Raw genomic sequence first — 56,558 nt, 5'->3', positions numbered from 1 at the left:
GTCGGCGGCGGCGGGTCGGTCAGCCGCAGGGTGGCCTCGACCACGACGCCCAGGGTGCCCTCCGAACCGATGACGAGCTGGCGCAGGTCGTAGCCGCTGGAGTTCTTGATCAGTCCGCGATTCAGCTCCAGCAACTCGCCGGCGCCGGTCACCAGCTTGAGGCCGGCGATCCATTCGCGGGTATTGCCGTAGCGGATCACCCGGATGCCGCCGGCGTTGGTGGCGATGTTGCCGCCGATCGAACAGGAGCCGCGCGCGGCGAAATCGACCGGATAGACCAGTCCGTGTTCGCGGGCGGCGTTATGCACCGCCTCCAGGGCGATGCCCGGCTGCACCGTCAGGGTCCGATCGACCGCGTCGAAGCCCAGCACCTTGTTCATCCGCTCCAGGCTGAGCACCAGTTCGCCGTTGGCCGCCACCGCGCCGCCGGACAGGCCGGTGCGGCCGCCGGACGGCACCACCGCCACGCCGTTTTCGTTGGCCCAGCGCACGATGGCCTGCACTTCCTCCACCGTGGCCGGCAGCGCGATCGCCAGCGGCGCCGGCGTCCAGCGGCGGGTCCAGTCGCGGCCGTAATGTTCCAGCTCGGCGGCTTCGGTGGTCAGGCGCAACTCGGGCACGGCCTGCTGCAGCGCCTGCAAACGCGGATCGGTCATTGATTCTTACGGACGGACGGCATCGGGGGAACGCCAGCGTGCCAGCGATGCTGCGGCGCGTCCAGACGGCGCGCCGGTTGCAGTCGAAACCATTTGGGAACCAGCTTTCCGGGGCATGTGGCGATGCAGCAAAGGCGCGCCGCTTCTGGCATAGTGGAAAGCCCTTCCCCGCCACCTCGCGCCCGCCGCAATGTCGACCAAGAAGACCTCCTATCCGAAGCAGGACATCCGCGTGCTGTTGCTGGAGGGAGTGAGCCAGACCGCCGTGGAAACCTTCCGCGCGGCCGGATACACGCAGATCGATTTCCACGACAAGTCGCTGCCGGAGGACGAGCTCAAGCGGCGCATCGCCGAGGCCCACATCATCGGCATCCGTTCGCGCACCCAACTGACCGGGGACGTGCTGTCGCATGCGCGCCGGCTGATCGCGGTGGGCTGTTTCTGCATCGGCACCAACCAGGTGGATCTGGAAGCGGCCGAGCTGGCCGGCATCCCGGTGTTCAACGCGCCCTATTCCAATACCCGCAGCGTGGCAGAACTGGTGATCGCGCAGGCGATCATGCTGATGCGCGGCATCCCGCAGAAGAACGCCGAATGCCACCGCGGCGGCTGGTCCAAGTCGGCCGCCGGCAGCCACGAGGCGCGCGGCAAGACCCTGGGCATCATCGGCTACGGCCATATCGGTACCCAGGTCGGCGTGCTGGCCGAGGCGATCGGCATGAACGTGATCTTCCACGACATCGAAACCAAGCTGTCGCTGGGCAACGCGCGTTCGGCCACCAGCCTGGATGACCTGCTGGCGCGCAGCGACGTGGTGACATTGCACGTGCCGGAAACCGCTGCGACCCAGGGCATGTTCGGCCTCTCGCAGATCGCGAAGATGAAACCCGGCGCACACCTGATCAATGCCTCGCGCGGTACCGTGGTCGACATCGACGCGTTGACCGCGGCCCTGAAGTCCGGCGCGGTCGGCGGCGCGGCGGTGGACGTGTTCCCGGTCGAGCCCAAGGGCAATGCGGAAGCCTTTGAATCGCCGCTGCGCGGTCTCGACAACGTGATCCTCACCCCGCATGTCGGCGGCAGCACCCTGGAAGCGCAGGACAACATCGGCGTGGAAGTGGCGGCCAAGCTGGTGCGCTACAGCGACAACGGTTCCACCCTGTCGGCGGTCAACTTCCCCGAGGTCACCCTGCCCGGCCACGACGGCAGCCGCCGGATCCTGCACATCCACCGCAACGTGCCGGGCGTGCTGTCGCAGATCAACGAGATTTTCAGCAAGCACAACGTCAACATCGACGGCCAGTTCCTGCGCACCGACCCCAAAGTCGGCTACGTGGTGATCGACGTCACCGCGACCGAGGAGCAGAGCGCCGAACTGAAGGATGCGCTATCGGCGATTCCCGGTACCTTGCGGACGCGCATCCTGTACTGAGTTCATTCCTGCGGGCGGCCACTGGCCGCCCGCGACGTTTTGAAGCGGCCACTGGCCGCCCACATCGTTTTTGAAGGAGAAAAACCATGGCCCGCGCGGACACCGCATTCCTGTTCGATCTCGACGGCACGCTGGTGGACAGCGTCTACCAGCACGTGCTGGCCTGGAAGGAAGCCCTGGATCGCGAAGGCGTGGATCTCTCGGTGTGGCGGATTCATCGCAAGATTGGCATGAGCGGCGGGCTGTTCACCCATATCCTGCTGCGCGAGACCGGCCTGGACATCACCGAGGATCGGCTGGATCGCCTGCGCCGCTGGCATGCCGAGGCGTATTCGCGGCAATCGGAACAGCGCGCGGTGCAGCCGCTGCCGGGCGCGCGCGAATTGCTGGCATTCCTGACCGAACAGGGCATCCCCTGGGGCATCGCCACCAGCGGCCGGATGGAGACCGCCGCCCACAACCTGCACGCACTGGGGGTGGATCCGGCGCAGGTGCCGGTGATCACCCGCGATCTGGTGCGCCACGCCAAACCGGATCCGGATCTGTTCATCGCCGCCGCCGACCGGCTGGGCGTGGATATCACCCGCTCGCTGGTGCTCGGCGACAGCATCTGGGACATGCTGGCGGCGCAGCGTGCGCGGGCGCTCGGCGTGGGCCTGTTGTCCGGCGGCTATGGCCAGGAGGAACTGGAGCGCTCGGGCGCGTTCCGGGTCTACGAGGATCCAGCCGACCTGCTGCGGCATATCGACGAGGTCGTCGCGCGCAGCTGAGCCGCGAGGCCTCCCGCCAGCGGCGTTCTCCCGGCAAAGCCACCGGCTTCCGCGCGTCCAGGCCACGACGCGCGGCCCAACCGCCAGTGGTGGGACAAAGCCGGGTCTACGCCTGGGCGGCCAACCACTTGCGGGCCATGCGGCTGAGCGATTCGTCGGACTCCTCGGCGATCGGCGCGATCTCGCGCCAGGCCAGATCCAGCGATTCCTCGCTGACCACGTAGCGTTCGTCCGCACCGGCGCGGATCACGTAGCGGACGTCGTAGTGCCAGTGCCCCGGCACGTCCTTGCGCTCCGGAATCCAGTGCCGGTCCAGATCGAAAATGGCGGTGTCGTCCAGCCGCAGGTCCGGCAGTCCGGATTCCTCCTCGGCTTCCTTCAGCGCGACCTGCCCCATGTCGGTGTCGCCGTCGGCGTGGCCGCCCAGTTGCAACCAGCGCGCCAGCTTGCGGTGGTGGGTCAGCAGGGTGCGCCGGCCGTCGGCGCTGACCAGCCAGGCGCCGCCGGTGAAATGCCCTTCCAGGCGTTCGCGCAGGAACGGATTGCGCGCATCCGCCAGCAGTTCCAGGAAGTCCTCCACGACCGCAGCCTCCTCGGGCCAGCGCGCCCGATAGGCCTGCAATTGTTCCATCAACGGTGATCCAGACACGCGCCTGCCCTGTTCAGTTATGCGGGGAATGATGCTCGCCGCCATTATCCCTCCGCGTGCTGCACCCGCGCTTGTGATCCCCCGCCCGGTTTGGCAAGGTACGGCGCTTCCGTACGGGTGACCCACACACCCGTGACCGCCAAATGACAGGCACCGGCCAAGACCGGTCGCCAACTCCGGGGAAGTCGCGAATGCTCAAATCTTTGTTCAGGGTCAAGCCGGTCGAACCGGCCGGCCATGTGGATGCCGGTGAACCCTTCGAAGGCAGCCTCGATGGCGAGGCCACCCTCAAACGGACCCTGACAGCGAAGCACCTGACCATGCTGGGCGTCGGTGCGGTCATCGGCGCGGGCATCTTCGTGCTCACCGGCCAGGCCGCGGCCAACCATGCCGGTCCGGCCATCATGCTGAGCTTCGTGCTGGCCGGTTTCGCCTGCGCCCTGGCCGGCCTGTGCTACGCCGAATTCGCCGCGCTGATGCCGGTGTCGGGCAGCGCCTACTCCTACTCCTACGCCACCCTGGGCGAATTCGTCGCCTGGTTCATCGGCTGGTGCCTGGTGCTGGAGTACCTGTTCGCCTCCTCCACCGTCGCGGTGGGCTGGTCGGGCTACCTGGTCAGCTTCATCACCACCACGCTGCACCTGCCCTTCCCGATGCAGCTCACCCAGGCGCCGATCGACTGGAACGGCACCGACTTCGTTGCCACCGGCAGCCTGTTCAACCTGCCGGCCATCCTGATCGTCGCCGCCATCAGCGGCCTGTGCTACGTCGGCATCACCCAGTCCGCGTTCGTCAACGCGATCGTGGTGGCGATCAAGGTCACCGTCATCTGCCTGTTCGTCGGTTTCGGCCTGCAGCACATCGATCCGGCCAACTGGACCCCGTTCATTCCGCCGAACGAAGGCCCGGGCAAGTTCGGTTTCGAGGGCGTGACGCGCGCCGCGGCGATCGTGTTCTTCGCCTACATCGGTTTCGACGCGGTCTCCACCGCCGCCGGCGAGGCCAAGAATCCGCAGCGCGACATGCCGATCGGCATCCTCGGCTCGCTGGCGATCTGCACGGTCATCTACATCGTGGTGTGCGCCGTGCTGACCGGCATGACCCATTACAGCCTGCTGGGCACGCCCAAACCGGTGGCCACCGCGCTGGAAGCGTTCCCGGATCTGTCGTGGCTGAAGACCGCGGTGGAAATCGGCGCCATCGCCGGCCTGTCCTCGGTGATCCTGGTCATGCTGATGGCGCAGCCGCGCATCTTCTACAGCATGTCCAAGGACGGCCTGATGCCGAAGTTGTTCGGCAAGGTCCATCCGAAATTCCGCACGCCCTACGTCGGCACGATCATCGTCGGCGTGCTCGCCGCCATCCTGGCCGGCCTGATGCCGCTCAACGTGCTGGGCGAGCTGGTGTCGATGGGCACCCTGCTGGCCTTCGCCACCGTCTGCATCGGCGTGCTGGTGCTGCGCTACACCCGCCCGGAACTGCCGCGGCCGTTCCGCGTGCCGGCGGCGATCATCATCTGCCCGGTGGGCGCGCTCGCCTGCCTCTACCTGTTCTGGCAGCCCTTCGTGGAGCACTGGCCGATCTTCGTCGGCTGGACCGTATTCGGCCTGCTGATCTATTTCAGCTACGGCTACCACCACAGCAAACTGCGGCAGAAGGCCTGAGGGCCCGAACGGGCCGGCGCACGGCGCCGGCCTTTTTTATTGCACGCATCATGACAGTGGCCGGGATATCGCCCGTCCATACGTCTTGATGAAGAACGACGATTGGAAGTGGATTGATGTTCGGACAACTCTGGGCCACCAAGCACCCCCATGCCAGCCATAGCGACGCCGAAGGCCTGAGCCTGCGCCGCACCCTTGGACCGTGGGGCCTGACCGCGCTCGGCATCGGCGCGGTGATCGGTGGCGGCATCTTCGTCATCACCGGCCAGGCCGCCGCCAACCACGCAGGCCCGGCCATCATGCTGAGCTTCGTGCTGGCGGCGATCTGCTGCACGTTCTGCGCGCTGGCCTACGCCGAATTCGCGGCGATGGTGCCGGTGTCCGGCAGCGCCTACACCTACACCTACGCCACCCTGGGCGAACTGGCGGCCTGGTTCATCGGCTGGATGCTGGTACTGGAATACGGCGTCTCGGCCTCGGCGGTCGCGGTCAGCTGGACCGGCTATTTCCTCAGCCTGCTGGAACACTTCAACATCCACCTGCCCGCGGCGCTGGTCAGCGCACCTCTGGACGCCAAGCTGCAACCGACCGGCGCCATCGCCAACCTGCCCGCCGCCGCCATCGTGCTGCTGCTGACCTGGCTGTGCTACGTCGGCATCCGCAAGTCCTCGGCGATGAACATGGCGATGGTGCTGCTCAAGACCGGCCTGATCGTGCTGGTGATCGCGGTCGGCTGGAAGTACGTGGATCCGGCCAACTGGGAACCCTTCATCCCGGCCAACGAAGGCCCTGGCAAGTTCGGCTGGGAAGGCGTGCTGCGCGGCGCTTCGATGGTGTTCTTCGCCTACATCGGTTTCGAGGCTGTTTCGGTGGCGGCGCAGGAGTCGCATCGTCCGCAACGCGACATGCCGGTCGGCATGCTGCTGTCGCTGGCCATCTGCACCGTCCTGTACATCGCGATGGCCGCGGTCATGACCGGACTGGTGCCCTACACCCTGCTGGGCACCGACGAGCCGGTGGTCACCGCGGTGGCGGCGCATCCGCAACTGGGCTGGCTGCGCGTGGTGGTGGAAATCGGCGCGCTGGTCGGCCTGTCCTCGGTGGTGCTGGTGATGATCATCGGCCAGCCGCGCATCTTCATGATCATGGCCCGCGACGGCCTGCTGCCGCCGGTGTTCACCAAGATCCATCCCGAGTACCGCACCCCGCACATCAACACGGTCATCACCGGCATCGGCATCGCGCTGCTGGCGGCGCTGTTCCCGCTGGACGTGCTGGGCGAGCTGACCTCGATGGGTACGCTGATCGCCTTCGCCGCAGTCTGCGCCGGCGTGCTGATCCTGCGCCGGACCCAGCCTGACCTGCCACGCCCGTTCCGGATCCCGGCTGCCTGGCTGATCTGCACCCTGGGCATTCTGTGCTGCCTGGCGCTGTTGTCCGCGATGACCGCGCACAACTGGTTCCTGATGGCGGTCTGGACGGCGGTCGGTTTCGCGATCTACTTCCTGTACGGCCACCGCCACAGCAAACTGCGGCGCTGAACCCTGCCAGCGGGCCGCATCCGCGGCCCGCTTCCGCGCCGTCCCGCCCAGCCGGGGCGGCAGGCGCTAAAATGGCGCCATGAACGCCCCCCTGCCCTATGACGCCGGACGCCTGAGCGAACTGGCGAAACTGTTGATCAGCAACATCCGCGAGCTGTCGCAGGCCGGCTGGACGCCCGCCACCAGCAGCAACTTCTCGCACCGGCTGGACGATCGCCATGCGGCGATCACCGTGTCCGGACGCGACAAGGGCCGGCTGGAAGAAGCCGACATCATGGTGGTGGACTTCGACGGCAAGGCGGTCGGCAGCGACCACCGCCCCTCCGCCGAGACCCTGCTGCACACCCAGCTGTATCGCCGCTTCCCCGAGATCGGCTGCGTGCTGCACACCCATTCGCCGGTGCAGACCATCGCTTCGCGCCTGTACGCGGGCGCCGGCCACATCCGGCTGGAAGGCTACGAGCTGCTCAAGGCCTTCCACGGCAACACCACCCACGAGACCGAAATCCAGGTGCCGGTGTTCAGCAACACCCAGGACATGCCGACCCTCGCCGCCCAGGTGGACGCGTTGCTGGATCGGCAGCCGCTGTGGGGCTACCTGATCGACGGCCACGGCCTGTATGCCTGGGGCCGCGACATGGCTGAGGCGCGCCGCCATCTGGAAGCCTTCGAATTCCTGTTCCACTGCGAACTGGAACTGCGCAAGCTGGGTTGCCGGCGCTGAGCTGCTGATAACCCGGCGCAGCCTTGCCCGCCCCTCCGGTAACTGGACCGGAACGGGACGCCTGCTACCCTTGCCTTCCCCACGCGTCGAGCCATACCGCCATGAGCCGCCTCCGCATCTTCCATGAAAGCGACCCGGTCACCCCCGAGTTCGCCAGCTACGATCCCGATTTCATCGCCACCGAGTTGCAGAAGGTCGGCGTGACCTTCGAGCGCTGGAAGGCCAACAAGGCGATCCAGCCCGGCGCCGCGCCGGAGGACGTGATGGACGCCTACCGCGCCGACATCGACCGGCTGGTCAGCGAGCGCGGGTTCAAGACGGTGGACGTGGTCAGCATCGCGCCGGACAACCCCAAGCGCGAGGAGATGCGCGCCAAGTTCCTCGACGAGCATTACCACAAGGAAGACGAAGTGCGCTTCTTCGTCGCCGGCTCCGGCCTGTTCACCCTGCATGTGGACGACAAGGTCTACGAGGTGGAGTGTGTGCAGGACGATCTGATCGCGGTGCCGGACAGCACCCTGCACTGGTTCGACATGGGCCCGGAGCCGCACTTCATCGCCATCCGCTTCTTCACCGAGCCGGATGGCTGGGTCGGCCATTTCACCGGCACCACCATCGCCCAGCAGTTCCCGCGCTACAACGGCCCGACCCGGCCCGAGTAGGCCCGTTCCGCCTCCCGCGACGCGGTGGCGTGCCCAGCATGCTGCCGTTGCGAATTCTTTTCCCGCTCCCTCAATCCTCCCGCCCCATGCTCCGCGCCATCCTAACCGATATCGAAGGCACCACCAGCAGCATATCCTTCGTCAAGGACGTGCTGTTCCCCTACGCCCGCCGCGCCCTGCCCGGCTTCGTCCGCGAACACGGCCAGGAACCGGAGGTGCGCCGCTGGCTGGATGCGGTCGCCACCGAACACGGCGCGATCTGCAACGATGACGTCATCGTCGAGACCCTGCAGGGCTGGATCGACCAGGATCGCAAACACACCGCGCTGAAGGCGCTGCAGGGCATGATCTGGGACGCCGGCTACCGTGACGCGGATTTCACCGCGCACATCTACCCGGATGCGGCGCCGGCGCTCGCCCGATGGTACGAACAGGGCTATCCGCTGTACGTGTATTCCTCCGGCTCGGTGCCGGCGCAGAAGCTGTTCTTCGGCCACAGCGACGCGGGCGATTTGACCCCGATGATTTCGGGCTGGTTCGACACCGAAATCGGCGGCAAGCGCGAGGCGGACAGCTATCGCCGCATCGCCGAGCGGATTGGCGCGCCGGCCGGCGAGATCCTGTTCCTGTCCGACGTGGTCGAGGAACTGGACGCGGCCCGCGAAGCCGGCATGCGCACCCAGTTGATCGATCGTCCGCAGGACTATCCGCAACCCCGCCTGGATGGCGCCGCCAACGGCCATCCACGCGTCACCGCGTTCGACACCATCGAACTGCCACACTGACGCTTGTTGCGAGCGATTCGCATTTCATCATCCGGCAGCGACAACGGCTAGACTGCGCGCCGTTGCCAGCCAGCCCGCGCTCGCCAGCACGTCCCGCTCGCCAGCATTCGCCAGCCAGCCGGGAACGAAAAAAAACGCCCCCACCGGGGCGTTTTTCATTTGCGCCGCTATTTCGGGTGGATCTTCTCGCCGCGCGCCAGCATCGCGACCAGTTTTTCGATGCGGGCCGCCCGGGTTTCCGCCTTCTTCGCCGTGTGCACGCGCCAGCAGACCGCGTAGCGATTGGTGCGATCCAGCGCTTCGAAGAAGCCTGCGGCCTTCGGCGCCTTCGCCAGCGCCGCCGCCAGGTCGGCCGGAATCTCCATCACCGCCGCGCTTGCATAGGCGGCCGCCCAGCGCCCGTCGGCGCGCGCCAGTTCGATTTCGCGCAGGCCGCCCTCGCGCATCCGGCCCGAGGCGATCAATGCCTCGGCCTTGCCGACGTTGATCTTCGACCACAGACTACGCGGACGCCGCGGGGTGAAGCGTTGCAGGAAGCTCTGTTCGTCGAACGCGCGCCGCTGGCCGTCGATCCAGCCGTGGCACAGTGCCACTTCCAGGGCTTCGGCATAGCTCACTGAAACCACGCCCGCGTCCTTCTTCGCGATCCGCAGCCACAGGCCCGGCGTACCCGCATTCGTGGCCAGCCATTTTTCCCACGCCAGGGGATTGCGGAACAGCTTGATCGGAAGGTCGAGCGCATCGTTGGCCATCGGCATGTTCCTGTCGGTCTTGTCGCCTGTCCCCGTGTTTCACCTCTATTCCAGCGCCTGCTGAAGCCGATACGTGGTGGACGTGGCCTGCTCGCCCCGCCACTCATCGAACGCCCGCACGTCGATGCGGTGCTCGCCCGCCGCCAGATCCGTGGGCAGCACGCCGCGCCAGAGATGAGTGGAGACATCGGCTTCCGGCGAGCGATCATAGCCACGCAACGCGGGCGCTGTATCGTCCGCGATGTTCTCCACCAGCAGAGCCGGGTCGGTCTGCAGCACACGCCGCATCGGTTTCCATTCGCCGCCATCGATGCGGTACTCGACCCGGGTATCGGCTTCACCCATGTAGACGTTGGCGTATACGCCGTAGGCCGGATAGGCGCCCTGTCGCAATACCTTCGGCGCGTGCAGGCCGATCGCCGGATCGCCCGCCGCGCGCGCCACCTGGTAGCGCAGCGCATAACGGCCGTCCGACTGGATGGTCAGCCACGCATAGCCATTCGGCGTGCCGTCGCTCATCGTCGTATCGGGGATGCCCTGCGCATCCTTCACTCCCGACCAGAACGCACCGCAGGTCGCGCCGACGTTGTACTCATGCAGGGGCCGCACGCCATGCCAGCCGGTGTCCGCGCCGTGCCGGTAGTGGCGCTGGTTGTGGGTGTGCGCGCTGATCAGCAGTACCTGCGCATGTTCCCGCAACAGGGTGAACAGGCGCTCGCGGTCCGCGCGGCGGAAGGTCTCCACGCCTGGCACCGGATCGAACAACGGGATGTGCACGGCGATCACCACCCGGCGATTCTTCGGCAAGGTCGCCAGATACAGCCGGAGGAAATCGAACTGCTCCTCGCGCAGGCCACCGATGTAGGCCGGTTTCTGGCCGGGGCGATAGACCACGTCGTCCAGCACGATGAAGCTGGCCTGCGGCTCCTCCCACGCATAGGTGTCGGGGCCGTAGACGTTGCGGAAGCTCAGCAGCGAGTCCTCGTCAGCCTGCGCGTCGAAATCCAGATCATGGTTTCCGGCCACATGCAGCCAGGGCACGCCCAGTTTCGCCGTCACCTGGTTCATGGCCGGATAAAGACTCAAATCGTCGTTGGCGATATCGCCCACGCTCAGGCCCAGGCGCGCACCGTGCCGACCGACCAGCGGTGCCACGATATCGCGGGCGTAGTAATCCACGTCGGTCAGCGTCTTGGGTTGCGGGTCGCCGAACACCAGCATCTCCAGGCTGGCGCCGGCCTTGAGGCGCGCGGCGGGCAACAGGCCGAAATCCACCTGCGCGGGGACGGCCGCCGCTGGAATGCCGCCGTACTTCAGCGCGGGCGATCCCTGCGGGAACAGGTGCTGCCAGAACCGGGGCAGGCCGTCGGCACCGGTCGGCACGGCGTATTCGGGCGGCTTCACCACGAAGACCGTGGCGCGCTCGCGTCCGGGCAACCGGTAGCCTCCCCGCGCGTCGCTGATGGCGAGATCGTGGCCGTTGGATACCTTCACCCCGGCCAGGCCCCGTTCGCGCGGATCCCGGCGGCCATTGCCGTTGGCATCCAGGTAGACCACTCCAGTCACCTCGGCCGAGGCCCGTCCGGCGGGTGCAGCGACGTCCCGCGCGGCCGCGGTGGTGTCCAGGGCCCGCGCCGACGCGGATGCATTCGCAACGGCCAGCAACGACAAGGCGACGAGCGGCAGCCATACCACGCGCTGGGTCATGTCAACGGATTCCGGCAACGCCCTTGGGCAACCTGCCGATTATCCTGCGACGGCGGCGTACCCCGCCACCGCGACGCAGGTTCAGGCGGAATGGCGGGCCGCGAGCAACGCCTCGACGTCGGCCAGTCCCAGGCCACGACTGCGCAGCAGCACCAGCAGGTGATACAGCAGGTCCGCGCTTTCGCCGAGTAGCGCCGCCTCGTCCTGCGCCACCGCGGCCAGCGCCGTCTCCACGCCTTCCTCGCCGACCTTCTGCGCGATCCGGCGCACGCCCTCCTCGAACAGGCGGGTGGTATAGCTGCCCTCGGGGCGCTCGCGTTCACGACGCGTCACCAGCGCGTCCAGTTCGGCCAGGAACGAACCCGGTGCTTCGGCAAAGCAACTGGTCCGCTGGAGGTGGCAGGTTGGTCCGTGCGGCACCGCCTGGACCAGCAGGGTGTCGTTGTCGCAATCAGCCTCGATGGCCCGCACTTCCAGCACGTGGCCGGAACTCTCCCCCTTGGTCCACAGGCGCTGCTTGCTGCGGCTGTAGAAGGTCACCCGGCCGCTGGCCAGGGTCGCCTCCAGCGCCTCCCGGTTCATGTAGCCGAGCATCAGTACGCGGCGGGTCGACGCATCCTGCACGATCGCCGGCAGCAGGCCGTCGCCCTTGCTCCAGTCCAGTTGATCCGGTTCAAGCGACATCACGCACCTCGATGCCCTGCCCTCGCAGGTAGGTCTTCAGATCCGGAATGGCGATCCGGCCGCTGTGGAACACGCTGGCGGCAAGCGCGCCATCGACGTCGGCGCGCTGGAATACCTCGGCGAAATGCTCGGGTTCCCCCGCTCCGCCGGAAGCCACCAGTGGCACCGCGCACAGCGCGCGCACAGCAGCCAGTTGTTCGATGTCGTAGCCGCGCCGCACGCCATCGCTGTCCATGCAGTTGAGCACGATTTCGCCCGCGCCCAACCGCTGCGCCTCGGCCACCCAGTCCAGCGTGCGCACCGGCAGCGCGCGGGTGCGCGCCGGATCGCCGGTGTACTGGCGCACCCGCCATTCGCCATCGGCCTCGCGCACGGAATCGATACCGACCACCACGCACTGCACGCCGAACGCTTTCGCCAGCTCGCCAATCAGCGCCGGCCGTTCCAGCGCCGGCGTGTTGATCGAAATCTTGTCCGCGCCGGCGTGCAGCACACGCCGCGCGGTGTCCACGTCGCGGATGCCGCCGGCCACGCAGAACGGAATGTCGAGCAGGCGCGAGACCCGTTCCACCCACGCGTAATCCACCGAGCGTCCTTCCGGGCTGGCGCCGATGTCGTAGAACACCAGTTCGTCGGCGCCGGCATCGCGGTAGCGCAGCGCGAGCTCGGTGATGTCGCCCATGTCGACGTGATCGCGGAAGCGCACGCCCTTGACCACGCGGCCGTCGCGCACGTCCAGGCACGGGATGATGCGCCGGCTCAGCATGACAGCGCCTCAGCCACGCTGAAGCAGCCTTCCAGCAATGCGCGCCCCAGCACGATGCCGGCGCATCCCTGCGCGCGCGCGGCGGCGATATCGCCCAGCGCGCGCACGCCGCCGGATGCCTGCACGCGCAGGCGCGGTGCCACCACGCCCAGGTGCCGATAAAGATCCAGATTGGGTCCGGACAGCATGCCGTCGCGGGCGATGTCGGTGCTGAGTGCGTGGACCAGTCCGTCGGCCTCGAACCGGACCGCCAGTTCGTCCAGGGTGACACCGGCGTCCTCGGTCCAGCCATGCACCGGCAACCGCCAGACCCCGGCGTCGTCCTGCCGCGTGTCCAGCGCCACGGTGATGCGTTCGGCGCCGAACTCGGCCAGCCAGGTCAGCACCGCGTCCGGCTCGCGTATCGCCAGCGATCCGACCACCACCCGCGCCGCGCCGGCGTCGAGCAGGCGCGCGACGTCCTCGCGCGAGCGCACGCCGCCTCCGGTCTGGACCTGCAACCCGGTGGTGATGGCGATGTCGCGCAACAGCGGCGCCAGGGTATAGCCACCGGCGCGGGCGGCATCCAGATCCACCAGATGCAGCCAGCGCGCGCCCTGTTCCGCATAGCCGCGGATGATTGCCAGTGGGTCATCGCCGTAGCGGGTCTCGCGCGCGTAGTCACCCTGCGCCAGCCGCACCACCCGGCCATCGCGGATGTCGATGGCCGGATAGGCCTGGAAGTCCTGTGGCGCGAATGCGCCTGCCGATACCGCGGCCATCATTGCAATCCCGTTTCGATGAAGTTCCGGATCAGCCGCGCACCGACCTCGGCCGAGCGCTCCGGATGGAACTGCGCGCCGGCCACCCGGCCACGCTGCACCACCGCCGCGAACGGCTGGCCATGCTCGCTGCTCATCAGGCAATCCGCATCGACAGGTGCGGCGTAGCTGTGCACGAAATAGGCGTGGCCGCCGTCCAGGCCGGCGGTCAGGCCGGACTCGCGTTGCGCCCGCAGCGTATTCCAGCCCATGTGCGGGACCCGGATGCCGGGACCCGGCGTCAGTCGCGCCACCCGACCCGGTAGCAGCCCGAGGCACGGCGTGTCGTCTTCGTCCGAATGTTCGAACAACAACTGCATCCCGACGCAGACGCCCAGCAGCGGTCGTTCCAGTTCTCGCAGCACCTCGACCAGTCCCTGCTCGCGCAGCCGCGCCATCACCGTGGCCGCAGTGCTCACGCCGGGCAGGATGACCCGGTCCGCGGCACGGATGGTCGCCGCATCCGCGGTGAGCGTGGCGGCCACGCCCAGGCGATCCAGCGCGTAGCGGACCGAACCGATGTTGGCGCCACCGGCATCGACCAATGCCACCTGCATCACAACGCTCCCTTGGTCGAGGGCAGTTCCGCCCCTTCGCGCCGGATCGCCTGGCGCAACGCGCGCGCCAGCGCCTTGAAGCAGGCTTCGATTTTGTGATGATCGTTGTCGCCGCGCACGCTCAGGTTGAGATTGAGGCCGGAGGCGTCGCACAGCGAACGGAAGAAATGCGGCACCAGTTCGGTGGGAAGGTCGCCCACCTTCTCGCGCCGGAAGTCGCCGTCAAAGACGAAATACGGCCGGCCGCTGAAATCCAGCGCCGCGCTGGCGAGGGTCTCGTCCATCGGCAGAGTGAACCCGTAGCGGCCGATGCCGCGCTTGTCGCCAAGCGCCTGTTTCAGCGCCTGCCCCAGTGCCAGCCCGGTGTCCTCCACCGTATGGTGCTCGTCGATGTGCAGATCGCCCTCGGTGTCGATGCGCAGGGCGAAACCGCCGTGCTTGCCGATCTGTTCCAGCATGTGGTCGAAGAACGGCAGTCCCGTGCGGATGACCGGCTCCGCCACCCGGTCCAGATCCACTTCCACGCGGATGCGGGTTTCCTTGGTGTTGCGCTGGACGTTCGCCCGACGCGGCGCATCGGCCAGTTCATGCGCGATCGACGGCCAGTCCCAGTCGCCGCCGAATTGTGGCGTCTGCAACTGGAAACCGCGGATGCGCAGGTTGTCGGCGAACTGGATATCGGTAGGCCGGTCGCCGACCATCGCCGAGCGCGCCCAGTCGATGTCGCGATCCTGGAGATAGTGCAGGACCAGCCCGATGCCGGGCTTGCGGGTCGGACGGTTCTCTTCCGGCCAGCTCGGGTCGACCAGCACTTCGCGGAAACGGATGCCCTGGCTTTCGAAGATCTGCAGCATCAGATCGTTCGGACCATCGAACGATGCCTGCGGGTAGCCCTCGCTGCCCAGTCCATCCTGGTTGCTGACGATGACGAACTGGTAACCGGCGTCGCGCAGCTTCAGCAACGCCGGAATGCAATCGCGCACGAACCGGATTTTCTCGTAGGCGTCGATCTGGAAGTCGGCCGGTTCCTCGATGAGGGTGCCGTCGCGGTCGATGAACAGGATGGGAGTCATGCCGCCGCCTCCCGTACCGCAAGTGCCGCCAGCACCCGATCGTTCTGATCCGGGCTGCCGATGCTGATCCGCAGCGCGTCGCCCAGCTGCGGCGCGGCACGCTGGTCGCGCACCACCACGCCAGTGGACAGCAGCGCGGCGAATGCATGGTCGGCGTCGTCGAACCGTACCAGCACATAGTTTCCCTGCGAGGGATAAACGCGGCGTACGCCGGGAAGCGACACCAGCGCACCCCGCATCCGTTCGCGCTCGCGCCGCACCCATTCCACCCGCTGCCGGGTCTGCGCCAGTGCTGCGGGCGCCAGCCCGGCGAGCGCCAGTTCCGCGCAGGGCGCAGGCACCGGATACGGCGCCTGGCAGGCGCGCAGCACGGCGACCAATTCCTCGGCGGCGATTGCCACGCCGATCCGCGCGGCCGCCAACGCGTGCGCCTTGGACAGCGTGCGCAGCACGACCAGATTGGGAAAATCTGCAGTCAACGCGGTCGCCGAGGGGACATCGGAAAACTCCACGTAGGCCTCGTCGACCACCAGCAGCGCGCGACCGGCCAGGCGCCCGGCCAGGTCCGCGATTTCCGCCAGCGTGCAGGCGCGACCGGTCGGATTGGTCGGCGAGCACAGGAACACCAGCTTGGCGCTGTTCGCCAGCGCGGCGGCGGCCAGTCCATCCAGATCCGGCTCGAAGCCCTGCTCGGTATCGCGCAGCGGCACGTCGATGAGCGGCGCGTTCTGCAATCGCGCGGACACCGCGTACATGCCGAAGACCGGCGAGCTGATCACCACCCCGTCGCGTTCCGGCACGCACAGCGCGCGCACCAGCAGATCGATGGCCTCGTCGCTGCCGCGGCCGATAAGCAACTGCTCCGGGGCACAGCCATACAGGTCAGCCAGCGCCGCGCGCAAAGCCGCTGGCTGCGGTTCCGGATAGCGCTGGCAGGTCGCGCCCGGGTCAGCCGGGCTGGACCAGGCCGACTCGTTGGCGTTGAGCCAGACATCCCCGCGCAAAGCTTCGGTGCGGGCCGATTTGTAGCCACCGAAACCGCGCAGGTCGGGCCTGACCAGATTCAGCACGCCGGCATTTGCCGCCTTGTTGTCGGGCGTATTCATGCCGCCTCCAGCCGCAGCGCGACCGCGTTGGCATGCGCGTCAAGTCCCTCGGCGCGCGCCAGGGTCAATGCGCACGCGCCGATGCGGCCGATGCCCGCGCGGCTGGCCGCCTGCACGCTGACGAAATTCTGGAAGCTGGCCACGCTCACGCCACTGTAGGCGCGCGCGGCGCCGCTGGTCGGCAGCACGTGGTTGGTGCCGCTGCAATAGTCGCCCAGCGCCTCGGGCGTGTAATCGCCCAGGAACACCGATCCGGCCGCTTCCACCCGCTCCAGCCAGGCGCGCGGGTCGCGCAGGGCCAGGATCAGGTGCTCGGGCGCGTATTCGTTGCTGACCGAGAACGCATCGTCCAGCCGTTCCACTTCGATCAGGCGCGAAGCGGACAGCGCCTGGCGCGCGATCGCCGCGCGCGGCAACGCCGCGAGCTGGCGTTCCAGTTCCACCGCGACGCGGTCGATGAGCGAAGGCGCATCCGACAGCAGCAGCACCTGCGAATCCGGGCCATGCTCGGCCTGCGACAGCAGATCCGCCGCGACGAACGCGGGATCCGCGCCGGCGTCGGCGATCACCAGCACTTCCGACGGCCCGGCCGGCATGTCGATGGCGGCCACGCCGGCCTGCGCGACCTGCTGCTTGGCCTCGGTCACGTAGCTGTTGCCCGGCCCGAACAACTTGTCGCAGCGGGGCACGCTGGCGGTGCCGAACGCCATCGCCGCAATCGCCTGCGCGCCGCCGAGCTTGAACACGCGGGTCACGCCGGTCATCCGCGCGGCCACCAGCACGGCGGGATCGGCGCTGCCGTCGGCACGCGGCGGTGTGCACAGCACCACTTCACGACAACCGGCCAGCCGCGCCGGCACGCCCAGCATCAACGCGGTGGAAGGCAATGGAGCACTGCCGGCGGGCACGTACAGGCCCACCCGCGCAATCGGCCGGATCATCCGTTCGCAAAGCACGCCGGGAGCGGTTTCGACCGCGTACGGCTGGGCCATGCCCGCGCGGTGGAAGGCTTCGATGCGGGCGACCGCCTCCTCCATCGCCTGCCTCAGCGCCGGCGCCACCGCCGCTTCGGCGGCGGTGAATTCCGCTGCGCCCACTTCGAAATCGTCCAGCGCCACACCGTCGAAACGGCTGGTGAATTCGCGCAGCGCCGGATCGCCGAGCTGGCGCACTTCCGCCAGCACCGCGGCGACCGCGTCGCGGGTGCGCTGGGCCACCACCTGCACCGGCCGGCGCAGCGCGGCGCGGCGTTGTTCGTCATCAAGCCGGGACCAGATCAAGCGGTTCATGCCAGCGACCTCTCGACCGAGAGCACCATCAATCCCTGCGCACCGGCACGTTCCAGTTCCTCCAGCCGCTGCCAGGTGATGGCGCCGTGGCACATGGTCTGCAGCGACAGCGGACCTTCGCCGGAACCGGGCAACTGGACCAGCGGTTCCGCATCCGGCAGCAGGCGCGAGAGTTCGGCCACGGTGTCACGGTTGGCGCGGAACATCAGCAGCTTGCTGTCCTTGAGCTTGAGCACGCCGTCGACTCGGCGCAGCAGCATCGCGGCCAGGCCGGCACGCTCGTCGTCGAACTCGCGGACAGGTCCGGCCAGCACGGCCTCGCTGTCGAGCAGGGTTTCCACCGGCTTGAGCTGGTTGGCCGCCAGGGTGGCGCCGCTGGAAACCAGATCGCAGATCAGGTCAGCGGTGCCCAGGCGCGGAGCGATTTCCACCGAACCCGACAACTCCACCACCCCCGCTTCCACGCCCTGGCGCCGCAGCCAGTCCGACAGGATCGCCGGATAGCTGGTGGCGATGCGCAGGCCCTGCAGTTGCGCCGCGCCCTGCCATTCCCAGTTGTCCGGCACCGCCAGCATCAGCCGGCATTGGCCGAAGCCGAGCGGACGCAGTTCCCGGTAGGCCGCGGGCAGGCCGATGCGCGCACGCTCGCCGGCCTGCTCGTCCAGTTCATTGCGGCCGACCACGCCGAAGTCGCACACGCCGTCGGCAATCAGGCCGGGAATGTCATCGTCGCGCACCAGCAGCAGGTCGATCGGCAGTGATTCGCCGTAACAGAACAGCTTGTCACGGCTCTCGCGCCAGCTCAGCCCGCAGGCGGCGAGCAGCGCGCGCGCGGGTTCGGCCAGGCGGCCACTTTTCTGGATGGCGATGCGCAGGCGATCGCGCGTCGCGGGAACAACCCTGGGACTCATGGGAGGAAACTCAGTGGGAGGCGCCGTTGGCGCGCGGTTGTTGCTGCTGGAACGCGGTGGCGTAGCCGCCGGTGCCGCGTTCGAGGGTGCGGGCGACCCGCCCGATGGTGGTCACGCTGACCTGGGTCAAATCGTGGATTTCCCGGTACGGCACGCCCTTGAGCAGCAGCGGCACGACCCGCCAGCGGTCGGCCATGGCCTCCAGCTCGGCCGGCGTGCACAGGTCTTCCAGGAATGCCCGCACCTGACCGGCTTCGCCCAGGCTGGCCAGCGCCTGGGCGAGCGCCTGCAGGGAGGCGCTTTCTGCGCGGTCGTCGTCGGGAGTAGCGGGGCGGCGCTTCATGGGGAAATCGGCGGGATCCGGAGAGTCGGGGACCGGGTGTAGCCGGTCTTTTAATGTACTAATGCGTTAATACATTAATTGAGCCTCCGGCCCCCGTCAAGCCCGCCCCTCTCCCGGCCTACCCCGGTCCCACGGTTAAACTGGCAGCCACGCCGCCGGCCCGGCGGGTGCACTGGAACGGGGACGGGAATGAGGGAAACCATCCGCGGACTTCGCTGGCTGCTGGCCGCGCTGCTGCTGTTCTGCGCGCTCGCGCAGGCGCAGGCGCCGCTGGTGATGTCGGGCGACGCGGCCACCCATGCCCTGGCTTCCCATACGACCTATTTCCACGACAGCGATGGCCAAGCCGATATCCGGACGGTCGAGGCCAGTCTGCGGGCGGGACGCTTCCGGCCTTTGCCGGGCGATGATGCGTCCTTCGGTTTCCAGCCGGGCGCCTACTGGTTCCACGTCAGCCTGCTCAACCGCAACCTGCAGGAACCCCGCTGGCTGCTGGTCCAGCAATACGCGCTGAGCGATCGGCTGGACGTGTACGTGCGCTATCCCGACGGCCAGTTGTTCCACCAGGCCGGCGGCGATCACCTGCATTTCGAGCAGCGCAGCGTGCGCTACCGGCATCCGAACTTCCAGCTTGACCTGCCGCCCGGGCAGCCGGCGGATCTGTTCGTCCGGGTGGAAAGCCAGAGCTCCATGCAGGTGCCGCTGTTCCTGTATACGCCCACCGCCTTCGCCGAACTCTCGCGCGACGCGCAGTTCGCGATGGGCATGTACTACGGCATCCTGCTGGCGCTGTTCACCTACAACCTGGTGCTGTGGCTGACCCTGCGCGATGCCAGCTACTTCTGGTACATGTTCCATATCAGCGCGTTCGGGCTGGTCTTGTTCACCCTGTACGGATTGGGTTTCGAGTACCTGTGGCCGCATTCACCGTGGCTGGCGGACAAGGCCGTACCGCTTTCGATCTGCCTGGCGCAGATCGGCATGCAGCAGTTCGCACGCAATTTCCTCGGCCTGGCCCGGCGCTGGCCGCTGGGCGATCGCATCGGCCTGGGAATGATCGCGCTGTTCGTGGTGCTGGGTGTCGCCACCACCTGGATTCCCATCCGGCTATCCACCCAGTTGGCGGTGGTCGCGGTGATCCTGAGCGTGGCCTGGATCGCGGTCGAAGCGGTAGTCGCCATGCGCAGCGGCTACAAGCCGGCGAAGCTGTTCCTGCTGGCCTGGTCGATGTTCCTGGCGGGCATCGCGATGGTCGCGATGGTCGCCTTCGGCGCGCTGCCCAAGAACTTCGTCACCGAGTACAGCGTGCAGATCGGTTCGGCCCTGGAAATGCTGCTGCTGTCGGTTGCGCTGGGCTACCGCTACGCCTCGCTGCGTAACGAGAACGAGCGGATCGTGCGCGAATCGCGCGACCAGCTGGAAATCAAGGTCGAACAACGCACCGGCGAATTGCGCAGCGCACTGGAGCAATTGGAAGCCGCGCACCTGCGCCTGCGCGAGTTCAGCCAATTGGACGGGCTCACGGAGCTCTACAATCGCACCCACTTCCGCGAAGCCTTCGAACACCTGCTCTCGCAGGCGCGCAACAGCCAGCAGCCCATCTCGCTGTTGATGATCGATCTGGACCACTTCAAGCGCATCAACGATACCTACGGTCATCTCGTCGGCGATGATTGCCTGCGCTGGACTTCCAACACGATGGCCGAAACGCTGCGGCCATATGGGGCGCTGGTCGCACGCTTCGGCGGCGAGGAATTCATCGCCGCCCTGCCCGACATGGATCTGGACGAGGCCAGCCATGTGGCCGAGGAACTGCGCCAGCGCCTGCGCGATCGGCCCTGCCGCAGTGGGGATCTGGATATCCCGATTTCGGCCAGCATCGGCGTCCATTGCGTCGACGCCCACAAGAACAGCATCGATTCCGCCCTTCAGGTCGCCGACCAGGCGCTCTATACCGCCAAGGCCGAAGGCCGCGATTGCGTGCGCACGCTGTAGAGCCGGGCTTGCCCGGCTCCGCGGACTCAAACCACGCGCGAAAGGCAGCGGAGCAAGCTCCGCTCTACGTCGCGCCTTTCAGCGCCCCGCGAGCGCGCGGGCCTGTTCCAGCTCGACCTTCAGGCTGCTGGCCAGTTCCTCGCGCTTGACTTCGAACTGTTGTTCGCGGACCAGATCCTTCACCGTGACCATGCCGCGGGCGCGTTCGTCCTCGCCGGCCAGCACCACGAAGCGGATGCCCGCGCGCGAGGCGTACTGGAACTGCTTGGCCAGCTTGCGCGCTTCCATCTGCACTTCGGTATTGATGCCGGCGGCACGCAGGCGGCGGGCGATGTCCAGCGAATCGGCCAGCGCGCCATCGTCCATCAGCGCCACCATCGCCTGCACGCTGCTCTCGTCGCTGCCGGCGATCAGCCCGGCCTCGCGCAACTGCCAGAACAGGCGGGTCAGGCCGATGGAGATGCCCACGCCGGGCAACTTCGACTTGGTGTAGTGGCTGGCCAGATCCTCGTAGCGGCCACCCGAGCAGATCGATCCGATCTGGGCGTAGTCGTCCAATTGGGTTTCGTAGACGGTGCCGGTGTAGTAATCCAGGCCGCGCGCAATCGAGAAGTTGAGGCAGTAGTCGCTCTCGGGAACACCCAGCGCATGCACCAGTTCCAGCACTTCGCGCAGCTCGGCCACGCCCTGGGCCAGCGTCTCGTTGCCCTGCCCCAGCGCTTCCAGGCGGGCCAGCGCGTCGGCATGGCTGGTCGAGCGCACGGCGACGAAGTCGAGAATCCGCGCGACCGCTTCGGCCGGCACATTGAAGTCCGGTCCTTGCAGGGTCTCGCGCACGTAGTCGGCGCCACGCTTGTCGAGCTTGTCGACCTCGCGCAGCACCAGCGCCTGCCGCTCGCCGTCGGCGATGCCCTGGGCCTCGAAGAAGCCGCGCATCAGCTTGCGGTTGTTGAGCTGGATGGTGAACTTGCCAATGCCCAGGTCACTGAAGACCGCGTGGATGACCGCCAGGATCTCGGCGTCGAAGCGGATGCTGAGCGCATCCTTGCCGATGACGTCGATATCGCACTGGTAAAACTCGCGGAACCGGCCACGCTGGGCGCGCTCGCCCCGGTACACCCGCTGGATCTGGTAGCGCCGGAACGGGAAGGTCAGCTCGTGCTCGTGCTCGGCCACGTAGCGGGCCAGCGGCACGGTCAGGTCGAAGCGCAACGCCAGTTCGGGCAACCCCTCGGCGGAGCCCGCCTCGGTCTTGGCCAGCGCGCCGGTGGACTGCACGAAATAGACCTGGCGCTCGGTCTCGCCGCCGGACTTGGTCAGCAGGGTTTCCGAGAGCTCGAACACCGGGGTTTCCACCGGCAGGAACCCGAAGCGCTCGTAGTTGCGGCGGATGGTGTCCAGCATGCGCTGGAACGCGATCTGCTCGCGCGGCAGCAGTTCCATCACTCCGGGCGGCGTGCGTGGCTTGATCAAGCGAAAACTCCGGGGGAACGAGCGTTATCGAGGGCCGTCATTCTAAGACTGAACGGCGCGCCGGGGCAGGCATGCAAAAAACTGTTGCCGTCCGTCGGCGTCCTGAATAGAATAACCGGCTCACACGGGGTGTAGCTCAGTCTGGTAGAGCGCTACGTTCGGGACGTAGAGGTCGCAGGTTCGAATCCTGTCTCCCCGACCAATCGATAGGTCGCAATCAAGCCTGGAAAACGAATGTTTTTCGGGTTTTTTTGTGCCCGAAGACCGGAAGTCCCCGTTTCACGGGGCCGAAGGCCGGCAGGCACCTCGCCGGCCGGCATCCTCCCTGATCTCAGAACACCACGAACGCCTGCAGGCGCACGTAGCGATAGGCGTAGCTGCCGGTGCCAGTGTCGGTCAGTACCGGGGTGTCGGTGTAGCCGGCGTCCAGGCGCAGCCAGGCGTCCTTCCAGCGTGGGGTCTCCACGCCGAACTCGGCCAGGCGCGCGCGCTTCCAGCCCTCCTCGGAACTGCGCTGGCGGCCCCAGCCGGCCCGCGCGCTCCACTGGTAGCCGCCGATGTGGCGGCGCCAGGCCAGCACGCCGAGCGCTTCGCCGTACCAGGGTGGCGAATAGTAGTCAGCCTCGAAGGCTTCGCTGTTGCGGTAGTAACGGGTGCGCAGCTGCGCGCTCAGGCCGTACTCCGGCGCGAACGCATAGACCAGGTTGCCGCGCAGATGGGTGCGCAGGTTGTCGCCGGTGCCGAAATCCTGCACGCCGGCGACCAGGCTGGCGGACCAGCGGTCGCTGAAGGGCATGTCGATGGCCGCGCCGGCGAAGGTCTGCACCCAGCCCTCGCGCACGCCACGACGGGTTTCCAGGACTTCCCGTTCGACGAAGACTTCCTTCCGCCAGGGATCGGTGCTGTGGATCGAGGCGCGTCCGAGCAGGTCGTCGCCGTTGCTGCCGATGTCGCCGTCCCAGCGCCAGTTCTTGCCCAGGCTGCCGGCGCCACTCAGGTAGGCGCGGTTCTCGGATTCGGACCAGTCGCGCCCGGAGAAGCGCGCGCGTTCGACTTTCACGCCCCACCAATGCTCGATGTCGCGATGCTGGATGTCCCAGCCCAGTGCGATCTTGCGGGTTTCGTTGTCATCCGCATCCGAACCGATCCACATATCCGTGCGCAGCGCCGGGTGCGCGGCGGGCGTGTCCTCGGCGGCATGGGCGGACAACGCGGGAATCGCCAGCACCCATCCCAGGGCGGCGGCGACGGCACACTTTCTCATTTGGTCCCCCAGGTCTTGCGCAGGCGCAGGATTTCGGCGGCATACCCCAGGACGCAGACCGGCTGCAGGATCATGGTGTAGGCTAGGGTGTAGAACAGGAATCCGCTGACGTTGCGGCGCACGCGCAGATCCTGGCTTTTGAACATCTTCGACTGCACGCGGAAGATGATCAGGTTCCACAGCGCCGCCAGCGGCAGGACCAGCAACGTCATGATACCGGCGATCCAGTAATAGCCGAACAGCGCCAGGATCAGGCCGGGAATGAACGCCAGCGTGTAGACCAGGTCCAGCGGCAGGAACAGCAGGTTCCACCAGATGAACAAGGTGGTCATGCGCGGCTTGAACAGCAGGCTGCCGTGACGCGCGAAAGCTTCCATCAGGCCGCGCGACCAACGCTGGCGCTGCCTGGAGAACTGGCCGAGCTTTTCCGGCACGCGGGTGAACAGGCAGGCTTCCTCGCAATAACCGATGCGCGCGCCGGTCTTCAGCAGCGCCCACGACAGCACGATGTCCTCGCCCACGCACTCCGGCCAGCCGCCAGCCTGTTCGAGCGCCTCGCGGGTGTACAGCGAGAACGCCCCCTGCGCGACCAGCGTGCCGTGATACATGCTCTGCATGCGCTTGACTGCGGCGATGCCGTGGAAGTAATCCCATTCCTGGCTGCGGGTGAGCCAGTTCTCGCGCGAGTTGCGCACCAGCACCGCGCCGGCCACCGCCACGGTGCCGGTCGGATCCGACAGGAATCGTTCCACCAGCTTGCGCAGCGCATCCGGGCGCAGATAGGAATCGCCATCGACGGTGACCACCAGCGCCTGCCGGGTTTCCGCCAGGCCGCGGTTGAGCGCCTTGGACTTGCCGCCATTCTTTGGCTGGTTCAGCACGCGGATGCGCAGGCCGGGGCGGGCCTGGTCGGCCGCGGTCGCGCGGGCGATCGCGGCGCTGTCGTCGATGGATCCATCATCGATCACCACCACTTCGATCTCGCCCGGGTAATCCTGGCGCGACAGGCTGGTGAGGGTGTCGGCGATGTTCTCCGCCTCGTTGTAGCAGGCGACCAGCACGCAGACATCGGGCAGGCGTTCGAACCTGCGCAGGCGCGGACGGCGGTCGGCCAGGATGGAGCCGATCAGGAACGCGTTTTAGCGACAGGGGCGGAACGTTTTGAAAAGAACCACATTGTCTTGGGCGCTCGCATGCGCCATGGGTGCGACCGGCCTGCCGGCATTGGCAGCGGCCCCCGCCACCACTCCCACTCTTCCACCGGCTGGCGCCGGCAACGACCCTGGCCATGAGGCCTCGCTCGCCCAGGCCGGCCGCCTGCGCGACGAGTCGCGTTGGCTGGATGCCCTGGCGATATTCGAACGCCTGCAGGCGCAGCGCCCGGACGATCCCCAGTTGTATCGCCTGCGCACCCTGACCCTGGGTGACGTCGGCAACAGTTACCAGGCCTGGACGATGTACCGCGCCCGCCCGGAGCTGTTCGACGCCACGCAACGCGAGCAGTTCGAAGCCAACTACCTGGCCCGGCTGATCCTGTGGTCGCAGGCGTACCCGGAGAACGAGCGCAACCGCCTGGCCGAGGCACGCGTGGCCGATGGCGCCATCGAGGACTACCTGCGGCGGAGCCCGGCGAACGATCCGGCGCTGCCGGCGCGTATCCGTTACGACCGGTTGATCCTGCTGTCGAAACTGGGACGCCACCAGCAGGTGGTCGATGAATATCAGGCCTTGAACGACACCGCCGGACTCGCGGTGCCCGCCTACGCGCTGCCCGCGGTCGGCGATTCGTTCATGGCGCTCAAGCGCCCGTTCGAGGCCGCCCCGGTGTTGGAAGCCGCGCTCAAGGCCGACCCGGAAAACAGCGACGTGCGCATGCAACTGGCCTACGCCTATCTGGAAAGCGAGCGGCCGACCACCGCCATCCGCGGCCTGGAAGCCTATCGCGAGACCCAGCCTGCCTGGCTGTACGCGCCCGGCGCCCGCCAGGGCAGCCAGAACTGGCGTCGCGCCGACGCCGACAGCACGCTGGCGATGCTGCGCGCCTTCTCCGAGGACCTGCCCAGCGCCGAACGCGATGTCACCGCCATGCTGGGCATCGCGCCCAACAACGCCGGCATGCAGACCTCGCTTGGCCAGATATACATGATGCGCGGCTGGCCGGAGCGCGCGCTGGAGCGCTTCCGCATGGCCTCCACCCTGGACGAACGCGACGTCAACGCGCGCGTCGGCCAGGTCGAGGCGCTGGTCACCCTGCGTCGCGACGACCAGGCCCGCGATCTGCATGACCTGCTGGTAAAGGAGTACGGCGATCAGCCGAACGTGCAGCGCATGGACCAGCTCTGGCGCAATCACCGCGGCTGGCAATGGCGCGCCTACGTGGCCGGCGCGCGCAGCAACGGCGGTACCGGCAACACGCCGTTCGGCAACCGCGACGGCGAGTACGGCGTGGAAGTGCAGTCGCCGCTGATCGATGACCGCTGGCGCCTGACCGCCGTCGCGGACGACCGCTGGGCGGACTTCGATCGGGATCGCATCCATCATCGCCGCCAGGGCGTCGGCGTGCGCTACGCCTACGACCGCCTGGACACCCACCTGGGCGTCTACCACGCCAGTGACCGCGTCGGCGGCACCGGCGTGTCGCTGGACGTGGGCTGGCGCTTCAGCGATACCCTCGACGGCCAGTTGTCGCTGCGCCGGAATGACGCCGATGCATCGCTGCAGGCGCGCGACGCCGGCATCACCGCCGACAGCGCCGCGATCAACCTGGTGTACGAGCGCAACGAGCGCACCGAATTCCGTGGCGGACTCACCCATTGGCGCTACGAAGACGGCAACCGCCGTACCGCGCTCAACCTCAATGCCGAACAGCGCCTGTGGACCCGTCCCTACTTCCTGCTCGATGGCCTGGCCGGGCTCTACGGCAGCCGCGGCAGCCGCCGGGACACGCCGTACTTCAATCCCTCGCGCGACGGCTCGCTGGAACTGGGCCTGCGCGCGGATCACCTGGTGTGGCGCGAATACGAGCGCCATTTCCGCCATCGCCTCACCGCCACCGCCGGCCGTTACTGGCAGGAAGGCTTCGGCACCAGTTGGGTGCCGGCGCTGCGCTACGAGCACGAATGGAAATTCGCGCTCGGCCGGGTGCTGACCTACGGGGTCAGCTGGTCGCGCCCGGTCTACGACGGGGTCCGTGAAGAACGCTTCGGCTTCGATGCCGAACTGCGGTGGGGAGAATGATGATGAAGTCCGTACGTCCAACCTGGTTGCTGCTGGCCCTGTGCGCACTGGCGCTGTTCGCGCCGATGCTCGCCGCGCGCGCCGCCGAGCCGCTGCTGGTGCTCAGCTATCACGACATCCGCGACGATGTTGCCAAGAAAGGCGACGCCGACGCCTACGCGGTCAGTACCCAGAACTTCGCCGCGCACCTGGACTGGCTGGCCGGGCACGGCTACCACCCGGTGTCGATGTCGCAGGTGGTGGAAGCCTCCCGTGGCGGCAAGCCGCTGCCGGCCAAGCCGGTCCTGCTGACCTTCGATGACGGCCTGCGCAGCCTGTACACGCATGCCTTCCCGCTGCTGCGGGCCTACAACTATCCGGCGCTGGCGGCGGTGATCACCGGCTGGGTCGACATGCCCGCCGGCCAGGAGATCGACTACGGCCCGCGCATGTTCACCCGCGACGATTTCGTCACCTGGGATCAACTGCGGGAGATGCAGGCCAGCGGGCTGGTCGAAGTCGCCAGCCACACCAACGCCCTGCACAAGGGTGTGCAATCCAATCCACAGGGCAACCAGACCCCGGCCGCGATCACCCGCATCTACGATCCGGCAGCCGGACGCTATGAAACCGAAGCCGCGTACCGCGAGCGGGTACGCTCGGATCTGGCGACCAGCAGCGATCTGATTCGGCGGCAGCTGGGCCAGGCGCCGCGCGCCATCGTGTGGCCCTACGCCGCCTACAGCAGCGTGAGCAACGACATCGCCGAATCGCTGGGCATGCCGGTGTCGTTCGATCTGGAAGGTCCCAGCACGCCGGTGACCGCGGACCTGCATGGCCTCGCTCGCTTGCTGGTGATGGACAATCCGACCGTGACCGAACTGGCCTACGAGCTGCGCCACGATCCGGAAGCCGAAGGCATCCGCGCCCTGCAGATCGACCTGGACGCGGTCTATGACCCGGACCCGCAGCAGCAGGCGCGCAACCTGGACCTGCTGATCGAACGCGTCAACCGCATCGGCCCCTCGCATGTGTTCCTGCAGGCCTTCGCCGACCCGGACGGCGACGGTGCCGCCGACGCGCTGTACTTCCCCAACCGCTTCATGCCGGTACGCGCGGATCTGTACAACCGGGTCGCCTGGCAGCTGTACACCCGCGCCCACGTCAAGGTGTTCGCCTGGCTGCCGGTGATGGCCTACAAGCTGCCGCAGCAGGCGCCCGGCATGGCCATCGCCAGCCGCGAGGCCGACGGCATCCCGCGCCTGGACTTCACCCGGCCGGACGTGCGCCGGATCATCGCCGGCATCTACGAGGATCTGGCGGTGGCCTCCTACATGGAAGGGCTGCTGTTCCATGACGATGCCTACCTGCGCGACACCGAACTGGCCTCGCTCGCTCCCGGCAACACCGAGGCGCGCACGCAGGCGCTGATCGACTTCACCCTGGAACTGAAGAACGCCGCCGAACGCTGGCGTCCCAAGCTCAAGACCGTGCGCAACCTGTATGCGCGCCCGGTGCTGGAGCCGCAGAGCCAGGCGTGGTTCGCGCAGCGGCTGGATCTGTTCAACCGGGCCTACGATCACACCGCGCTGATGGCGATGCCGTGGATGGAAGGCAGCCGGCATCCGGAAAAGTGGCTGGACCAACTGGTGACCGCCGTGCGCAAGCAGGACCCGCAGCTGTCGCAGACCCTGTTCGAACTGCAGACCGTCGACTGGAATACCCGCAAGCCGATTCCCGGCCCGCGCATCAATGCCCTCATCCGTCGCCTGCAGGCCCAGGGTGTTCGCCATCTGGGCTGGTACCCGGATGACTTCATCGCCGACCTGCCGCGCATGCCCGATGCCCGTGCCGGCATCTCCGCCCGTGGCTTCCCGTACGAGGAGCGCTGATCATGGACAAGATCCTCGCCGTCCTTTTCGAATTCGCCTTCCTGTATCCGATCATCATGTCGTTCTTCTGGATGTCGGGCGGGTTGTATTACTACTTCCGCCGCGAACGCCATGCGCGCCAGCGTACCGATCCGCCGCCGCTGGACGCGTTCCCGAAGGTCTCGATCCTCGTCCCCTGCCACAACGAGGGCGCCAACGCCGAGGAAACCATCGGCAGCGCGCTGCTGCAGAAGTATCCCGACTTCGAAGTCATCGCCATCAACGATGGCAGCCGCGACAACACCGCCGAGGTGCTCAACGCGATGGCCCAGCGCCATGAACGGCTGCGGGTGATCCACCTGGATCGCAACCTGGGCAAGGCCAACGCGCTGCGTATGGGCGCGCTCGCCGCGCAGTCCGAATACCTGGTCTGCATCGACGGCGACGCGCTGCTGGACGAGTACGCCGCGCACTGGATGGTCTGGCATCTGACCTCCGGGCCGCGCGTGGGCGCGGTCACCGGCAACCCGCGCATCCGCAACCGCTCCACCCTGCTGGGTCGCCTGCAGGTCGGCGAGTTCTCCTCGATCATCGGCATGATCAAGCGTGCCCAGCGCGTGTACGGGCGCATCTTCACCGTGTCGGGCGTGATCAGCGCGTTCCGGCGCACCGCCTTGCACCGCATCGGCTATTGGGCCGATGACATGGTCACCGAGGACATCGACATCAGCTGGCGCCTGCAACTGGATCACTGGGACATCCGCTACGAGCCCAACGCGCTGTGCTTCATCCTGATGCCGGAGACCCTGAAGGGCCTGTGGCGGCAGCGCCTGCGCTGGGCGCAGGGTGGCGTGGAGGTGCTGCTGCGCCACGGCCGCGACTTCCTCAGCTGGCGCAAGCGACGGATGTGGGGCGTGCTGCTGGAGTACCTGCTCAGCGTGCTGTGGGCCTACACCATGCTGCTGATCATCGTGCTGTGGGCACTGGGCAAGTTCATCGCCCTGCCGCCGGCGCTGTACGTCCACACCATCCTGCCCTCGTGGCACGGCGTGATCCTTGCGATGGTCTGCATGGCGCAGTTCGCCAGCAGCATCATCATCGACCGCCGTTACGAAACCCAGGTCGGCCGGAATTACTTCTGGATGATCTGGTACCCGATGGCGTACTGGCTGCTGAGCCTGTTCACCACCGTGGTCGCACTTCCCAAGACCTTGTTGAAACGGCGTGGCAAGCGTGCCACGTGGGTCAGTCCTGATCGAGGTATCCGATGAAATACGATTCCCGCCTCATCCGCAAACCGTATGCCCAGCCGCGCCTGAAGCGCGCGGCGTGGGGCTTCGTCACCGCCGCCTTCTGGGGGTTGTACATCTACCTGTGGCTGCCACTGGTCACCCTGATCCTGTGGCTGCTGGGCGTGCGCACGGCGTTCTTCGAGCTGTACACGCGCCAGCACCAGGTGGAGCCGTTCCTGATCGTCGCCATTCCCGTGATGGCCGCGATCTGCGCGCTCGCGCTGATCGGCTGGGCCGAGTACAACCGCTGGCGCTTCACTTCCCAGGACCGGCGCAGCCCGCAGGAGGACGTGGCGGTGGACGAGGTGGCCGAACGCCTGGGCGCTAGCTTGGCGCTGGCGAACCAGCTTGGCCAGTCCAAGATCACCCTGCTGCACATGAACGATCATGCGGTTCCCGAATCGATGAGCCGTCCAGCGCTGAGCGCCAACACCGGCGGCTGATCGCGGACTCGCACGGGATTTGCCGGGACGGTGTGTCGCCTTGGCGGCACACCGTCGCCGGCGCCATCGGCGATAATGCGGACGATGAAATCCCCGCAATACGCCTCCACCTCCCCTCCAGGTTCCTCCATCCCACTGTGGTCCGGACGTGGCCTGATCCTGGCCGGCATCGTGCTGTCCGCGTTCAACCTGCGTACGGCGGTGACCTCGCTGACGCCGCTGCTGGACCAGTTGGGCCACCTGTTCGGCTTCGGCGCCACCATGACCGGCGTGTTCGGCATGCTGCCGACCGCCGCGTTCGCGCTGTTCGGCGTGCTCACACCCGGCATCGCCCACCGCATCGGCCTGGAACGCACCGCGCTGCTGGCGATGGCGCTGGCCGCCGTCGGCCTGCTGCTGCGCAGCCTGGCCGGTGGCAGCGGCGCGCTGCTTGCCGCCTCGGCGGTGGCGCTGGCCGGCATGGGCATCGGCAACATCGTGCTGCCGCCGCTGGTGAAGCGCTACTTTGCCGACCGCGTGGGTACGGTCAGCACCCTCTACATCACCGTCCTGCAGGCCGGCACCATCCTGCCGGCCCTGCTGGCCGTGCCGGTGATGGCGGCCAGCAACTGGCAGATTTCGCTGGGCCTGTGGTCACTGTTCGCGGTGGCCGCGGCGCTGCCGTGGATCGGCGTGCTGTGGATCGAACGACGCCACGACACGCCGATGGCGCAAGTGCATGACCAGGCCGTCACCGGTGGCGACGAAGCGCCGGAACTGTCCGCGCCCGCCGCACGCGGGCGGGTCTGGCGATCGCCGGTCGCCTGGGGCATGGCACTGATGTTCGGCATGACCTCGCTGGTGACGTATTCGATGTTCACCTGGTTGCCGAAGCTGCTGATTGAGGCCGGTGGCAGCGAAGCCTTGGGCGGCACGATGGTCGGCCTGTTCTCCGCGCTCGGCCTGGTCGCATCGCTGACGATGCCGGCGCTGGCGGTGCGGATGCGCAATCCCTACACGGTCGTGCTGGCGTGCGCGGTGTTCTACGCGGTCGCCTTTTCCGGCCTGCTGTGGGCGCCGATGGCCGCGCCTGCGCTGTGGGTGGCGCTGCTGGGCATGGGTCCCAGCACGTTCCCGCTGGCGCTGACGATGATCAACCTGCGCACCCGCACACCGGCCGGCTCCGCGTCGCTGTCGGGTTTCATGCAGGGCGTGGGCTACTCGCTGTCCTGCCTGGGTCCGTTGATGTTCGGCCTGCTGCATGAGCACACCCACGGCTGGCTGTGGCCGTTCGGCTTCCTGATGCTGTGCGTCGGCGTGCTGCTGGGCGGCGGCTATCTGGCCTGCAAGCCGCGTTTCCTGGAGGATACGTGGTGAGGTGAGCGGCCGGGATCGGGGATTCGTGATTCGGGATTGGCAAGAGCATGGAGCCAAGCTTGCTCGGCTGCTTTTTCCATCCGAAGTCCGCAGCTCCGCCTTACAGCAAGTCGGGGTGGCGGACCTGGCCTTCGCCGTGGACGACGAAGCGTTCGACGGTCAATGACTCGGCGCCCATCGGGCCATAGGCATGCAGGCGGGTGGTCGAGATGCCGATTTCCGCGCCCAGGCCCAGCTCGCCGCCGTCGCTGAAGCGCGAGGAGGCGTTGACCATCACCACCGCTGAACGCAATGCCTGCACGAACCGATCCGCGTTGCCCTTGTCGTTCGTGGCAATCACCTCGGTATGGTCGGAACCGAAATGGCGGATGTGCGCGATCGCCTGTTCCAGATCGTCGACCACCTTCACCGCGAGAATCAGATCCAGGAATTCGGCCGCGTAGTCGTCCTCGGTGGCCGGATCGGCATCCGGTACCGACACACGCCCCGCTTCATCGATCCGCAGTTGCACGCCGCGTGCACGCAATGCCTGCGCCGCCAGCGGCAGGAAGACCGGCGCGATGTCACGATGCACCAGCAGGGTTTCCAGCGCGTTGCACACGCCGGGCCGGGAAGCCTTGCCGTCGAGCAGCAGGCGCAGCGCCAGCGGCGGGTCCGCGCTGGCATCCACGAACAGGTGGCAGACGCCCTTGTAGTGCTTGATCACCGGCACCCGTGCGTGTTCGGTGACGAACCGGATCAGCCCTTCGCCGCCGCGAGGGATCGCCAGATCGATGATGTCGTTGAGCTGCAGCAGTTCGACCATCGTCTCCCGGCGCAGGTCTTCCACCAGCGTCAACGCCGCTTCCGGCAGTCCGCTCGCGCGCAATGCACCGCGCAACGCCGCCGCGATGGCGGTGTTGGAATGGATCGCCTCCGAGCCGCCTCGCAGGATTACGCCATTGCCGGCTTTCAGGCACAGCGCGGCGGCATCGGCAGTGACGTTGGGCCGCGCCTCGTAGATCATCGCCACCACCCCGAGCGGCACCCGCACCCGCCGGATGTGGATGCCGTTGGGGCGCGTTTCCTCGCGGGTGATCTGGCCGACCGGATCCGGCAGCTCCGCCACTTCGCGCACGGCGGATGCGATCCCGGCCAGGCGCTTGTCGTCGAGCTTCAGCCGATCCAGCATCGCGCCGGTGACGCCCTTGGCGGCGGCGGCTTCCATGTCGCGCGCGTTGGCGGCCAGGATCGCTTCGCGGTCGGCCTCCAGCGCGTCGGCCATCGCCCGCAGCAGCGTGTTCTTGGCGTCGCTGGACAGCTGCGCGATGGAATGCGCGGCGTCGCGGCATTGCAGGGCCTGTTGCTGGAGGGTGCTCATCGTGTTCGGTCCCTTTACTGGTGTTCGGATGGCCGGTTCAGAGCACGACCAGATCGTCGCGGTGCACGACGTTCTCACCGTAGCTGTAGCCGAGTATCGCCTCGATCTCGCGCGAATGCCGGCGGGCGATGCGGCGGATGTCGATGGCCGAGTACTGGCTCACGCCGCGTGCGATGCACTGGTCACCGCCGTCGCGCAGGCGCACCTCGACCATGTCGCCGCGACGGAAATCGCCTTCCGCGCCGACCACGCCCCCCGGCAGCAGCGAAGCACCGCGCTCGCGCACCGCGCCGGCCGCGCCGGCGTCGACCAGGATCGCACCGGTTTCCACCGGCACGTTGCGCAGCCAGTACTTGCGCGCGGCCAGGCGGTTCTGGGCCGGCCGGAAGCGGGTGCCATGCAGGCGCCCGGCCGCGAGCGCGGACAAGGTCTCGACGCGGGTGCCATTGAACAGGAAGGTTTCGATGCCGGCCGCCGCCGCCTTGGCCGCGGCTTCGAGCTTGGTATGCATGCCGCCGGTGCCGACCCCGCTGCCGGTGCCACCGGCCATGGCGAAGAATTCGGGCGTCAGCGCTTCCACGTCGAGTATGGGCCGGGCTTCCGCATGCGTGCGCGGATTGGCCGAATAGAAACCGTCGATGTCGGTGGCGATGAACAGCGCGTCCGCATCGACGAGCGCGGCCACCACCGCGGCCAGGTTGTCGTTGTCACCCAGCTTCAGTTCGTCCACCGACACGGTGTCGTTTTCGTTGATGATGGGCAACGCGCCCAGCGCCAGCAGTTCCTGCAGGGTGGCGCGGGCGTTGAGATAACGCCGGCGATTGCGCAGATCGTCATGGGTCAGCAACACCTGCGCGACCGGGCGCTCGAAGAAGCGCTGCCACAGGCCAATCAGCTGCGCCTGCCCGAGCGCGGCCAGTGCCTGCCGTTCCGCCATCGCGACGCCCGCGGCCGGCTTGCGATGCAGCAGCCCGCGTCCGGCGGCGACCGCGCCGGAGGACACGATCACCATTTCGCGTCCGCCCAGCAGGCTGGAAGACACGAACTGCGCCAGGTTGAGCGCGTGCCGCGGGCTCAGTCCCTCGCCCTCGTTGGCCAGCAGGCTGCTGCCGACCTTCAGCACCGCGCGCTTCCAGGTCGGCAGGGTCTGTTCGACGAAGGGAGATGGGGCCTGGCTCATGACGGACTCAGCGAGTGTTCCATTCGTGCACGGTGAGACGGGAGCTGCCGGTGACGGCCAGCGGGTCGCGCGCGGCGATCGCATGCGCCTCCTCCAGCGAAGCCACGCCCGACAGCAGATAGGCACCTCCACTGCGATCGCTGAAACCGCCGGTCATTTCCAGCAGGCCCGCCTCGCGCAGGCCATCCAGGAACGCATGGTGCGGCGCGATGACGTCATCGCGGAAGTCCGGCGTGCGCATCGCCATCACCAGGTAGCGGGTCTTCATGCATGATTCTCCTGCGCAGGTTGGCGATCACCGTGCGCGCGCGGGGACGAAATCACCAGGAAGCGCGCATCGCTGTCGCCGCGGTTGCGCATCCGGTGCGCCTGTCCCGGCGCGACATGCAGCCCCTGCCCGGCATCGAGCAAGGAAACGGCGCCCTCCACTTCCAGTTCGGCCTGCCCATCCAGCACATAGAAGAACTGGCGCGCCTGGACGTGGAAGTGCCTGACTTCCGCCGTACCCGGCGGCATCCGCTCCTCGATCACGCTCAGGCCCGCATCCTTGAGCAGATGCCAGCCATCGCAACCCTGGCCCCACGCGTAGTGTTCGGCATTGGCGCGACTGACCGGCGACATGAGTCAGCCCTCCAGCGCGACCAGGCGCTGGCGCAGGGTATCCAGCCGCAGGTCGGCGGCGGCGCCCGGCGACACCCGCGCATCCAGGCTGCCTTCCGGGGTACGTCCCTGCCCGGCCGTGTCCGCCGCGGCGGCGGCGGCCTTGTAGGCCTCGCGGAAGGGTATGCCCGCCACAGCGGCTTCCACCGCCACGTCGGTCGCGTACATGCCCGAATCGATCGCCGCGCGCAGCCGGTCCTCGCGCCATTCCAGGTTGGCCAGCAGCGCGGGCAATAGTTCCAGCGCCGGCAGGCCACGGCTGAAGCCATGGAAGATCGCGCCCTTGCTGGCCTGCAGATCACGGTGGTAACCAGACGGCAGCGACAGCAACTGTTCGATCTCGGTGCGCGCCGCCGCCACGCTGGCGTGGGTGGCGCGCATCAGTTCGATCACGTCGGGGTTGCGCTTGTTCGGCATGATCGAACTGCCGGTGGTGTACTGGGCCGGCAGTGCGACAAAACCGAATTCGGCGCTGGTGAACAGCGACAGATCCCAGGCGATCCGGCGCAGGTCCAACGTCGCGGCGCCAAGCGCTTCCAGCGCGGCCATCTCGAACTTGCCGCGCGAGAGCTGCGCGTAGATCGGACTGACCTGCATGCGTGCGAAGCCCAGCGCCGCGGTGGTGTGTTCGCGATCCAATTTCAGGTTGACCCCGTAGCCGGCCGCGGTCCCCAGTGGATTGGCATCGACCAGCTTGAGGGTATCGCCGGCGCGGATGGCGTTGTCGATGAAGGCTTCGGTCCAGCCGGCCCACCACATGCCCGCCGACGAGACCACCGCACGCTGGATGTGGGTATAGCCGGGCAGTGGCAGCGATTGCTCGGCGACCGCGCGGTCCAGGGCGACCTTCGCGACTTCGCGGCACAGCGTCGCCGTGCGCGCCAGCTTTTCCTTCAGCCACAGGCGGGTGGCGACCAGGATCTGGTCATTGCGGCTGCGGCCGGTATGAATCTTGCGGCCGGCGTCGCCCAGGCGTTCGGTCAGGCGTGCCTCGATCGCGGAATGGCCATCCTCGTAGCGCTCGTCCAGTACGAAGCGGCCGGCGCGGAAGTCTTCGGCCAGCGCGGCCAGTTCGCGCTTCAGCCCGGCCAGCTCATCCACCGACAGGATGCCGATGTGCTGCAGCCCCTCCGCATGCGCGGTGCTGGCCTGGATGTCGTGCAGGAAGAATTCGCGATCCAGCAACACATCGTCGCCGGCCAGGAATCGCTGGATTTCCGCGTCGACGGCGACGCCGGGCTTCTGCCACAACAGGTCGCTCATGCCCTGCCCTCCTCGTGATGGAATGCGTCCACCGGAATGCTCTCCAGTTCATCGAAGCCGAACGCCGTGTTGAGATTCTGCATCGCCTGGGTAGCCGCGCCCTTGAGCAGGTTGTCCAGGGTCGCCACCACCACCATGCGCTTGCCGCCCGGCGCCACGGTGAAGCCGCCGATTTCCACACCGTGCCGCCCCGCGATGCGGCTGACCCACGGCGCGTCATCGCGCACCCGGATCAGCGGTTCGCCTGCGTAGCGTTGCCGGTACAGGGCGCGCATGTCGTCTGGCTTGATCGCCTGTTGCAGGTACAGGTTGACGGTCATGGTGATGCCGCGGAAATGCGGGGCCACGTGCGGCATGAACTCCACCGGCACGCCAAGGTGCCGGCTGACCTCACGCTCGTGCATGTGATCAGCCAGCGCGTACGGCATCAGGTTGTCGCGCAGCAGCTCGACGTTGTTCTTGTCCGAGGGCGTGGTACCCGCGCCGGAGTAGCCCGAGACGCCGAAGCACTGCGGCGGCCCGGCCAGCTGGTCCAGCACGGGCGCGATCACCAGTTGCATCGCGGTGGCATAGCAACCGGGATTGCTGATGCGCGTCTGCCCGGCATAGGTGTCGCGGGTCAGCTCCGGCAGGCCGTAATACCAGTCGGAGTTGAAGCGGTAATCGGCGGACAGATCCACCACCACCGTCGCCGGTGCCTGCGCGTCGATCGCCGCGACCAGTTCGGCTGCCTTGCCGTTTGGCAAGGCCAGGATGACCGCATCGGCCCCCTTCCCGCCCACCTGCTCGTGGCTCAGGGTCTCGTAGCGCAGGGCGCCGGAAAAGCCGGCGATGTGGTCACTGACCTTCTGCCCGTCCAGTTCGCGCGAGGACACGAACGCCAGTTCCAGATGGGGATGGCGATCAATCAGTTTGATCAGTTCGGCGCCGGTGTGTCCGCGCGCGCCGACGATGCCGACGGTTTTCATGGGGAGGACTCATGCTGGACCAGGCGCGAAAGCAGGTTGCGCTTCACTGCCGGCCATTCGTTGTCGAGGATGGAGAAGATGACGGTGTCACGCGGGCTGCCGTCGGCATGGCGCCGGTGGTTGCGCAGCACGCCGTCCTGTTTCGCGCCCAGGCGGGCGATGGCCGCGCGCGAGCGCTGGTTGAACCAGCTGGTCTCGAATATGACACTGATGCAGCCCAGCGTTTCAAAGGCATGGGTCAGCAACAGCAATTTTGCCTCGGTGTTGAGGCCGGTACGCTGCACGCGCGGCGCGTACCATGTGTAGCCGATGCTGACGCGTGGCACGCCCGGTTCCAGATCATAGAAACGCGTGCTGCCGATGACATCGCCGGCGGCGTCGCGGACCACGAACGGCAGGATCCGGCCCTGCGCCTGGGTGGCGAACACGCCATCCAGGTAACCATCCACGTCGGCGGCGCGAGGCACGTTGGTGTACCAGAGCGCGGCCAGCGCATCACCTTCCAAGGCCGCACGCAGGCCGTCCGCGTGCTCGCGCAGCAACGGTTCCAGACGGACGTGTCGTCCTTCCAGCCGGGGGACCTGCTGCCAGAGGCCGGGGGTATTCGTCGCCATCTCAGTCCACCAGGGTTGGCTGGCGCGTGCGGCAATGCGCCACGCAGCGCTCGATGTCGTCGAAACGCTCGATGCCGTACCAGAACACCTTCCACTTCTCCTGCTTGTAGCAGCCGTCGGATTCGGCGTAGTAGAAGATGTTGACCGGGTTGTTGTGGCGCGAACGCCAGAACAGTTGCGGGTTCTCCTCGCGCATCACGTGCCAGACCGCGCGCCCGAGGCCTTCGCCCTGCGCATCGTCGAGCACCGCGAACTTGTCCAGGTAGGCGAAGCCGTCCTCGTGGGTCAGGATCAGCGCGGTGCGGTAGTTCTCGCTGATGTAGACGCGATGCGGCGTGGTGCGCTCGAAATAGTCCGGCAGCAGGCGCCGTCCGAAACTCGATTCGATCAGCTCGCGCAGGCGCTGCCGATCCACGCCTTCCCAGGAATCGAAGCGCAGCACGCGCTCGCCGCGCCGCACCAGGGTGCCGGAGCCGCGATGGGTGAACAGTTCCTTGGCCAGTTCCGCCGGCTTGGTGATCGATACCGACGAGGTCAGCGGCAGCTTGTCCAGCAGATCCTTGATCTGCTCGATCTTCACCCGCATGCCGCCGTTGATCCACGGCTGCGCCATCAGTTCTTCGTACTCGGTGGACAGGTTGATCGAGTCGATGACCTTGCCGTCTGCGCCCAGCAGGCCACCGGTGCCGGTCAGGAAGATGATCTTGTACGGCTGCAGCACCTGTACCAGTTCGTTGGCGGCGAAGTCGGCGTTGATATTGAGGATCTGCCCGCCGACCGTCTCGCCCATGCTGGCGATGACCGGAATGGAGCCGGCATGCAGGCTGGCCTCGATCGGCGCCAGGTTGATGCGGGTGACCTCGCCGACCAGGCCGTAGGTCGCCTGGTCCTTGTATTCGGCCTCGAACACGCCGGACACGATCGAGGTCGCGCGCGCCCCGCCCTGCTGCAGCGCCTCCACCAGCGCCAGGTTCTGCTGCAGGAACACCTTGCGCACGATCGCCAGCACTTCCGGCGTGGTCACGCGCAGGCCGTTGACGGTCCGCTTGGCGATGCCGGCGGCGTTCATCTCCTCGTCCAGCTGCGGGCCGGCGCCATGCACGACGATCGGGGTCAGGCCGACTTCCTGCAGGAAGGTCAGCGAGGAGGTCAGCGCCTCCAGGTCGTCGCGCAACACCGCGCCGCCGACCTTGACCACGGCGAAGCGCTTGGCGTCCAGCTGCGAGAAGCGCTTGACGTACTGCGAAATCTCCTTCGCACTGGCCATGCTGGAGAGCAGCCGGATGATGGTCTGCCGGGTTTGCTTGTTCGATTCCATCGGTTCTGCGGGTCTCGGTTATGCGGTGAAAATCCGCTGCACGGTGGCGGCGTAATGTTGAAGCTGATCGAGTGCGACCCACTCGTCGGCGGTATGTGCCTGGGCGATGTCGCCCGGACCGTACACCAGCGCGGTCAGGCCGGCCTGGGAGAACAGCGAAGCCTCGGTCCAGAAGTCCACCGCGTTGCCGACCGGCAGGCCGAGTTCATCGGCCAGGTCGCGCGCGGCCAGGCGACGCTCTTCGGCACGGGCGACGTCACCGGATGGCAGCGACGGGCCGCGGAAGGTCTCCTCGTACTCGGCCAGCGCGTCGGGATTGGCGAACGCACAGAACTGCGCGTGCAGCGCGTCCATGTCCTGGGAGGGCAGCGGCCGGAAGCCGAACCGGACCTCGGCGCTGGGCGCGATCATGTTGGCCTTGATGCCACCCTCGACCCGGCCGATGTTGAAGCGCAGCCCGGTCAACCCGCCGAAGCGCAGGTGGTGCTGGGCCTGCACGTGGTCCAGTGCGGTCGTACCCCAGCGCATCGCGTTGTGCAACGCGCTCAGCGACAACGCGTTCTCGGCCGAAGCGTGCCCGGCCTGGCCCTTGAACGTCATCCGCACCGCGCTGATGCCCCGGTGCGCCAGCACCGCCTGGCCCTGGGTGGGCTCGGCGATGATGGCTTCGCTGAACCCATGATCACGGGCGAGGAACGCGGCGATGCAGCGCGGGTCGTTGGCTTCCTCGTCACTGGAAAACAGGAACGCGGCATCGCCCGAGGTGACCTGCGCGGCGGCGATCAGGCCGGCGGCGGCGCCCTTGATGTCGCAGGCGCCCAGGCCGATGGCGCGGTCGCCCTCGACCCGCAGCTTCAGCGGATCGGCGGTCCACGCCGGCGACGACGGCACCGTGTCCAGGTGCACGTTGAACACCCGCTGCGGCTGCCCGCGCACGGCGAACAGCGACACCGCGCCGGCGCCATGGTCGATCACCTCGACATTGAAGTCCGGCAACTGCGCGCGGATGTAGTCGAAGATGCCGCCGGTGGTGATGGCACGCGGCGGATTGCGGGTGTCGTATGACACCAGTTGTTCGAGATGCTGGAGAACCTGGTCAAGCATGGAGGGTCGCTCTGCAACGGGTCATGGCTCTGGATTCGGATGGGACATTCCCTCCCCTGCTGAAGCGCCGATAGTCTCGGATCGTCATCCCGGCGAAAAGCCGGGATCCATCTTGCGCTTGCTTCTTCACCTGCTGGCGAGAAGCCCATGGATTCCAGCTTGCGCTGGAATGACGGAACGGATTTTCGGTGGCGTCGGACGGGTTCGGGAACTCCGGCGGGTCAGTGGTTCAGCGGTTGATCTCGGCCCACAGCGTGCTGCTCATGCCGAACAGCTTGATGAAGCCTTCCGCCTCCTCCACGCCCCAGTCGGCCGACTGGGCATAGGTCGCGCCCTTGGCATTGAGCAGGTGCGGCGACTTCACCGCCACCGCGTCGACGCGGGCGCCACGGGTTTCCAGCACCACCTCGCCATTGACGGTTGATTGCGAGGACGCCAGGAAAGCCTCCAGGTCGGTCTTGATCGGATCGTGGAAGAAGCCTTCGTACACCACCTCCACCCACTTGCGCGCCACCTCCGGCTTGAAGCGGTTCTGCTGCTTGGTCAGCACCGCCTCCTCCAGCGCACGGTGCGCGGCCAATAGGGCGATCAGGCCCGGGGCCTCGTACACGATGCGACCCTTCAGGCCGATGGTGGTATCGCCGGTGTACATGCCACGACCCACGCCGTAGGGGGCGAACAGCGCGTTCAACTTCGCCAGCAACCGGGCGCCCTCCAGCGCCTGGCCGTCCAGGCTCACCGCTTCGCCGTGCTTGAAGCCGACGGTCACGCGCAGGGCCTGCTCCGGCCACTCGCTGCGCGGCGCGCACCAGCCGCGCGCACCTTCGCCCGGGGCTTCCCACTTGTCGATCTCGCCGCCGGACAGGGTCACGCCCAGCAGGTTCTCGTTGATGGTGTAGCTCTTCTGCTTGGCACGCACGCCGAACCCGCGCTCTTCCAGGTACTGCTGCTCGTAGGCGCGGGTCTGGGTGTGCTCTTTCTGGATTTCGCGGATCGGCGCGACGATGCGGTAGTCGCCCGACGCCTTGACCGCCAGGTCGAAGCGGACCTGGTCGTTGCCCATGCCGGTGCAGCCGTGGGCAATCGCGTTGGTGCCAAGTTCGGCGGCGCGCTTGAGCGCGGCATCGACGATCAGGTAACGGTCGGAGACCAGCAGCGGATACTGGCCCTGGTAGCCCTCGCCCGCCCACACAAACGGCTTGACGAAGCCGTTCCAGATCGCCGGGCCGCCATCCACGGTGACGTGGCTGGCCGCACCCAGTTCGGCGGCGCGCTGCTCGATGTAGGCGCGCTCCTCGGCATCCACGCCGCCGGTGTCGGCGAACACGGTATGCACCGCCCAGCCGCGCTCCTGCAGGTAGGGAATGCAGAAGCTGGTGTCGAGGCCGCCGGAGAAGGCGAGGACGATGTCTTTGCTGGTCGAAGCGGTCATTTCAGGTCTCTCGTGGTTTTTTGCCCCCTCCCCCGCTTGCGGGGGAGGGATGGGGTGGGGGCACGGGACGGGTGGTTCGCCCCATCCCGGCCTTCCCCCGCAAGCGGGGGAAGGAGCGAATGTTCCGTCTTTACTTGATCAGCGCGGCCATGATCGCCTTCTGCACATGCAGGCGGTTCTCGGCCTCGTCGATGGCGATGCACTGCGGCGAATCCATCACCGCGTCGGTGGCCTTGACGTTGCGGCGCAGCGGCAGGCAGTGCGAGAACACGCCGTTGTTGGTCAGCGCCATCTTGGCCTCGTCGACGATGAAGTGCTTGTACTGGTCGCGGATCGGCTTTTCCGGCTCCCAGTTGCCGAAGAACGGCAGCGCGCCCCAGCTCTTGGCGTAGACCACGTCGGCGCCGCGGTAGGCGCTTTCGATATCGTGGCTGACCGCCAGCGAGCCACCGCTCTCGGCCACGTTCTGCGCGGCCCACCCCATGTAGCGTTCGTCCAGGATGTAGTCCGGGGTCGGACACAGCAGGGTCACGTCCATGCCCAGGCGGGTGGCGATGGTCAATGCCGAATTGGCCACCGCGGTATTGAGCGGCTTGGGATGATAGGTCCAGGTCAGCACGTACTTCTTGCCGCGCAGGTCGGTGGTGCCGAAGTGCTCCTGCAGCGCCAACGCGTGGGCCAGTTCCTGGCAGGGATGGGTGATCGTCTCCATGTTGATCACCGGCACCGGCGAATACTTGGCGAACGACTTCAGCACGATGTCCTCGCGGTCCTGGGCCCAGTCGACGAACTTCGGGAACGCGCGCACGCCAATCAGGTCGACATAGCGACCCAGCACCTTCGCCACCTCGGCGATGTGCTCCTCGGTGTCGCCGTCCATCACGGTGCCCAGGTTGAACTCGATCGGCCACGCGTCCTTGCCCGGCTGCAGGACCACCGCGTGCCCGCCCAACTGGAAGGCGCCCAGTTCGAAGCTGGTGCGGGTGCGCATGGACGGATTGAAGAACACCAGCGCGATCGACTTGCCTTTCAGCGCATCGCCGAGTTTGTCCTGCTTGTATCGCGCCGCCTGCGCCAACAGCGCATCCAGTTCGGCGCGGCTCCAGTCCTGCGTGTTCAAGAAGTGCTTCATCAAGGCATCCTGGTTCGGGAATGTTGCGGAAATTCGGGGGCGGAAAACGAAAAAACCCAGCCTCTGGCTGGGTTCCGTCAAGACAGGCGAAAACGTCCGGGCGACCCAGCTAGGAGCAGGATTCCGGTCGACGCGCACGCGAAGTCATGCCCGAGGCCTGGCGGGCCGCGCTGTCAGCATGGGCGTGTGCGTTCATCTTCATAGGGGGCGAATCCTCGCACGTGCTGCGGCGCAGCGCAAGGCTCAGGGCGCGGGGGCCTCGACCGGGGGCACGGTCGGCACATAGGGCATCACCGAAATCCGGATCCGGAGCCGGTTGCCCGGATCCTCGGCCAGGCGGGAGCGGTACTTGGTGCCCTTGTAGACGTAGTCCACGTCGTAGGCGATGGGGCGGCGGAACTCGCGCTCGACCGGCACGCTGCGGCAGTTGACCCGGGCCGGCTCGGTGGACTGGCCGGACTGGGACTCGGCCTCCTGGGCCTCGGCATCGCCGTCACCGGAGAACACGCCCTTGATGGAGTCCAGGAACCGGGCCCAGCGGCTCTGTTCCTTGGTCGGATGGACCGTGGTGGTCGGCAGTGTGGGCAGTTCGTCGCAGACTTCCTCGGTCCGGCTGGCCCGCAGGGTCTGGTAGACCGGTTCCACGTTGAGCACCTGGGCATAGTCCAGCCGCACGTTCTCCGCCTGGACCACGCGCTCCTGCGCCATCGCACCCATGGCGAACGGCAACATCAGCAGTGGCAGCAAGCAATGACGGAAACGACCCATGCGACCCGTTGGTGGAAATCCCTGCGCACTAGTGTAGGCGACCAGGCTGGAGAGGGGCTGAACCATCCCCTCCTGCACCCGGCCGGCGGCCGGCCCGGCCCCGCCAGGCTGTAGAATCACCGGGCTTCCCCACGCCCCAGCCTGATGAGCCTTCGCCTCCACAACAACCTCACCCGCCGGGTCGAGGACTTCGTTCCCCTCGACCCCGCCTGCCCCACCCTGTATGTGTGCGGGCCGACCGTCTACAACTACGTCCATATCGGCAACGCCCGCGGGCCGGTCGTGTTCGGCGTACTGGCGGCCCTGCTGCGGCGGCGCCATGGCGCGCTGCGCTATGCCCGCAACATCACCGACGTGGATGACAAGATCAATGCCGCGGCCCTGGAACAGGGCGTGCCGATCAGCGCGATTACCGACCGCTTCGCCGCCGCCTACCGTCAGGACATGGCGCGGCTGGGCGTCGCCCCACCGGACATCGAACCGGAGGCGACCGCCCACATTCCCCAGATCATCGCGATGATCCAGGACCTGATCGCCGGCGGCCACGCCTACGCGGCCGAGGGCCATGTGCTGTTCGCGGTGGCCTCGTTCCCGGACTACGGCAAGCTCTCGCGCCGGGATCCGGAGGAAATGCTGGCCGGCGCGCGCGTCGACGTGGCGCCGTACAAGCGGGATCCCGGTGATTTCGTGCTATGGAAGCCTTCCAGCGACGAGCTGCCGGGCTGGGAATCCCCCTGGGGCCGCGGTCGTCCGGGCTGGCACATCGAATGCTCGGCGATGGCTGCCGCCCACCTGGGCCAGACCATCGACATCCACGCCGGCGGCGTGGACCTGCAGTTCCCGCACCACGAGAACGAAATCGCGCAGAGCGAATGCGCCCACGGCGGCAAGACCTTTGCCCGGTTCTGGCTGCACAACGGCATGCTCAACTTCGGCGGCGCCAAGATGAGCAAGTCGCTGGGCAACATCGAACGCGTGCACGACCTGCTGGAACAGCACCCGCCCGAGGCGCTGCGCTACGCCCTGCTGTCGGCGCATTACCGCCAGCCGCTGGACTGGTCGGACGCGCTGATCGAGCAGTCGGTGCGGACCCTGGATCGCCTGTACGGCACGCTGCGGGATCTGCACGATGCCGATGCGCCGGCTTCCGCGGCAGGAGCGATTCCCTCCGCCATCGAGCAAGCGCTGGACGACGATCTCAACACGCCGCTCGCGCTGGCCGAACTGGCCCGCATCGCCGCCGAGGCCCGCAAGGCCGTCATCGCCACCGACCGCGTGCGATTGAAGGCGGAACTGCTCGGTGCCGGCTTCGCGCTGGGTCTGCTGCAGCAGGATCCGGCCGAATGGTTCGCGCGTGGTGCTTCCAACGATGACGACGCGCGCATCCAGGGCCTGATCGAGGAGCGCGCCGCCGCCAAGCAGGCGCGCGACTTCGCCCGTTCCGACGCGATCCGCGATCAGCTCGCCAGCGAAGGCATCCTGCTGGAAGATACCCCGCAGGGCGTCCGCTGGAAGCGCGCCTGAGCACCTCCCCTCCGCCCCGGCGCCTGATCGCGCCGGGACAGGCGGCCGATGAGCGCCGCCGCCTCCCTTCCCCGGAAGGGCGCATTGCGAATCGCCATGACCGACACCGCCTTCCCGCTCGAACCCACCGCCGCCGACGCCCAGCAGGCCATCAAGGACGAATTCGCGTTCTTCGGCGATTGGGCCGAACGCTATCAGTACCTGATCGACCTGGGCCGCAAACTGCCGCCGTTCCCGGAGGAGTGGAAGACCGAGGAACACCGCCTGCTCGGTTGCCAGTCGCTGGTCTGGATCGTGCCGCAAGGTGACGCCGGCCGGCTGGATTTCCGGGCCGTCAGCGATTCGGCGATCGTCTCCGGGCTGATCTTCCTGGCGCTGCGGGTCTACTCCGGCCGGCCGGCCAGCGAAATCCTCGCCACCGAAGCGGACTACATCGCCGACATCGGCCTGGCCAAGCATCTCTCGCCCACCCGCAGCAACGGACTGGCTTCGCTGCTGGCCTTCATCCGCGAGACCGCCGCGGCGGCCCGGTGAGCGCGTCGGACGCCTCCCCGGTCAGGACATTGCTGCGCAATCGCGGGTTCACCACGGTACTGGCTTACCGGATCCTGGCGCTGCTGTCCTACCAGATCGTCGCGGTGACGGTCGGCTGGCACATCTACGAACTCACCCGCAATCCATTCTCGCTCGGCCTGATCGGCCTTGCCGAAGTGCTGCCGTTCTTCTGCGTCGCGCCGTTTGCGGGCTACCTGGTCGACCATCTACCCCGCCGCAAGCTGGGCATCGCCGCCTGCGCGGCGCTGGCCCTGACCGCGGTCATCCTGGTGCTGGCGGCGGCGGGATGGTTGCCGACCACGCGGCTGTGGCCGATATACGCCGCCATCGCACTGACCGGAATGGCGCGTTCGTTCCTCAGTCCGATCTACAACGCGCTGTTCGCCAAGGTGCTGGCGCGCGAGGAGTTCGTCCGCGGCGCCGGCCTGGGCACGGTGATCTTCCAGGCGGCGATGGTGACCGGTCCGGCCATCGGCGGCCTGCTGGTGGGATTCGGCGGCAATGCGTTGTCCTATGGCGTGGCGGCGGTGCTGGCGGTGCTCGCCGGCGGCGTGCTGGCGCGGCTGCGGGTGGCGGAACCCGGCCCACCGGAAACCAGCCTGCCGATCTTCGCCAGCATCGCCCAGGGCGCGCGCTTCGTCTGGAGCAACCAGATCATGCTGGGTGCGATGGCGCTGGACATGTTCTCGGTGTTGCTGGGCGGCGTGGTGGCGATGCTGCCGGCCTTCATCCACGACATCCTCCACCATGGCCCGGAAGGCCTGGGCATCCTGCGCGCGGCGCCGGCGCTGGGCTCGGTCTGCGTGGGCGTGTGGCTGGCGCGGCATCCCCTGCAGCAGCACGCGGGTCGTGTGTTGCTGTTTGCGGTGGCCGGATTCGGCCTGTGCGTGATCGCGTTCGGACTGTCACGCAGTTTCTGGTTGTCGGCGCTGATCCTGCTGGCCTACGGCATGTGCGACGGCGTGTCGGTGGTGGTGCGTTCGACCATCCTGCAGTTGTCCACGCCGGACGAGATGCGCGGGCGGGTGTCCTCGATCAACGGCATCTTCATCAGTTCCTCCAACGAACTGGGCGCGTTCTACGCAGGCACGATGGCACGGCTGCTGGGATTGATTCCGGCGGTACTGCTGGGCGGCGGCGCGATCCTGGCGGTGGTCGCCACGACCGCGTGGCGGGCACCGCGGTTGCGCCGGCTCGATTTGAACGATCTGCACTGAGCGCGGGGTTTCCCGTACGCGTTCAGAAGCTGCACGCCTCCCAGCCCGGCGGCGTCGAGGTCGTCGAGCTGCCGCTGAACTTGTCCTCGAAGGTCCCCTGCGCCCAGCGATCGGCGTCGTAGCGCTGTTCCGGCGACAGGCCGGCGGCAATCGCGGCGATCTGCCGATCGAGTTGGGCCACGCGATGAGGTTCCGCCCCCAGCCGGTACAGCTTGAGATAGCGATAGTGCTGCGCCGGATCGGGGCCCAGCATGCCGGCCAGCAGTCCTTCGGCGCCCGGCTCATAGGCGCGTTGCAGGAGATCCACCACGCGCCAGTCGCCCGCCGCCAGACCGGCGTCGATCATCGCCGTGGCATCGCGGCGATAGCCCTGCAGCACGCCAGGGTGCTCGATCAGGCCACGCACGTCGTAGAGCGGTCCTCGACCGAGATAGCACGCGCGCGCGTCCGCATCGCCCAGCCGCGCCGCCTGGGCGATGTTGGCCACCAGGGTCGCGAGCATCTTGTCGTCCGCGCCGGCGCACAATTCCCGGTTCCGGCCCGCCGTCTGCTGCCGCACATCCATCGCGTCCAGCAACACCTGGTAGGTCCGCAGTTGCGCCGCGCTCATGCCATCGGTCTTGCGATCCAGCAGCGCCTGGGTGGTTTCCGCGTTGCGCCACTCATTGGCGCGCAGGCGGCTGCAACGGTCGAGATCGCGGACCAGCCGGCGCGCGGCGTCGAGGTCGCCGGCGTTCGCGCGTGCCTGCAGATCGCTGAAGGTCGTGCCGAGCGATGCGGAAACCGGCGGCAGGACGCCGCCCTTCGCAGGCGTTGCCGGTGCCGAGCCCACGCCACGGGTACCGTCGTCCCCGGCTGAACGGGTTTGCGCGGCGTGCGGAGCCGTTTCCGGCGCCGGCAAGGCGCTCCAGCGGCCGAGCGCGTAGACGCCTGCGACCGCCACCAGCGCGGTGCAGGCCATGATCGCGTGTTTCCACTTCATTGTCCGGATCGTCCCACGGTCAAATCCTCGTCGATGTGCATCCGTTTCCCTCATTCATACGGGAACACGCAGGGATCCCGATCCAGCCCCGGCGCACCGGCCGAAGGGCGACCACCGAACTCGCGCCGGAACGTGGTATCCGCCCAGGTCTCGGCCTCGGCGCGCTGTTGCGGCGACAACCGCGCGGCGGCCACCGCCAGTTGCTGGTCCAGCACCGAGATGTCACCGGCTCCCGCGCCCAGCCGGTAGAGCTTGAGATAACGGAAGTGTTGCGTGGGATCGGCGTCCAGCGCGCCCCCCAGCAATCCTTCCCCGCCAGGCTGCAAGGCGTTGCGCAGGACATTCACCATCGCCCAGTCGCCAGCGGCCAGGCCGGCCTCGATCATCCCCGGAACGCTGGCGCGATAGGTATCGATCCATTCCGGATGCCTGGCGAGCGCGCGCATGTCCAGCCCGGGCCCCATCGCCAGGTAGCAGGCGCGCGCATACGGTTCGCCCTGTTGCGCGGCCTGGCGCATATTCGGCACCAGCGAGTCCAGGGTTGCCGCATCGGCCCCGTCGCAAAGTTCGCTCATCCGCCGCGCGTTCTGCCGACGCGATTCGATCCCGTCCAGTTGCGCCCGGTAGTTTTCCAACTGCGTGGCGCTCATGCCGCGGGTCTGCGTGTCCAGCAGTTCGCTGGCCAGCATGGCGTTGCCCCAGTCCGCCGAGCGCAGGCGACGGCACAGGTCCAGGCTGCGGTACAGGCGTGTCGACGCCGCCAGGTCGCCGCCGTCGGCGGCGATCTTCAGTTCGGCGAAATAACCCCGTGCGCGGGGTTCGCTCCGCAGGCCCGGCTGCGCGGACCCGGCTCGCCGATCGGTCGGCATGGCCAGCGCGGAAGATTCCGCATCGCCCTGCGATGTATGTGGCTGCGACCGTCCCAGCCAGTACGCACCCGCGAGCGCGGCCATGGCGAGCACGATCAGCGGGATGACGAGACGGTTGCCGCGCATGGTTCAGCAGGATACGCGCAAGGCGGCCTTCCCTGGCCACCCTGCGCCGCCCGTCCCTGGCCCTGGCATCCTGCCCCGCCGTTTCACCTCGGCGTGCATCCTTCTATTGCTCGCTCCCCAACACGAACGCCGACGCGGCGATCGCGGCGTCGCTGTTGAGCACTGCGGTGTTCTTGCCCGCGGCCGAGGGCAGCCCGACCTTCAGGTTGACCGCGCCCGTGACCAGCGATTGCAGAATGGGCGTGAGGATTGGCAGCCCCAGCGCGATGTTGCCGCAGCCGGTGGCCGCGGGCACCGCGAAGCTGTTGTCGACGAAGGTGGCATCGGTCACCTGCAGGTAGCCGATGAAATTCTCCTCGTCGGTGATGATGGTCTCGACCGTGCCGGGATTGCCCGCGATCGGCTGGTTCGGCGGCGGCGGCTGGGTGGTGCCGGTCTGCAGCTTGATCAGGATCGGGTTCTGCGCCGAGCCGATATAGCAGTTGTTGCCCAGGAATGGATTCTGCAGGTGCACCCGCACCGCAAGCTGCGCCGCGGTGGGATCGCTGCCATCGGTCGGCGGGAACAGCGCGTTGCCGAAGTTGGTCTGCGCCAACGCGACCGGCTCCATGGTGGCGGTGACGTCGTTAACGGTGGCAACGATCGCCCAGAATGCCGTCCACAGCGGGCCGGGCCAATTGGGCGCCGGGTTCATGATGCCCAGCAGGCCACCCGGCACCTTGGCTGGCGGCGCCGAAAGCGTCGGTGCGCCCACCGCCTGGTACAGCGGCGACGGCCCCAGGTTCTCCACGCCGCCCTGCAGCACGATCGGCTTGTCGATTGGCAAGGTGGTGTTGCCGATGACGAACACGCCCGAGTCGGTGGTGTTGATCACGCAGGAACCCACGCTCGGGTTCGTGTACGGACAATACTTGAACATCGCGTAGGGACCGGATGGCGTACCCGCGATGGCCGTGGGCATGGCGGCCATCGCCGCCAATCCCGCGAGGACAACGGACAACGACGTCTTCAACATGACGGACTCCTGCATGTGCCGGACGCGCGTCCGGGCTGGCAATGGGTGGATGAAGTGCCCAGGGGGCTGCCTCGATGCGTGTGACCGTGGCGGGAGGGGCTCGCCATGGACGGCATCGCCCCTGGGCAGCCCCCTGGCATGGAACAAACTCAGATCATGGAATCACCCGCGCGGCCGGATAGCCGGTGGTGCGCAGGTGGGTCGGAGCGGTCGAAGCGACGGCGCAGCCGCCCAGCGTTCCGCTGAACTGGATGCTCGCAGCCGTGGTGGACGAGCCATTGGTCAGCGCCACGTTGGGCAGGGGTGCACGTCCGGCTGCGCTCGGGCAGTTCGCGTTCAGCGGCGCCGGAATGAACACGTTCACGCCCCCCGCCGTCGTCGTCGTGCTGGCGGTATCACCGATGGTAAGGGTGGCGCCGGAACCGCTGGTCGCGGTAACGCTGACCTTCCACGGCAGCCCGCGCGGCACGATCGCCGCGCAAGCGGCGCTGCCACCGAAACTGACGGCGGTGATGCTGGCGACGCCGCCGCTCACCACGACGGTGAAATCCGCCGAGGAGCACGGCAGGTTGTTGCCGAAGTAGGACGCCGTCGTGGTGCCGACGAAGTGGGTGGTGCCATCACCCCAGGTGCTGCCGGTCAGGACCTGGAAAGTGGCGGCGGATGCCGATGTGGCGCCGAACATCGCAACGGCGGACATGGCTGCAAGCAAGCTTACCTTGAACTTTGACATGGTGCCTTTCTCCGATGGAGGGTTGCTGGTGTATTTGAATGCGGACGCACCCAAATGGATGTTTCATGTTCGAAGTGCATCGTGTCGCCGGATGCACGCACGATGGCGTCATCGGCGCACGCTGCTTCGCGTTGTCTGGTTCCACATCGATCTGTGCAGGCATCTCCCCGGTTCAGAAGAATCCCTTGCGGATGGACAATCCGATGATCCGGGGATCCTGGATGAACACATTGGAAGTCAGTCCGGTGTCGTCGCTGTTGAGGAAGGTGCCGGTGATGGCCTCCTCATCCAGCGCGTTTTTTACGTACAGCTGCACGGTCAGATCGGTGGCCGGCTTGTACCAGGTCAGCGACAGGTTGACGTTGCCCCATTCCCTGAGCCGATCGATCCGGTCCTGGTAGATGCGTGCCCAGCTCTTGCCCTGGTAGTAGAGATCCGCGCGCAGGGTCAGCTCGCTGTCCGCCAGCAGGAAGGTGTACTGCGGGCTCAGGCTGACCGTGATGTGCGGTGCGTTCGGCAGTTCGTTGCCGCCGACGTTCTTGGCAAAGCCCGCACCGCCGTTGGGCGCGTCGGTTTCCGGGTTGTAATAGGCGCCATTCAACAGATAGGCGTACGGCCCGGGGCCGCCATTGAAACCGCGATCCGCCGTGAACCCGCCCATCGCTGTGTAGTAGTTGACGGTGCAGAAGCTGTTGAGGAAGCCTGCATTGCTGTACATCTGGTTGAACGGGTCGGCGAAGTAGTTCTCCAGCGCCATCGATACCAGAGCGGTCGGCGCGATGCAGTTCGATGCCAGTTGCATCCACGGGCGCACGGTAGTCCATTCGGGATTTCCCGCGGTCCGGTCCATCACGTCGATCGAGTACTGGTTGGCGCCGATACGGCTGCGCAGCAGGCCCACGTTGCCGCTGATCTGGAAGGCGTCGGTCGGCTTCCATACCAGTTCGAACTCCGCGCCCCAGGTGCGCGCATCGAAATTCTCGTTGAGGGTGGCGCGGTCCTGGATCTGCGAGATCTGGTAGTCCTTGTAGTCGTTGTAGAACGCGGTGGCGTTGAACATCAGCTGGCCGCCGGCCATCACGTTCTTGGTGCCAACCTCGAATGCGTTGACGTATTCGGGCCGGAACTCGGGGTTGCGCTGTTCGAAGCTGAGCGCCTCCGGATTGGCCCCCACGCCTGGCGAATTGGTGCCACCGGCCTTGTAGCCGCGCGATACCGACGCATAGACCAGCGTGCTGTCGGTGAAGGACAGATCCGGCGACCAATCCAGCACCAGGCGTCCGGTCGGCTCGGTCCAGGTTTGCCGGATGTCCGGGCCGGCGGGATAGCCATATCCGGTGTATCCGCCGAACAGCGACGAATTGCCGCCCACGGTGGAATCGCCCAGCAGCGTCTGGCTCGCGTAGGGCGTGGTGATCTTGCGATCCCGGGTGAGGCGCACACCAGCGGTCAGCCGCAGCGTATCGGACAACTGCCAGTAGCCTTCACCGAAGATAGCCGCCGACCGCGTCTTGGCGACGTTGCGGCTACGGAAGTAATTGTGTCCCTGCCCATTGATGGAGCGCAGCGGATTGGGGTCGATGTACACGCAGGGCACGTCGATGCCCTGATTCGGATCGAACCGCGTCGCGGTTCCCGCGGGACAACTCCCCGGTGCCGTGCCGCTACCGTTGCCGTTGAAGAACAACTGCGCCAGCGCACTGAACATGTTGCTGAATACGTAGTAGCTTTCGTCAACCTCGTATTCCAGGTAGTTGGCGCCCACGCTGAAATTGAACTTGCCGTCGAACGCCGATTGCAGGCGGAACTCCTGCGACCACTGCGTGCTGTAGGAATCGACCAGGTCGACATTCAGCAACCGGTTCGAGCATCCCAGCTGCGGGTCGCAGAAGACCCCGCCCGGCGTTGCCGCATAGGCCGGCCCCAGGGTGAAGTCCGGCAGGAACTGCAGGGCGGTGTCGCTGTCGTTGAAAATCGGATTGGACTGGAATCTTCCATAGTCCTGGGTGGAGTAGTACCGGTCACGCGTGTACAACGTCTGCGATACCAGGCTCAGCTGATCGGTCAGGCCGAAATCCAGGTTGATCTGCACGACATCGTTCTTCGCCTCGAACCGGGGGTCGTAGGTCGTGGCGATTTCGCGCAGGTCGGTCGATTGCCGCAACCCGGCGTAGGGATCCACGCCGAGCGGAAGCAGCGGCAGTCCGCCGATCGGGAATCCGTTCTCGTCCACCAGCAGGCCCAGGCTCACCGGCGATGCGCCCAGGATGTAGGGCAGGCTCGCGGCATTGGGCACGCCGAATGCGTCATTGCCGTAAAGCGAGCCGTCTTTGCAGGACTGGCTCAGGTAGTTGCGCGCATTGCCGAAGGTCGGCTCGTAGCCGCCAATCGTGGCCGGTCCCGGATCGTTGTGGCAGATCTGCTTGCCGGTCCGCGCCCGCATGTCGTCTTCCTGGAAATGCTCCCAGGCCAGGCTGGCGCTGAACCGATCACTGGGCCGGATGGTCGCCGACAGGCGCGTGGTCATCAGATCGCGGTCGTTGACGTCCTTGCCGGTTACGGTGTTGTGGTCGTAGCCGTCACGCTTGGTGTATTGCGCGGCCACGCGGAAGGCGAAGGTCTCGCTCAGCGGGACGTTGACCATCGCGTTGACCCGGCGCGAGTCATAGTTGCCGAGCTCGACCTTGGTGCTGGCGTCGAAGGCTTCCGGATCGGCCAGGTTCGGGATCATGTTGACCACGCCGGCCGTGGCGTTGCGTCCGTACAGCGTGCCCTGCGGCCCGCGCAGCACTTCCACCCGCTCCACGTCCAGGTATTCCTGCTCGAACAGGCGGTTGCGGATCATCGGCGTGCTGTTGAAGCTCACCGCGACCGCGGGATCCGTGGTCACCGACAGCGCCTGCGTGCCGATGCCGCGGATCTGGAAGTTGTAGCTGGCGAAGTTGGTCTTGGAGAAGGTGACGTTGGGCGTGGCGGTGACCAGGTCGCCACCGGTCTCGATCTTGCGGTCGTTGAGGTCGTCGCCACTGAATGCGCTGATGGCGATGGGAACCTTCTGGATGTTTTCCACCTTCTTCTGCGCGGTGACCACCAGGGTATCCAGCGTGGTCTCGTTGCGCGGTTCAGCAGTTCTTGTCGCGGCTTCGCTTGCAGTCTGCTGGGCCACGGTCCCGGAGGTCGTCGCCGACTGCAGGGCGGCGACCTCCTGTCCGTTTCCCTGCGGCCCGCCGGGCTTGTCCTTCTTCGCCGCCGCTTCGCGGGCGGCCTGCGCGGGATCCCTGATCAGGATGGCCCCCGACGGGCTGACGGTATAGGTCAGTCCGGTGCCCTCGAGCAGTTCTTCCAGCGCCTGCGTCGGCGCCTTGCTGCCGACCACCGCGCGCCCGCTTCTACCGATCGCGAGTTCGGGTGAATACAGCAGTTGTTTGCCACTCTGTCGCGCATAGTCCGACAGGGCCGCGCTGAGGGTCTGCTGGGGTATCTCGAACCGCGCCGGTGGATCCGTGCCATCCCGCGCCTGCGCCGCGAGTATCGGCGACAGCGCCAGTACCAGGGCACAAGGCCTGAGCACCTGCTTTGCGAATCGAGACGAACGAACTCCCATGCTTCCTCCCCGGTTTTTTTTTCGCGCGGCCACGTCGTGATGGCGGCGCACTTCCATACAGACGCGCCCCCGCGCAAAACCCGAACCGTGATCCTGAAAAAAAGATCACGATCGGAATACTGGACCCACGGGATCTGTTTTGCGACGCAACAAGAATCGTCAGGCAGTCGCCTGCGTCAGTGCGGGATCATCCCCGTGCAGCGCATCAAGGCACGGGATGTGCGTGCGCTCAACGGGAGCGCGATTCGAGCACCACGCGCTCGTCTTCGCGCGGATCGCGCTGGATGGGAAAGTAACTCGTCAACGCCTCGACGAACGTGTGCGTGTCACCGGCGTTGAATGCGCCGCTGATCTTCAGCGAAGCGAGCTGTGGATCGCCCAGCACCACCTTTCTCCGCGAATAGCGGTTCACTTCGGCAATCGCGGCGTCCAGTCGCTCGTTGTCGAATACGATCTGGCCGGTGCGCCAGCTGACCACGCGCCCCACGTCGGCCACCCGCACTACCGGCCGGGATCCGCCGGTGGCGACGAACTGCTGCCCCGGATGCAATTCCGCCAGCGTCGCGGCATTGGACGGCGATGATGCCCCGCCCTGCGCCGGCGCGACACCCACGCGGCCTTCCAGCAAGGTGACTTCGAACAGGCGCTCCCCGACCCGCACGTCGAACTCGGTGCCCAACGCGGTAACCCGTTTTCCATCCGCGGTGACCACGAACGGGCGCGAACGATCCTTGGCGACCTTGAACAGGGCCTGCCCGCGTTCCAGGGTCACCGCGCGGACGTCACCGCGGTAGTGCACCGACAGCCGGCTGTCGGTGTTGAGGGTCACCACCGAACCGTCGTCCATCGTCACCACGCTGCGCTGGCCCACGCCGGTCTGGTAGACATTGCCGGCCAGGGTGTCGCCCGCGCCGGAGAACAACCCGCGGGTGGCTTCCGGCCTCAGCGTGATGACGCCCACGCCGATCAGCAACAGCAACGAGGCGGCAATCGAAAGCCGCCGCCATCGCCGCGAGGAGCGCAGCCTGCCTTCGGCGACGCGCGCCAGCGTCTCGCGACGCAGCGACTGCATTTCCGGCGAATCCGACAGCGTGCGTACCCAGTGGTTCGCGGCCTGGATACGCCGCCAGGCCGCCGCGTTCTCCGGCGACCGCGCATGCCAGGCGTCGAAGCCCTCGCGCAGGCGCGGCTGGTCGGGCGCGTCGCGCAGGATCTCGCTCCAGCGCGCGGCCGCTTCGTCGGCGTTGTCCGCCGCGAAATCCATCGCCCAGGTCGTTGGAGGAGTCCGCGAGTTCATGAATGCGTTTCGTCAGCCTCTGTTGTGTTCCTGTCCGGCGGGGTCATGCGCCTTCCGGCATCCCGCCCAGTGCGCCGCCCAACCGGGCCAGCGCCTTGGCCATGTGTTTCTCGGCGGCCCGGACGGAGATGCCCAGCATGACCGAGATTTCAGTGTATTTGCGCTTTTCCATGGTCCGCAGCACGAAAACGTCGCGGGTCCGTTCGGGCAGGCTCCGCAGGACGGCGGTCATCACCCGGACCGCCTCCTCCCCCAGTAAGACGCGCTCCGGCGAAATATCCGTAGCGGGCTGGTGAAGATCCTCGTCGAACGACTCCTGGACATCCATTGCCCGGACCTTGCGCCGGCGGGCCCAGTCGCGCAGGACATTGGCCGCCACCTGGAACACGTACTGCTCGACGTGCTCGATGGCGCCGCCGCGGGCGCGCCGCAGCAGGTGCAGGAACACTTCCTGGGTCAGGTCATCGACCTCGCTGGCGTCCCGGACCCGCTTGGCGAAGAAGCCGCGCAGCGGCGCGCGATAGCGCAGCGAAATGGTGTTCAGCAGGTCGTCGCGTCCGTCGCTGCCCTCGTCGACGCGAGGGGAACCCTGGGCGAAAGGCGATGGTTCGGACACCGGCATCCCCTGTCTGGCGATCGTCCTGAGAAAGGAAACTCGACCCCTCCGGTCAGCGCCCCGGGGCGGGCCGGCACTGCGCATACGGTCGGGTACGTGCGCCAGCCTAGGCACACGCCGGGGGCCGCGCACGTTGCATCGCAATATCCGGTCCGTCGGCGGGTCATGCCGCGGCACCGCGATTTCCCCACCCGTGTGTCAAAAGCTGGCGTCGGAACCAGGCGCGGCGCTAGGTTTGCCATTCCCGGTACAGGCCGTCCTCGCCGGCCGGCCGCAGCCGTGCCAGCCGCAAGGTGGCGTGCGCATCCGGCGGCAGCGCCATCTCGGCGTACACGGCGGCGGTGGACAGGCCGTAGGGCGCGCCGTCCTCGTTCGAATAGGCGAACCACGCCTCGCCGATGCCGCACAGGTGCATGGCGGCCAGGCACATTGGACACGGG

General features: G+C 67.2%; 52 protein-coding genes and 1 tRNA gene (2 of these 53 cut by a window edge). 17 read left to right on the top strand and 36 right to left on the bottom strand.

Annotation, left to right across the window (positions count from 1 at the left end; genetic code table 11):
* Positions 1-656, bottom strand: partial view of an FAD-binding oxidoreductase gene (locus tag FG323_RS00510; protein WP_141452478.1) — the start only. It extends 736 nt beyond the left edge of the window; 656 of the gene's 1,392 nt are visible here — the first part of the coding sequence; it begins with the start codon at positions 654-656; its stop codon lies beyond the left edge, outside the window.
* Positions 657-846: 190 nt separating this feature from the next.
* Here FG323_RS00510 and serA point away from each other — a divergent pair, with 190 nt between their 5' ends.
* Positions 847-2,088 carry a phosphoglycerate dehydrogenase gene (serA, locus tag FG323_RS00505; RefSeq protein WP_141452477.1) on the top strand — a complete coding sequence of 414 codons (1,242 nt, stop codon included), beginning with the start codon at positions 847-849 and terminating at the stop codon, positions 2,086-2,088.
* Between the two features lie 86 nt (positions 2,089-2,174).
* Complete coding sequence (locus FG323_RS00500; protein WP_141452476.1) at positions 2,175-2,858, top strand: HAD family hydrolase; 684 nt, start codon at positions 2,175-2,177, stop codon at positions 2,856-2,858.
* 106 nt (positions 2,859-2,964) lie between these two features.
* On the opposite strand, the gene FG323_RS00495 is transcribed toward FG323_RS00500, so the two are convergent.
* Positions 2,965-3,552: an NUDIX hydrolase gene (locus FG323_RS00495; protein ID WP_141452475.1), complete on the bottom strand. Its 588-nt coding sequence runs from the start codon at positions 3,550-3,552 to the stop codon at positions 2,965-2,967.
* Positions 3,553-3,698: 146 nt separating this feature from the next.
* On the opposite strand from FG323_RS00495, the gene FG323_RS00490 reads away from it, so the two are divergent.
* The 5 genes from FG323_RS00490 to mtnC all read left to right on the top strand — a co-directional run bounded on the left by FG323_RS00490 (position 3,699) and on the right by mtnC (position 8,883).
* Positions 3,699-5,171, top strand: a complete 1,473-nt coding sequence (locus tag FG323_RS00490) for an amino acid permease (protein ID WP_141452474.1) — start codon at positions 3,699-3,701, stop codon at positions 5,169-5,171.
* 116 nt (positions 5,172-5,287) lie between these two features.
* Positions 5,288-6,712: an amino acid permease gene (locus FG323_RS00485; RefSeq protein ID WP_141452473.1), complete on the top strand. Its 1,425-nt coding sequence runs from the start codon at positions 5,288-5,290 to the stop codon at positions 6,710-6,712.
* Positions 6,713-6,791: 79 nt separating this feature from the next.
* Positions 6,792-7,436, top strand: a complete 645-nt coding sequence (locus FG323_RS00480) for a methylthioribulose 1-phosphate dehydratase (protein WP_141452472.1) — start codon at positions 6,792-6,794, stop codon at positions 7,434-7,436.
* Positions 7,437-7,537: 101 nt separating this feature from the next.
* Positions 7,538-8,098, top strand: coding sequence for an acireductone dioxygenase (locus FG323_RS00475; RefSeq protein WP_141452471.1), 561 nt, complete (start codon positions 7,538-7,540; stop codon positions 8,096-8,098).
* A gap of 86 nt (positions 8,099-8,184) precedes the next feature.
* Complete coding sequence (mtnC, locus tag FG323_RS00470) at positions 8,185-8,883, top strand: acireductone synthase (RefSeq protein WP_141452470.1); 699 nt, start codon at positions 8,185-8,187, stop codon at positions 8,881-8,883.
* 167 nt (positions 8,884-9,050) lie between these two features.
* On the opposite strand, the gene FG323_RS00465 is transcribed toward mtnC, so the two are convergent.
* From FG323_RS00465 to FG323_RS00415, 11 genes are all read right to left on the bottom strand, one after another.
* On the bottom strand, positions 9,051-9,635 hold the full coding sequence (locus FG323_RS00465) for a YdeI/OmpD-associated family protein (RefSeq protein WP_181444034.1): 585 nt from the start codon (positions 9,633-9,635) through the stop codon (positions 9,051-9,053).
* A 45-nt stretch (positions 9,636-9,680) separates the two neighbouring features.
* Positions 9,681-11,342, bottom strand: a complete 1,662-nt coding sequence (locus FG323_RS00460) for a calcineurin-like phosphoesterase family protein (RefSeq protein WP_141452468.1) — start codon at positions 11,340-11,342, stop codon at positions 9,681-9,683.
* Positions 11,343-11,423: 81 nt separating this feature from the next.
* Positions 11,424-12,026: a bifunctional phosphoribosyl-AMP cyclohydrolase/phosphoribosyl-ATP diphosphatase HisIE gene (hisIE, locus tag FG323_RS00455; protein ID WP_141452467.1), complete on the bottom strand. Its 603-nt coding sequence runs from the start codon at positions 12,024-12,026 to the stop codon at positions 11,424-11,426.
* Positions 12,016-12,792 (bottom strand): imidazole glycerol phosphate synthase subunit HisF, encoded by a 777-nt coding sequence (gene hisF, locus FG323_RS00450; RefSeq protein WP_141452466.1) that lies wholly within the window; start codon positions 12,790-12,792, stop codon positions 12,016-12,018. The genes hisIE and hisF overlap by 11 nt, the downstream gene beginning before the upstream one ends.
* Positions 12,786-13,553 (bottom strand): 1-(5-phosphoribosyl)-5-[(5-phosphoribosylamino)methylideneamino]imidazole-4-carboxamide isomerase, encoded by a 768-nt coding sequence (gene hisA, locus FG323_RS00445; RefSeq protein ID WP_141452465.1) that lies wholly within the window; start codon positions 13,551-13,553, stop codon positions 12,786-12,788. The genes hisF and hisA overlap by 7 nt, the downstream gene beginning before the upstream one ends.
* Positions 13,553-14,152 (bottom strand): imidazole glycerol phosphate synthase subunit HisH, encoded by a 600-nt coding sequence (gene hisH / locus FG323_RS00440; RefSeq protein ID WP_181444033.1) that lies wholly within the window; start codon positions 14,150-14,152, stop codon positions 13,553-13,555. The genes hisA and hisH overlap by 1 nt, the downstream gene beginning before the upstream one ends.
* Positions 14,149-15,222, bottom strand: coding sequence for a bifunctional histidinol-phosphatase/imidazoleglycerol-phosphate dehydratase HisB (hisB, locus tag FG323_RS00435; RefSeq protein WP_141452463.1), 1,074 nt, complete (start codon positions 15,220-15,222; stop codon positions 14,149-14,151). Before hisB ends, hisH begins: the two co-directional genes overlap by 4 nt.
* Positions 15,219-16,328 (bottom strand): histidinol-phosphate transaminase, encoded by a 1,110-nt coding sequence (gene hisC / locus FG323_RS00430; RefSeq protein WP_141452462.1) that lies wholly within the window; start codon positions 16,326-16,328, stop codon positions 15,219-15,221. Before hisC ends, hisB begins: the two co-directional genes overlap by 4 nt.
* Positions 16,325-17,617 (bottom strand): histidinol dehydrogenase, encoded by a 1,293-nt coding sequence (gene hisD / locus FG323_RS00425; RefSeq protein ID WP_141452461.1) that lies wholly within the window; start codon positions 17,615-17,617, stop codon positions 16,325-16,327. Before hisD ends, hisC begins: the two co-directional genes overlap by 4 nt.
* Positions 17,614-18,528, bottom strand: coding sequence for an ATP phosphoribosyltransferase (gene hisG, locus FG323_RS00420; protein ID WP_141452460.1), 915 nt, complete (start codon positions 18,526-18,528; stop codon positions 17,614-17,616). Before hisG ends, hisD begins: the two co-directional genes overlap by 4 nt.
* Before the next feature lie 10 nt (positions 18,529-18,538).
* Positions 18,539-18,871 carry a YerC/YecD family TrpR-related protein gene (locus tag FG323_RS00415; RefSeq protein WP_141452459.1) on the bottom strand — a complete coding sequence of 111 codons (333 nt, stop codon included), beginning with the start codon at positions 18,869-18,871 and terminating at the stop codon, positions 18,539-18,541.
* 189 nt (positions 18,872-19,060) lie between these two features.
* Here FG323_RS00415 and FG323_RS00410 point away from each other — a divergent pair, with 189 nt between their 5' ends.
* Positions 19,061-20,866, top strand: coding sequence for a diguanylate cyclase (locus tag FG323_RS00410; RefSeq protein ID WP_141452458.1), 1,806 nt, complete (start codon positions 19,061-19,063; stop codon positions 20,864-20,866).
* Between the two features lie 78 nt (positions 20,867-20,944).
* Here FG323_RS00410 and hisS read toward each other — a convergent pair whose 3' ends face one another.
* The gene (hisS, locus tag FG323_RS00405; RefSeq protein WP_141452457.1) at positions 20,945-22,339 is read right to left on the bottom strand and encodes a histidine--tRNA ligase; all 1,395 of its coding nucleotides are present in this window, start codon (positions 22,337-22,339) and stop codon (positions 20,945-20,947) included.
* 125 nt (positions 22,340-22,464) lie between these two features.
* Between hisS and FG323_RS00400 the strand changes: the two genes are divergently transcribed.
* Positions 22,465-22,541 (top strand) — tRNA-Pro (locus FG323_RS00400).
* Between the two features lie 129 nt (positions 22,542-22,670).
* Here FG323_RS00400 and FG323_RS00395 read toward each other — a convergent pair.
* Together FG323_RS00395 and FG323_RS00390 are read right to left on the bottom strand one after the other, a co-directional pair.
* On the bottom strand, positions 22,671-23,603 hold the full coding sequence (locus tag FG323_RS00395; protein ID WP_141452456.1) for a hypothetical protein: 933 nt from the start codon (positions 23,601-23,603) through the stop codon (positions 22,671-22,673).
* A complete protein-coding gene (locus tag FG323_RS00390) occupies positions 23,600-24,664 on the bottom strand; it encodes a glycosyltransferase family 2 protein (protein ID WP_141452455.1) in 1,065 nt (354 codons plus the stop codon). Before FG323_RS00390 ends, FG323_RS00395 begins: the two co-directional genes overlap by 4 nt.
* 139 nt (positions 24,665-24,803) lie before the next feature.
* Between FG323_RS00390 and pgaA the strand changes: the two genes are divergently transcribed.
* From pgaA to FG323_RS00365, 5 genes are all read left to right on the top strand, one after another.
* Positions 24,804-26,840, top strand: a complete 2,037-nt coding sequence (gene pgaA, locus FG323_RS00385) for a poly-beta-1,6 N-acetyl-D-glucosamine export porin PgaA (protein ID WP_141452454.1) — start codon at positions 24,804-24,806, stop codon at positions 26,838-26,840.
* Positions 26,840-28,711: a poly-beta-1,6-N-acetyl-D-glucosamine N-deacetylase PgaB gene (gene pgaB / locus FG323_RS00380; protein ID WP_141452453.1), complete on the top strand. Its 1,872-nt coding sequence runs from the start codon at positions 26,840-26,842 to the stop codon at positions 28,709-28,711. Before pgaA ends, pgaB begins: the two co-directional genes overlap by 1 nt.
* Positions 28,712-28,713: 2 nt before the next feature.
* Positions 28,714-29,961, top strand: coding sequence for a poly-beta-1,6-N-acetyl-D-glucosamine synthase (gene pgaC, locus FG323_RS00375; RefSeq protein ID WP_141452452.1), 1,248 nt, complete (start codon positions 28,714-28,716; stop codon positions 29,959-29,961).
* The gene (pgaD, locus tag FG323_RS00370; RefSeq protein ID WP_141452451.1) at positions 29,958-30,425 is read left to right on the top strand and encodes a poly-beta-1,6-N-acetyl-D-glucosamine biosynthesis protein PgaD; all 468 of its coding nucleotides are present in this window, start codon (positions 29,958-29,960) and stop codon (positions 30,423-30,425) included. Before pgaC ends, pgaD begins: the two co-directional genes overlap by 4 nt.
* 84 nt (positions 30,426-30,509) lie before the next feature.
* Complete coding sequence (locus FG323_RS00365) at positions 30,510-31,781, top strand: MFS transporter (RefSeq protein WP_141452450.1); 1,272 nt, start codon at positions 30,510-30,512, stop codon at positions 31,779-31,781.
* Positions 31,782-31,881: 100 nt separating this feature from the next.
* On the opposite strand, the gene FG323_RS00360 is transcribed toward FG323_RS00365, so the two are convergent.
* The 12 genes from FG323_RS00360 to FG323_RS00305 form a co-directional block, all read right to left on the bottom strand.
* On the bottom strand, positions 31,882-33,141 hold the full coding sequence (locus FG323_RS00360; protein ID WP_141452449.1) for a glutamate-5-semialdehyde dehydrogenase: 1,260 nt from the start codon (positions 33,139-33,141) through the stop codon (positions 31,882-31,884).
* Between the two features lie 37 nt (positions 33,142-33,178).
* Entirely contained in the window at positions 33,179-34,321 is a 1,143-nt protein-coding gene (proB, locus tag FG323_RS00355; protein WP_141452448.1) for a glutamate 5-kinase, read from the bottom strand.
* Positions 34,322-34,328: 7 nt separating this feature from the next.
* Positions 34,329-34,589, bottom strand: a complete 261-nt coding sequence (locus FG323_RS00350; protein WP_141452447.1) for a YciI family protein — start codon at positions 34,587-34,589, stop codon at positions 34,329-34,331.
* Positions 34,586-34,942: a cupin domain-containing protein gene (locus tag FG323_RS00345; RefSeq protein WP_141452446.1), complete on the bottom strand. Its 357-nt coding sequence runs from the start codon at positions 34,940-34,942 to the stop codon at positions 34,586-34,588. Before FG323_RS00345 ends, FG323_RS00350 begins: the two co-directional genes overlap by 4 nt.
* 3 nt (positions 34,943-34,945) lie before the next feature.
* Entirely contained in the window at positions 34,946-36,244 is a 1,299-nt protein-coding gene (gene argH / locus FG323_RS00340) for an argininosuccinate lyase (RefSeq protein WP_141452445.1), read from the bottom strand.
* A complete protein-coding gene (argC, locus tag FG323_RS00335; RefSeq protein WP_141452444.1) occupies positions 36,241-37,212 on the bottom strand; it encodes an N-acetyl-gamma-glutamyl-phosphate reductase in 972 nt (323 codons plus the stop codon). Before argC ends, argH begins: the two co-directional genes overlap by 4 nt.
* Positions 37,209-37,826, bottom strand: coding sequence for a GNAT family protein (locus FG323_RS00330; protein WP_141452443.1), 618 nt, complete (start codon positions 37,824-37,826; stop codon positions 37,209-37,211). The genes argC and FG323_RS00330 overlap by 4 nt, the downstream gene beginning before the upstream one ends.
* A 1-nt stretch (position 37,827) precedes the next feature.
* Entirely contained in the window at positions 37,828-39,144 is a 1,317-nt protein-coding gene (locus FG323_RS00325; RefSeq protein WP_141452442.1) for an acetylglutamate kinase, read from the bottom strand.
* An 18-nt stretch (positions 39,145-39,162) separates the two neighbouring features.
* Positions 39,163-40,248 carry an acetylornithine deacetylase gene (locus FG323_RS00320; RefSeq protein ID WP_141452441.1) on the bottom strand — a complete coding sequence of 362 codons (1,086 nt, stop codon included), beginning with the start codon at positions 40,246-40,248 and terminating at the stop codon, positions 39,163-39,165.
* A gap of 229 nt (positions 40,249-40,477) precedes the next feature.
* A complete protein-coding gene (locus tag FG323_RS00315; RefSeq protein WP_141452440.1) occupies positions 40,478-41,680 on the bottom strand; it encodes an argininosuccinate synthase in 1,203 nt (400 codons plus the stop codon).
* Between the two features lie 130 nt (positions 41,681-41,810).
* The gene (locus tag FG323_RS00310; RefSeq protein ID WP_141452439.1) at positions 41,811-42,812 is read right to left on the bottom strand and encodes an N-acetylornithine carbamoyltransferase; all 1,002 of its coding nucleotides are present in this window, start codon (positions 42,810-42,812) and stop codon (positions 41,811-41,813) included.
* 243 nt (positions 42,813-43,055) lie between these two features.
* A complete protein-coding gene (locus FG323_RS00305; RefSeq protein ID WP_141452438.1) occupies positions 43,056-43,580 on the bottom strand; it encodes a hypothetical protein in 525 nt (174 codons plus the stop codon).
* A 144-nt stretch (positions 43,581-43,724) separates the two neighbouring features.
* Here FG323_RS00305 and cysS point away from each other — a divergent pair, with 144 nt between their 5' ends.
* The 3 genes from cysS to FG323_RS00290 all read left to right on the top strand — a co-directional run bounded on the left by cysS (position 43,725) and on the right by FG323_RS00290 (position 46,876).
* Positions 43,725-45,104, top strand: coding sequence for a cysteine--tRNA ligase (gene cysS, locus FG323_RS00300; protein ID WP_141452437.1), 1,380 nt, complete (start codon positions 43,725-43,727; stop codon positions 45,102-45,104).
* A 96-nt stretch (positions 45,105-45,200) separates the two neighbouring features.
* On the top strand, positions 45,201-45,638 hold the full coding sequence (locus tag FG323_RS00295) for a SufE family protein (protein WP_141452436.1): 438 nt from the start codon (positions 45,201-45,203) through the stop codon (positions 45,636-45,638).
* Positions 45,635-46,876: an MFS transporter gene (locus tag FG323_RS00290; protein WP_141452435.1), complete on the top strand. Its 1,242-nt coding sequence runs from the start codon at positions 45,635-45,637 to the stop codon at positions 46,874-46,876. Before FG323_RS00295 ends, FG323_RS00290 begins: the two co-directional genes overlap by 4 nt.
* Positions 46,877-46,898: 22 nt before the next feature.
* Here FG323_RS00290 and FG323_RS00285 read toward each other — a convergent pair whose 3' ends face one another.
* The 8 genes from FG323_RS00285 to FG323_RS00250 all read right to left on the bottom strand — a co-directional run.
* Complete coding sequence (locus FG323_RS00285; protein ID WP_141452434.1) at positions 46,899-47,858, bottom strand: hypothetical protein; 960 nt, start codon at positions 47,856-47,858, stop codon at positions 46,899-46,901.
* A gap of 50 nt (positions 47,859-47,908) precedes the next feature.
* Positions 47,909-48,853, bottom strand: coding sequence for a hypothetical protein (locus FG323_RS00280; protein WP_141452433.1), 945 nt, complete (start codon positions 48,851-48,853; stop codon positions 47,909-47,911).
* 103 nt (positions 48,854-48,956) lie between these two features.
* Positions 48,957-49,868: a hypothetical protein gene (locus FG323_RS19780; protein WP_220094103.1), complete on the bottom strand. Its 912-nt coding sequence runs from the start codon at positions 49,866-49,868 to the stop codon at positions 48,957-48,959.
* 154 nt (positions 49,869-50,022) lie between these two features.
* Complete coding sequence (locus FG323_RS00270; protein ID WP_141452432.1) at positions 50,023-50,568, bottom strand: hypothetical protein; 546 nt, start codon at positions 50,566-50,568, stop codon at positions 50,023-50,025.
* A 205-nt stretch (positions 50,569-50,773) separates the two neighbouring features.
* The gene (locus FG323_RS00265) at positions 50,774-54,172 is read right to left on the bottom strand and encodes a TonB-dependent receptor (protein WP_220094102.1); all 3,399 of its coding nucleotides are present in this window, start codon (positions 54,170-54,172) and stop codon (positions 50,774-50,776) included.
* 262 nt (positions 54,173-54,434) lie between these two features.
* Positions 54,435-55,502 carry a FecR domain-containing protein gene (locus FG323_RS00260; protein ID WP_141452431.1) on the bottom strand — a complete coding sequence of 356 codons (1,068 nt, stop codon included), beginning with the start codon at positions 55,500-55,502 and terminating at the stop codon, positions 54,435-54,437.
* A 43-nt stretch (positions 55,503-55,545) separates the two neighbouring features.
* Entirely contained in the window at positions 55,546-56,124 is a 579-nt protein-coding gene (locus tag FG323_RS00255) for a sigma-70 family RNA polymerase sigma factor (protein WP_181444032.1), read from the bottom strand.
* A gap of 223 nt (positions 56,125-56,347) precedes the next feature.
* A protein-coding gene (locus tag FG323_RS00250; RefSeq protein ID WP_141452429.1) for a nucleoside deaminase crosses the window boundary here: on the bottom strand, positions 56,348-56,558 show its 3' end. 239 nt of this gene lie beyond the right edge of the window; 211 of the gene's 450 nt are visible here — the last part of the coding sequence; its start codon lies beyond the right edge, outside the window — the gene reads right to left on this strand; the stop codon is at positions 56,348-56,350.

The organism is Pseudoxanthomonas sp. z9 (genome assembly GCF_006542425.1).
In the GTDB taxonomy this organism is placed as follows: Bacteria; Pseudomonadota; Gammaproteobacteria; order Xanthomonadales; family Xanthomonadaceae; genus Pseudoxanthomonas_A.
The sequence above is the reverse complement of the archived record's forward strand: the minus strand, read 5'-3'. Positions and strand labels throughout refer to the sequence as shown.

Bases quoted from the DNA above. Each gene is read 5' to 3' on its own strand.
- serA (WP_141452477.1), top strand. From the start codon at position 847: ATGTCGACCAAGAAGACCTCCTATCCGAAGCAGGACATCCGCGTGCTG.
- FG323_RS00500 (WP_141452476.1), top strand. From the start codon at position 2,175: ATGGCCCGCGCGGACACCGCATTCCTGTTCGATCTCGACGGCACGCTG.
- FG323_RS00495 (WP_141452475.1), bottom strand. From the start codon at position 3,552: ATGGCGGCGAGCATCATTCCCCGCATAACTGAACAGGGCAGGCGCGTG.
- FG323_RS00490 (WP_141452474.1), top strand. From the start codon at position 3,699: ATGCTCAAATCTTTGTTCAGGGTCAAGCCGGTCGAACCGGCCGGCCAT.
- FG323_RS00485 (WP_141452473.1), top strand. From the start codon at position 5,288: ATGTTCGGACAACTCTGGGCCACCAAGCACCCCCATGCCAGCCATAGC.
- FG323_RS00480 (WP_141452472.1), top strand. From the start codon at position 6,792: ATGAACGCCCCCCTGCCCTATGACGCCGGACGCCTGAGCGAACTGGCG.
- FG323_RS00475 (WP_141452471.1), top strand. From the start codon at position 7,538: ATGAGCCGCCTCCGCATCTTCCATGAAAGCGACCCGGTCACCCCCGAG.
- mtnC (WP_141452470.1), top strand. From the start codon at position 8,185: ATGCTCCGCGCCATCCTAACCGATATCGAAGGCACCACCAGCAGCATA.
- FG323_RS00465 (WP_181444034.1), bottom strand. From the start codon at position 9,635: ATGGCCAACGATGCGCTCGACCTTCCGATCAAGCTGTTCCGCAATCCC.
- FG323_RS00460 (WP_141452468.1), bottom strand. From the start codon at position 11,342: ATGACCCAGCGCGTGGTATGGCTGCCGCTCGTCGCCTTGTCGTTGCTG.
- hisIE (WP_141452467.1), bottom strand. From the start codon at position 12,026: ATGTCGCTTGAACCGGATCAACTGGACTGGAGCAAGGGCGACGGCCTG.
- hisF (WP_141452466.1), bottom strand. From the start codon at position 12,792: ATGCTGAGCCGGCGCATCATCCCGTGCCTGGACGTGCGCGACGGCCGC.
- hisA (WP_141452465.1), bottom strand. From the start codon at position 13,553: ATGGCCGCGGTATCGGCAGGCGCATTCGCGCCACAGGACTTCCAGGCC.
- hisB (WP_141452463.1), bottom strand. From the start codon at position 15,222: ATGACTCCCATCCTGTTCATCGACCGCGACGGCACCCTCATCGAGGAA.
- hisC (WP_141452462.1), bottom strand. From the start codon at position 16,328: ATGAATACGCCCGACAACAAGGCGGCAAATGCCGGCGTGCTGAATCTG.
- hisD (WP_141452461.1), bottom strand. From the start codon at position 17,617: ATGAACCGCTTGATCTGGTCCCGGCTTGATGACGAACAACGCCGCGCC.
- hisG (WP_141452460.1), bottom strand. From the start codon at position 18,528: ATGAGTCCCAGGGTTGTTCCCGCGACGCGCGATCGCCTGCGCATCGCC.
- FG323_RS00415 (WP_141452459.1), bottom strand. From the start codon at position 18,871: ATGAAGCGCCGCCCCGCTACTCCCGACGACGACCGCGCAGAAAGCGCC.
- FG323_RS00410 (WP_141452458.1), top strand. From the start codon at position 19,061: ATGAGGGAAACCATCCGCGGACTTCGCTGGCTGCTGGCCGCGCTGCTG.
- FG323_RS00395 (WP_141452456.1), bottom strand. From the start codon at position 23,603: ATGAGAAAGTGTGCCGTCGCCGCCGCCCTGGGATGGGTGCTGGCGATT.
- pgaA (WP_141452454.1), top strand. From the start codon at position 24,804: ATGGGTGCGACCGGCCTGCCGGCATTGGCAGCGGCCCCCGCCACCACT.
- pgaB (WP_141452453.1), top strand. From the start codon at position 26,840: ATGATGAAGTCCGTACGTCCAACCTGGTTGCTGCTGGCCCTGTGCGCA.
- pgaC (WP_141452452.1), top strand. From the start codon at position 28,714: ATGGACAAGATCCTCGCCGTCCTTTTCGAATTCGCCTTCCTGTATCCG.
- pgaD (WP_141452451.1), top strand. From the start codon at position 29,958: ATGAAATACGATTCCCGCCTCATCCGCAAACCGTATGCCCAGCCGCGC.
- FG323_RS00365 (WP_141452450.1), top strand. From the start codon at position 30,510: ATGAAATCCCCGCAATACGCCTCCACCTCCCCTCCAGGTTCCTCCATC.
- FG323_RS00360 (WP_141452449.1), bottom strand. From the start codon at position 33,141: ATGAGCACCCTCCAGCAACAGGCCCTGCAATGCCGCGACGCCGCGCAT.
- proB (WP_141452448.1), bottom strand. From the start codon at position 34,321: ATGAGCCAGGCCCCATCTCCCTTCGTCGAACAGACCCTGCCGACCTGG.
- FG323_RS00350 (WP_141452447.1), bottom strand. From the start codon at position 34,589: ATGAAGACCCGCTACCTGGTGATGGCGATGCGCACGCCGGACTTCCGC.
- FG323_RS00345 (WP_141452446.1), bottom strand. From the start codon at position 34,942: ATGTCGCCGGTCAGTCGCGCCAATGCCGAACACTACGCGTGGGGCCAG.
- argH (WP_141452445.1), bottom strand. From the start codon at position 36,244: ATGAGCGACCTGTTGTGGCAGAAGCCCGGCGTCGCCGTCGACGCGGAA.
- argC (WP_141452444.1), bottom strand. From the start codon at position 37,212: ATGAAAACCGTCGGCATCGTCGGCGCGCGCGGACACACCGGCGCCGAA.
- FG323_RS00330 (WP_141452443.1), bottom strand. From the start codon at position 37,826: ATGGCGACGAATACCCCCGGCCTCTGGCAGCAGGTCCCCCGGCTGGAA.
- FG323_RS00325 (WP_141452442.1), bottom strand. From the start codon at position 39,144: ATGGAATCGAACAAGCAAACCCGGCAGACCATCATCCGGCTGCTCTCC.
- FG323_RS00320 (WP_141452441.1), bottom strand. From the start codon at position 40,248: ATGCTTGACCAGGTTCTCCAGCATCTCGAACAACTGGTGTCATACGAC.
- FG323_RS00315 (WP_141452440.1), bottom strand. From the start codon at position 41,680: ATGACCGCTTCGACCAGCAAAGACATCGTCCTCGCCTTCTCCGGCGGC.
- FG323_RS00310 (WP_141452439.1), bottom strand. From the start codon at position 42,812: ATGAAGCACTTCTTGAACACGCAGGACTGGAGCCGCGCCGAACTGGAT.
- FG323_RS00305 (WP_141452438.1), bottom strand. From the start codon at position 43,580: ATGGGTCGTTTCCGTCATTGCTTGCTGCCACTGCTGATGTTGCCGTTC.
- cysS (WP_141452437.1), top strand. From the start codon at position 43,725: ATGAGCCTTCGCCTCCACAACAACCTCACCCGCCGGGTCGAGGACTTC.
- FG323_RS00295 (WP_141452436.1), top strand. From the start codon at position 45,201: ATGACCGACACCGCCTTCCCGCTCGAACCCACCGCCGCCGACGCCCAG.
- FG323_RS00285 (WP_141452434.1), bottom strand. From the start codon at position 47,858: ATGAAGTGGAAACACGCGATCATGGCCTGCACCGCGCTGGTGGCGGTC.
- FG323_RS00280 (WP_141452433.1), bottom strand. From the start codon at position 48,853: ATGCGCGGCAACCGTCTCGTCATCCCGCTGATCGTGCTCGCCATGGCC.
- FG323_RS19780 (WP_220094103.1), bottom strand. From the start codon at position 49,868: ATGTTGAAGACGTCGTTGTCCGTTGTCCTCGCGGGATTGGCGGCGATG.
- FG323_RS00270 (WP_141452432.1), bottom strand. From the start codon at position 50,568: ATGTCCGCCGTTGCGATGTTCGGCGCCACATCGGCATCCGCCGCCACT.
- FG323_RS00260 (WP_141452431.1), bottom strand. From the start codon at position 55,502: ATGAACTCGCGGACTCCTCCAACGACCTGGGCGATGGATTTCGCGGCG.
- FG323_RS00255 (WP_181444032.1), bottom strand. From the start codon at position 56,124: ATGCCGGTGTCCGAACCATCGCCTTTCGCCCAGGGTTCCCCTCGCGTC.